Source organism: Sulfitobacter dubius (assembly GCF_900113435.1).
Taxonomy (GTDB): Bacteria; Pseudomonadota; Alphaproteobacteria; order Rhodobacterales; family Rhodobacteraceae; genus Sulfitobacter; species Sulfitobacter dubius.
The window spans coordinates 902,448-959,368 of the sequence record NZ_FOPG01000001.1 but is presented as its reverse complement, the minus strand read 5'-3'; the positions used below and the strand labels follow the sequence as shown (position 1 = coordinate 959,368).

The window sequence follows — 56,921 nt, the reverse complement described above, 5'->3', positions numbered from 1 at the left end:
CGCCCTGCGCGATGAGGGCGAGACCTTTGACGTGGTGATCTGCGACCCGCCCGCCTTTGCCCCCTCGCGCCAAGCGGTCGAGGCAGGCTTGCGCGCCTATGAGCGCGTGGCGCGCCTCTCGGCGCAACTGGTGGCAGAGAATGGTATTTTGGGGCTTTGTTCCTGTTCCCATGCCGCTGACCTTGCCCAATTCCGCACCGCCTCCGTGCGCGGCATTGGCCGGGCCGGGCGTCGCGCCATGCTGCTGCACACCGGTTTCGCCGGGGCCGACCACCCGCAACTGCCGCAGTTGGCGGAAAGCGGATATCTCAAGTCGCTGTTCTTCCGCCTATAATGCAAAACCGTCCGCGTGTGCTGATCGACACCTGCGTGCTTTACCCCACGGTGATGCGCGAAATGGTGTTGGGCGTGGCCCGGACGGGCGCGTTCGAGCCGATTTGGTCGGCGCGTATCTTGGAGGAATGGGCCCGCGCGGCGATCAAGCTTGGCCCCGCGGGCGAAGCGCAAGCGCGGGCCGAGATCGCACTGCTGCGCGGCAACTGGCCGGGGGCCGAACGCGCGGCCTCCCCCGGCCTGCAGGCGCGGCTGTGGTTGCCGGATGCGAATGATATCCATGTGCTTGCCGTCGCCGTAGCCAGCAGTGCTGACATGATCCTCACGCTCAATGCCAAAGACTTTCCGCGCCAAATCCTCGCGGAAGAGGGGTTAAGCCGGGCCGATCCCGACAGCTATCTGTATGGGATTTGGCAGGCAACACCGGAATTGGTCGCCCCCGTGGCCGACGCCGTTTTGCAAGAGGCGCGGCGGCTGTCAGGCGAGCAATGGGAGATGCGCGCTCTGCTGAAAAAGGCACGGCTGCCGCGGCTGGCAAAGGCTCTGGCCTAGCCCTCCCACCGCAGTTGCAGCTTGCGCAACGCGGCGACTCGTTCCTCGGTCTTGGGGTGGCTCAACAGCCAAGCGGGCGGGCGTCCAGCGCCGTTCTGGCTCAGCGCGTCCAACTTCTCGAACAGGGAAATCTGTGGGCCGATGCCGATGCCCGCTTTGGTCAGCAGGGCGGCGGCATAGGCATCGGCCTCGTATTCATCGTTGCGTGAGAGGCGGGCAGCCAGCAGGCTGGTCAGCCCGTTTGCGATCAGCACACCGATCCCGGGAATGATCCGCCTCAGCACCATCGCCAGCGCCGTGCGCAGGGCGTTTTGACCCGAGAAATCGATCATCCGCCGCCGCGAATGGCCAAGCGCCACATGACCCAACTCATGCGCGATGACGCTCGCCAATTCCTCAGCCGTTACAGCGCCTTGTCGGAACTTGTTGTAAAACCCGCGGGTGATGAAAATGCGCCCATCGGGAGCTGCCAGCCCGTTGACCGGTTCGATCTCATAAAGATGCACCTTGATGCGCGGCAGGTCCAACGCCTTGGCCATCTTGGCGCTCATGTCGTTGAGTTTGGGGTCCACCAAGGGGGTCGATTTCGCGTCCAACTCGCGCGCCGTGCGCCAAGCGGAGAAACGATACATGGCCAGCGCGTAAAGGATGGCAAGCAGAATGGGGAGAAAGCGGATCATGCCCGCAATATGGGCAGGCCGAGGGCCGGGGGCAAGCGGCACAAGGCCGCGCCCCCGGTTTCATGTCATGCGATCAGACGAGTTTTGCGTCCATCGTGATCTCGGCGGTCAGAAGCTTGGAGATCGGGCAGTTTTCCTTGGCGGTCTTGGCGGCCTTCTCAAAGTCCTCTTGGCTCGCGCCGGGAATTTTTGCCTCGACCGTCAGGTGCACTTTGGGCACGTGGAAACCACCGTCTTTCTCTTCCAGATGCACCTCTGCCTTGGTCTCGATACTGTCAGGCGTTAGATCGCTTTCACCAAGGATCATCGACAACGCCATGGAGAAACAAGACGCATGGGCCGCGCCGATCAGCTCTTCGGGGTTGGTGCCTTCTTTGCCTTCAAAGCGCGTGTTGAAACCGTAAGGCTGGTCAGACAGCACGCCGCTCTCGGTAGAGACATGGCCCTTGCCCTCTTTGAGCGAGCCTTCCCATTTTGCATTGCCGGATTTTACGATCGAAGCCATTGGAATGTCCTTTCACTGTGCTTGCGTTCGTCACCTCAACTGACGCGGCGCGGCAAAGTTTCAAGGTACAGTCTCACTCAGCGGGTCATCGCCTTGATGCCCCGGCTCAAGCCTTCAAGGGTCATCGGCACCATGGACTCGGGGCCGAAAATCTCTTGGATCATCGCGATCGACTGGGTGTAGCCCCACTGCCGTTCCGGCACCGGGTTGATCCACAGATGGTTTGGCCATTGATCCCGCGCACGCGCGAGCCATGTGGCACCCGACTCCGCGTTCCAATGCTCATTCGCGCCGCCGGGGTAGGCGATTTCATAGGGCGACATTGAGGCGTCACCGACAAAGATGCATTTGTAATCAGAGCCATAGCTGCGCAGCACCTCATGGGTGGGGATCTGCGCGTCCCAGCGGCGGCGGTTGTCGCGCCAGACGCCCTCGTAGAGGCAGTTGTGGAAATAGAAATGCTCAAGATGTTTGAACTCGCCACGCGCGGCGCTGAACAACTCTTCAACGACCTTCACATGCGGATCCATTGAACCGCCGATGTCGAGAAACAGCAGCACCTTGACCGCATTGCGCCGCTCTGGCCGCGTTTTCACATCGAGATAGCCATGCTCTGCCGTGGCGCGGATGGTGCCGTTGAGGTCGAACTCTTCCGCCTCCCCGTCGCGTGCCCAACGGCGCAAGCGCTTCAGCGCGAGCTTGATGTTGCGTGTGCCGATTTCGACGTTGTCATCCAGATTGCGGAACTCGCGCTTGTCCCAAACCTTGACCGCGCGCTGGTGACGGCTTTCCTTCTGACCGATGCGCACGCCTTCGGGGTTGTAGCCATAAGCGCCGAAAGGTGAAGTGCCCGCCGTGCCGACCCATTTCGATCCGCCCTGATGCCGGCCTTTTTGCTCTTCGAGCCGCTTTTTGAGCGTCTCCATCAGCTTGTCGAACCCGCCTGCGGCTTCGATCTCGGCTTTTTCTTCTTCGCTCAAGTGCTTTTCGGCCATCTTGCGCAGCCAGTCTTCGGGCAGGTCCACGGCCTCAAGAACATCATCAAGGCTAATATTCTCCAGCCCCTTAAAGGCCGCTGCAAAGGCGCGGTCGAACTTGTCGATGTTGCGCTCGTCTTTGACCATCGACACGCGGGCGAGATAGTAAAACGCCTCCACGTCATAGGTGGCCAGCCCTGCCTTCATCCCCTCCAGAAAGGCCAGAAACTCGCGCAGCGAGACCGGGACACCGTGGCGGCGGAGTTGATCGAAGAATGGCAGAAACATCAGAGGCTCAGCGCGCGGTCCAGAAGAACCGTGGCGATCATGCCGACGATCAGGAAGGCAAAGCCGTAGCCTGCGGCATATTGCGCGATGTCCTTGCGATTGCCGCCACGTTTGCGTGCGGTCAGCCCGCCGATTATCGCGCCAATCAGTGCCAATCCGAGTGCTATCATAACCTATTGCCCGTCTATTTTGCGGGCCTATCCATTGTGCGGGTTCAGGCTTGCGATTTCACGCAGCTTGGCCCGCACGGCCCAGTCAGGGCCAAAGCCGTATCGCGCCCAGCCGATGCTGTCCAGCCTGACGCGGCGCGCCTCTATGCCGCGGCCTTCGATCTCCAGCGCTTCGGCCTTGAGCAGCATGAGCGTGGCTAGAAGTGCTGCGTTTTCGCTCGCCTCGGCGATGGGTAGATGCGGCTCAATCAGGGCAAGTGCGCCGGCACCATCGCCGATGGTCACCGCATAGCCCGCCCGCTGGGTGCCGACATAGGCGCGATGGAGCGTGGTGCCGGGGGTGCGGGCATAGAGGGCGTCTGCCATCTGGTAATGTGTCTGCGCGGCGGCCGGGTCGGTCATCTGCGTGACGCGGCCCATGGCGTAATGCGAAAAGGCGTGGCGATTGTCTTGCCAGCCTTGGGTCTGGGCGATGCGCAGCGCGTCGCGGGCGGCATTCAGTCGGGCGTTGCGGCTGACGTCACGGCCAAGGGCCGTTTGGATCGCGCGGCTCCAGACCTGCGGCGTGGCGCGGGCGGGGCGGGGGGCTACGGTGCCGCCTGCGGGGTTCACCCGGGCCAGAATGCCCGGCAGACGGGCGGCTACTTCCTCGCGGTCCATGCCCGAACGCAGCGCAGGGTCATAATAGATGCGCAGCACCAGCATGTCGAAACCGGTCAGCACCGTATGCACATTGTCGTCGTTAAAGACCGAATCCGGCAGCCGGTAGAGATCGTTCAGCGGCCCAAGCGCTTGGGCCAGTTCCTCATGCAGGCAATCGCGGCTTTCCTGCGGGCTCACGTCATTGGGGAGGAAGATCGCTAGCTTGCGCCGCTCGGTCAGGCGGGTCCAATCGGTGGCGGGCGAGCGCCGCGTGCGGCGGTATTCCTCAAGCGTGCTGACGTTTGGCACCACGAAACAGGCCGCCTGCGGCAAGAGCCGCCGGATTTGGGCGCGCTGCACCGCTTGAATGGTGACGCTGGCCTCTCCGCCCGTGACCTCACGCAGTTCGATCCCGGCCTCGCGGCGCAGGCGGGCCAGCAGTCGCGCAAGGTCCGGCCCCAGCGTGGCGGGCGGCTGGCCCAGCACGCGCAGGGTGATCGGTCCCTCGAAACGGGTCAGAACGGGCAGGGCGCGGCCACTTTCCATCCGGAAGGACAGGTCGAGGAAATCCTCTGCCAGCGCGGCATTCGACACATGCGGCTGAGCGGGGCGGGCTTGGGTGAACTGCTTCATCGGGGGCAGGGTGCTGTCGGCGATGACCGCGCGGGTTGCCACCTCGGAATGCGAGGCGGGCACGCAGGCGTTCAACAGCATCATCAGCGGCAGGAGCAACCGTGCCTTCACCCCGCGCTTCATGCGCTTGGGCTTTCAAGATGCCAACTCCGGCGTGATCTACAAAAGAATGCGCACGGCGTTGCCGCTGTTTGTCCCTGCATTTGCCTGCCTCATCTGTCGCTCTATCCGGGTCTTGGCGCCCGTGATTGAAGCAAGCCTAGGCAGGCAAAAAATCAAAAGCGAGGAAAATACCCGCTTTTGACCTAAAGTCGTCGAGGTGTTGCCGCCCTACCGCTGGCGCCGCGCCATGAAAGCCAGCCGCTCAAACAGATGCACGTCCTGCTCGTTCTTCAGCAGCGCCCCATGCAGTTTGGGCAGGGCGTTGGGGCCATCCTTGGCGAGATCCTCGGCATCCATATCCTCGGCCAGCAGCAGCTTTAGCCAATCCAGCACCTCGGATGTCGAAGGTTTCTTTTTCAGCCCCTGCTGCTCGCGGATTTCGTAGAATTGCGTCAGCGCCGTGGTCAGCAACTGCTGCTTGATGCCCGGATGGTGCACTTCGACGATCTGCTTCAGGGTCTCCATTTCAGGGAAACGGATGTAGTGAAAGAAACAGCGGCGCAGGAAAGCGTCGGGCAGTTCTTTTTCGTTGTTGGAGGTGATGATGACAATGGGCCGTTGGCGCGCGCGGATCGTCTCGCCCGTCTCATAGACAAAGAATTCCATCTTATCGAGTTCTTGCAACAGATCGTTGGGGAATTCGATATCGGCCTTGTCGATCTCGTCGATCAGCAGCACGACCTTTTCATCGGCGTCGAACGCCTGCCAGAGCTTGCCCTTGCGGATGTAGTTCTTGACGTCATGCACCCGCTCATCCCCCAATTGGCTGTCGCGCAGCCGGTTCACGGCGTCGTATTCGTAAAGCCCCTGCTGCGCGCGTGTGGTCGACTTGATGTTCCACTCGATCATCCGCAGGCCCAAGGCGTCGCTGACCTGCCGTGCCAATTCGGTTTTGCCGGTGCCCGGCTCGCCTTTCACCAGAAGCGGACGCTCCAAGGTAACCGCCGCATTCACGGCGACTTTCAGGTCGTCGGTGGCGACGTAGTCTTTGGTGCCTTGAAATTTCATCTTGTTTTCAACCTCGTGTCACGGGCGCTTGATCCTTGGCCTTTAACCAAAAATCAAAGGGATTGTGTAGTGACAATTGTTACCCGCTCAGATAGACGCTGCGGCAGGGAAGATGTCGGGAGACAGGCCTTTTTAATGTCTGAATTGAAAACCGCCGGGGAAAAAGAGATGAAGCAGGAAGTTTTCCTGCCGGACGATTACAGTCCGGCTGAGGACGAGCCATTCATGAATGACCGTCAGCTTGAGTACTTTCGTCGCAAGCTGATCAATTGGAAATCGGAACTGTTGGCAGGTAGCCGTGACACCATCGAAGCATTGCAAGACGGCACGCGGAACATTCCGGATGTGACCGACCGTGCGTCGGAAGAGACCGATCGCGCGCTGGAACTGCGCACCCGTGACCGGGCGCGTAAACTGGTTGGCAAGATCGATGCGGCGCTGCGCCGGATTGATGAAGGTGAATTTGGGTACTGCATGAAAACCGGTGATCCGATCTCGCTTAAACGGTTGGATGCACGGCCTATCGCAACCATGACGCTTGAGGCGCAAGAGCGTCACGAGCGGCGCGAAAAAGTCCACCGTGACGACTGAAGCCATTTAGAACACCACAAACGCCGAGGCTCACGCTTCGGCGTTTGTGATTTAGGTATAATTTAAGCGCGGTCTGAGGCTGGCATGAAACCTTCCAATGCGATTGTCGTCGGTGGTGGGATCGGTGGGCTGGCGCTGGCCACCGCGTTGGCACGCAAGGGCGTGGCCGTAACCCTGCTGGAGCAGGCCGAGAGATTTTCCGAAATCGGTGCCGGGCTACAGATCAGCCCCAATGGCCTTGCCGTATTGCGCGCGCTTGGGTTGGAGCGTGGTTTAAAAGCCCGCGGCGCGGTACGGGGTCAGGCGGTGCGCCTGTGCGATTATGCTAAGGGCACGCAGGTCGCGCGGCTTGATTTGATGCGCTTGGCTGATGATCAGCGCTATTACTTCCTCCACCGTGCCGATCTGATAGATCTGCTGCGCGAGGCTGCGCGGCGCGAAAATGTAAGTTTCGAGACTGGTGCACAGGTCGCCTCTATCCATCCCGGCGCATTGCCTCAGGTCCAGATGGCGCGTGGCGGGCGGCGGCGGGCCGAGCTTGTGGTGGCCGCTGATGGCATCCATTCTGTCGGGCGGGTGCAGTTGAACGGAGCGGATCAGGCTAGGTTTTCAGGCCAAGTCGCCTGGCGTGCGCTGATCCCCAATGACATCAATCATGGGCCGGAGGCACGGGTTACCATGGGGCCGGGGCGGCATTTGGTCAGCTATCCGCTGCGCGAGGGGCGCATGATTAACCTTGTCGCCGTAGAAGAACGCCCCGATTGGGCCGCCGAAGGCTGGCATCACAGCGATGATCCCGCCAACCTGCGCCGGGCCTTCGCCAGTTTTGGCGGCGAAGCCGCGCAGATGATGCAAGCCGTGCGCGAGGCGACCCTTTGGGGGCTGCATTATCATCCGGTCGCCAGTGAGTGGCACGCAGAGGGCGTGGCGCTGATTGGCGATGCGGCGCATCCGACGCTGCCGTTTTTGGCGCAGGGCGCGAATATGGCGTTGGAGGATGCATGGGTCTTGGCCGATCACCTTAGCCGCCTGCCACGCGATGCGGCCCTTGCCGCCTATCAAGCCGCCCGCATCGACCGCGCCCGGCGCATTGTCAAAACGTCAGAGGGTAACGCCGCACGCTATCACCTGCGACCGGGGCCGATCCGTTTCGCGGCTCATAGCGGGTTGCGCATCGCCTCCAAACTCGCCCCCGGCGTGATGCTGGGCGCGTTTGATTGGCTCTACGCCCATGATGTCACCAAAGGGTAGAGGCCACCGACCTTAGCCGGTGGCCCAAGGGGTTTAGCCTGCCCGTTGTAGCATTCCGAAAAGATCACGCGGATCATCGGGATCGGCCAGCAGATCAAGCGGCTGGAACAGCCCCGTCTCGGCAATCTGGTTGCGGACATAGCGCAGGGCTGAGAAATCCTCGATGGCGAAGCCTACAGAGTCGAAGAGCGTGATCTGCTCCGCAGTCCGGCGGCCTTCGGCCTGACCGGTCAGAACTTGCCAGATCTCGGTGACCTCGTGATCTGCTTCCAACTGCTGAATTTCGCCTTCAATTCGCGTCTGTTCGGGGAACTCCACAAAGATATCAGAGCGGTGCAGGATCGCTGGGGCCAGTTCTGTCTTGCCCGGGCAATCGCCGCCGATGGCGTTAATATGCACGCCGGAGCCGACCATATTGTCGGTCAAGATCGTGGCATATTGCTTGTCCGCCGTGCAGGTGGTGATGATCTGCGCGCCAAGGATCGCGTCCTCAGCGGTGTCGCATTCCACCACTTTGATACCGGAGCCCGCCAGATTGCGCGCACATTTCGCGGTCGCCGCGCGGTCGATGTCATAAAGCCGGACCTCGTCCACGCCGCAGATCGCCTTCATCGCAAGGCTCTGAAATTCGGACTGTGCGCCATTGCCGATCATTGCCATCACATGTGCGCCCTTGGGGGCCAGCAAACGCGCCACCACAGCCGAAGTCGCCGCCGTGCGCAATGCCGTGAGGATCGTCATCTCGGTCAGCAGGACCGGATAGCCATTGTCGACGTTCGCCAGCAAGCCAAAGGCGGTCACGGTCTGGAACCCGTCTTTGGTGTTGTCGGGGTGGCCGTTGACGTATTTGAACCCGTAGACATCACCATCCGAGGTGGGCATCAATTCGATCACGCCTTTCTCAGAATGGCTCGCCACGCGGGGGGTCTTGTCGAACAGCTCCCAGCGTTTGAAGTCGGCCTCGATATACTCGGCCAGCCCACGCAGCATGTCTTCGACGCCGATATGGTGGATCAGCTTCATCATCTTGTCGACGGAAACGAAGGGCACCAGCGCTTTGTCGGAGGGTTTGAGGTTGGTCATGTTCAAGTCTTTCTAATTGCGGCGGGCAAGGTGCAGGCCGGCGATCATACACCGGACAGACCCGCCAGCGGTCTCGATTGTGGGAATGGTCAGGGGCAGGATGCGGGCGTGGGTCTCGATCCTTGCCACCTGATCGGGGTCAAGAGCGGCCAGCGCGCGGGCAGAAATGGCCATGATCAGCCCGTCGTTACCGTCCAGCTCAATGGCATTTCCGGCAAACTCGTCGATTTGATGCGCGGTCAGTGCGATCACATCCCGTCCGGTTTCAGCGAGCCTGTCTCGGACCATTTTACGGCGCTTGGAATCGCTGATCAGATCAAGCCCGACCAGTGCTACCTTGGTGCCAACGGCCATCAAAACATTGGTATGATAGACCGGACGGCCTTGGGCATCATGGGCATCAAAGGCAATCGGCTCAAAGTTGAAGTTGGTGCAGAACCGCTCCAACAGAATTGGATCGGCGCGGTGCGAGCGCGCCACATAGGCCACGCGCCCGATGTGATCGAGCACCATCGCTCCGGTGCCTTCGAGCGCCAGATCGTCATGCTCAAGGCCAGAATAGTCGATCACGTCCTGCACCCTGTAACGGGTCTTGAGCAGGTCGATCACATCCCACCGGCGCTCGCGGCGGCGGTTCGCGGCATACATCGGATAGACCGCCACATGCCCGCCGGCATGGGTTGAGAACCAATTGTTCGGAAACACACTGTCGGGCGTCTCGGTGCCGGTGTCGTCGAAATCATGCACGGTGATGCCGACGCCGCGCAGCGCGGTGACGACGTGGTCAAACTCGGCCCTTGCAGCCTCGGCAACATCGCCAACGCTGGCGCGTTGAAAGGCATTGTCGGCCTGTGTCTCAGGGTTGGAGCGGAAATGATGTGGGCGGATCATGACAACCGCCCGCGGTGCCTGTGCCTGCATGATCAATAAGCGCGCGTTGGGCGGTCAAACACGCGGCGGCCAAAAGCCGAGGCGGTGAGGTCCACCATCAGTTGCGCGGTGCGGCCCCGTTCATCAAGGAAGGGGTTCAACTCGACCAGATCGAGCGAGGTCATCAGACCGCTGTCCGACAGCATCTCCATTACCAGATGGCCCTCGCGCACGGTGGCACCGCCCGGCACAGTCGTGCCCACGGCAGGGGCGACCGAGGGGTCGAGGAAATCGACATCCAGCGAGACATGCAGCATGCCGCCCGCCGCTTCGACCTTATCCAAGAACCGCTGCAACGGCTTGGCGATGCCGCTCTCGTCAATCTCGCGCATGTCGACGTAGGTGACGGTGGTTTCCTGCAGCGCCGCGCGTTCAAGGGCATCTACAGAGCGCAGACCGATCATTGCAATATTGTCGTGGGGCAGGGGCGTGTCGATCTTTGGAAAGCCGTCGAACCCCTCGCGCCCAGTGACATAGCCCAAGGGCGTGCCGTGCAGGTTGCCGCTGTCGCTGGTCTGGGGCGTGTGGAAATCCGTATGCGCATCAAGCCAAAGCACAAAAAGCGGGCGGCCTGCCTTTTCGGCGTGGCGCATGGCGCCCAGCACGGTGCCAAGCGCCAGCGCGTGGTCGCCGCCCATAAAGATCGGCAGCCCATCGTCCATCGCCGCATCGGCGGCGGCGGCAAGGCTTTCGGTCCATGCAATGGTCTCTTCCAGCGCGTGCAGCTTCTCATGCTCTTGCGCGTGGAAAGGCGCGGGCGCAACATTGCCGCGGTCGATAACGCTGTGACCAAGGTCGCGCAGGGCGCCTTCCAGCCCCGCTGTGCGGTAGGCGTCTGGCCCCATCAAGCAGCCGCGACGGCGCTTGCCACTGTCCAGCGGAACACCCAGTAAGATGCAGTTTTGTTGGTTCGACATGGGGACTCCTGAGCTGTTTAAACCCAGATAATCCGCGCATCTGTCTAGCAGCAAGCCGTCAAACTGACCGTTTCGGGGGTGAATTTAACAAACTGGAAGTGCGATTGTCCAGTTTGTCAATTTATGTGGGTTAGGCTGCCTTGCGCGCAGCGGCCACCCAAAGACCAACCAAGATAAAGGAGAAGATCGCATTCCACCCCGCCATCGATAGGCCCAGAAACTGCCAGACGATCTCATCGCACATGACAAGGCCGCTGGGGCCGTCGGTGGATAAAAGCGAGCCCCCGTCCAGGCTGCCCAAATCCATGCCGCCCCCGGTGCAGGAGCTCGGCCCCGGCCACCAGCCCCATTCTACGCCCGCGTGATAGGCTCCGATCAGCCCAGTGACTGCTGCCGCCGCAGCGCCAAACCATGCAAGAACACGCGGTCCGCCCAACAGCAAGATCGCCCCGATCAGCACCGCCGCAGCATGTGGCCAACGCTGCCAAAGGCACATCTGACAGGGCGCATAGCCGCCCAAGTGCTGAAATCCAAAAGCGCCAAGCAACAGCGCGGCAGAGCCGAGCGTTGCCAGTGAAGTCAGTGCTTTGCCCGTCATAGAACCTTTACCACCATAAAGCCGCCAATCAGCAGGGCGACGGCCAATGTGAACATCAAACCCAAGCGCCGTTCAATGAAATCTCGGATCGGTGCGCCAAAGCGCCACAGCAGCCCCGCCACGACGAAGAACCGCAGCCCGCGGGCAAGGATCGAGGTCATGATAAAGGTGCCCAGCGGCATCCCTGTCCAGCCCGACATGATCGTGATGACCTTGTAAGGAAAGGGCGTGACCCCCGCGACCAGCACCGCCCAGAAGCCCATATCGTTGAAACGGGTTGAAAATTCCGCCATGGCCTCTGCCTTGCCCAAGCTTGCGAGGATCGGCTGGCCTAGGCTTTCAAAGGCGAGCGCGCCGATGGCATAGCCCAAAAGCCCGCCCAAGACCGACGCAACCAGCGCCACCCCAGCGATCAGCCAAGCCCGGCGCGGCCGCGCGATGATCATCGGAATCATCAAAATGTCAGGGGGGATGGGAAAGAATGAACTTTCAACAAATGCCACCACGGCAAGGGCCCATAGGGCGTGGCGGTGCTGGGCCAGGCCCAAAGTCCAGTCATAGAGGCGGCGGATCATTCGGGGGCTCCGGCTGTTTTATATGCATCACCATGTCGCGTGACCAAGGTCAAGCAAACAGGGCTTAGATTTTGTGAAAATCCTCTTGCTCACACCGTCTTTGCAGGCTACATCGCCCCACGTGCCCAAGTGGCGGAATGGTAGACGCAGGGGATTCAAAATCCCCCGCCGCGAGGCGTGCCGGTTCGAGTCCGGCCTTGGGTACCAACATTCAAATACCTGATCTTCTTATGGAAGATCAGGTATTTTGGTTTTTGAGGGCATTTGTTCTGAGGTTCTGATCGTGTGACTCACACAGATGGCTCGCGCATGGCTGTAGATGGGTTGTTAATCCACGTTTCTCCTGAGCGGCATGGCTGAGCTTTTCCCTGCTGGCGTCCTTCCTGTCGTACGCGGCCCTTTCAGCACTTTGACCTGTGACCGCCTGAATCTCAGCATCGCTCCGGCCTCAGCAAGTTCGACGATAGCGAGTTTTCGTAGACCATGGAGCACGTAAGGGGATGCCCGTTTTCCCAGCGTCCCGCGCCAAGCGCGGAAGGTTTTCTCGACCGAGTCATATCCTAGGGGTTCGCGCAGGTTTTTAGACAGAACATGTTCACCACTTCTCTCATAGGTGGCCAGTGCAGCTGAGAGTGATTGCGGGCAATAGACTTCTAGCTCCTTGTCGGCCTTGTCGTCGACCACGGTCATCCTGAGGCAGTTTTCGGCTCTCCATTTTGCACCAGACGTTAAAAGGATTCATAGGCTCACTCGAACGCTTGGCCTTCGCCTACTTCCATTCGCATTAACATTTTCATCGTGCGGACGTAATGTGTTCGGCCTGCAACTACCTGTCGCCTCAGTTGCAAACGGGCCAATTACAAACTGCGGTCACTTCGCGGCCGCAGCGACCGACAACAAAGTCCGCTTTGCCGACTTTTACTCGCCGAAAATGCTGCAAGGTGGATGAATGGCCGGTCTGATAAAGCTGCACCGCAGAACTCAGTCGCGCAGTCAATTGTTCGAGCAGCGGTGAACTCCATCCCTTCAGAGCGGTAAAGAGTGCCGCTCAAGCTGTCAGCCGGAGTTGCACTTGCGCGGTCCGCCAATGCTGCCTTGCCCTACCTCGCCATTAAATTTCTGATGGCGAAAAAAGTGGCCGATTTGCTTGGGATCGATTTTTAAGAAGCCAATCGCGGAACTGCAGCACTGTAGAGGATGAAACCTTCAATCGCGGCAGAATTAGGTGATAAGCATATGAGGTTTTAAAGTTTTGGCAGAAAGGACTAACCAGCGCCCCGCTTTCCAATTCCTCCTGCACCAGCCAAGAGGCAAAGAGAGACAATCCCAAACCATTGATGGTCGAGCTGAGCTGAAAATGGCGGTCTTCAAGCATCATTTGCGGCTGGTTATTTACCATCTTCATTTCGTTCAAGGTGAACCATTCCTCCCACATGCCGGTATCGTCTACATGCAACAGAGTGCAGTCTGTCACATCCTTCGGCTCAGTTATGGGATGTCTCTCGAGATATTCGGGACTGCAGACTAATGCCATTCTCTCGGGCCAAAGTGGATGAACCTCAAAGCCGTTCCAGTCACCTTTTCCCCATTGAATGCCAATATCCGCAAAACGCCCAGGCTCGGGCATATATGCATAGTTATTGTTGTGGTTGTGCATTGATAGGCGCATGTCAGGATATTGTTCGATCAAGTTGCCCAGCTCTGATGACAACCATCGGCTGGAGAACATCGGCAAAAGCGCGATACGGATCGCGCCCGCCCGTATCGATAACTGGTCGAGCCCAGTTTGGATTATCTCCAGCCCCCGCCCAACATGCCGCGCAAGCTCGACACCTTCTTCAGTGAGTGTCAGCCCTTGCTTGGTGCGGTGGAAGAGGCGGTAGCCAAGATCCGATTCTAATTTTTTAATGTGATAACTCACTGAGCTTTGACTGATGTTCAAAAGCTGCGCCGCACGGGTGACATTCCGAGTCTCCGCAGTCAGGCTAAACACTTGTATAGACTTTATATTTCTGATCGGCCTCACAGGGGTAAACTCCCTTGATCGTGTTCAGCTTCACCACACCTAATCATCTAAAAATTAGATAGCCAAGTGGAATCTTTGAATTTGATTTGAGCCGTGGGCCGTCGCACGCTTCTCAAACCGCAGGAGGAGCGGGGAGGGGAATTTACTATGGCGACACCTGTTTTGAGGGTCGAATCTTTGTGCAAGTCGTTTGGCGGCGTGCATGCGATCCGAGACCTGTCCTTTGATGTGAACGAGGCGCAAATCCTCGGCCTGATTGGACCGAATGGTTCCGGAAAATCGACCACGGTGAACAGTCTGGCGGGGTTGTTTCCGATCACATCTGGCGCGATTACCTTGGCCGGTGCCAAGATCGATAATCTGCCGGAATATGACCGCGTGGCGAAGGGCCTGTCGCGTACCTTTCAAACGGCCAGCACATTCACGGAATTCACGGTGCGCGACCATGTCGTGCTAGGTTGCAACGTAACACGCACTTCGCATCCACTATCGTCAGTATTCGGCATCGGGCGGAAATCCAGCGAGGAAGAGGATTTGGCCGCGCGTGTCGACCGGATTCTCGACATTACCGACCTCACACCGGTACAGGACCAACGCGTGGGCACCATCAGCTCGGCCCAGCAACGCTTCCTCATGATCGCAACGGCGCTGGCGTCAAATCCCAAGGTTATCTTGCTGGATGAACCCGCTGCCGGGCTTGTCTCACATGAGCGCAAAACCCTGAGCGACCTGATCAAGAAAATCCGCGACCTGGGCACTTCGGTGCTGGTGATTGAACACCACATGGCGCTGATCATGGAGGTTTGCGACCGGATCGTGGTGCTGAACTTTGGCCAAAAGATCGCCGAAGGCACACCCGAGGAAATCCGTAACAATCCCGTCGTCATCGACGCATATCTCGGCGAGGCGGCCTGACATGTTGAACGTATCCAACCTCCGCGTCAGCTATGGCGCGATCGAAGTCATCCACGGCATCGACTTGCAAGTTAATCAGGGTGAGTGCGTCGCGCTAATTGGCGCAAATGGCGCGGGTAAGTCTTCCACACTTAAGGCGATCTGCGGGCTGGTTCCGGCTACCGCAGGAACCATTGAGTTCGAGGGCCAAGATATCACCAACCAAAGCGGCCACTCCATCGTCAAAGCGGGGATCACCATGTGCCCCGAAGGGCGTCAGGTCTTTCCGCAAATGACAACGCTGCAGAACCTCAGGATGGGAGCCTATCCGCGCAAGGATGCGGAGCAGGCAGCGGATGTTGAAGAGATGATGGACATGTTTCCTATCCTGCGCGACCGCGCACATCAAGCTGCGGGCACACTGTCGGGTGGGGAGCAGGAGATGTTGGCGATTGGCCGGGCGCTTATGGCGCGGCCCAAGCTCTGCATCTTTGACGAACCGTCATTGGGGCTCGCCCCTAAAATCGTCGCGGAGGTGGGGGAGACCATCGCGAGGGTCAAAGAGATGGGGAAAACCATCCTGCTGGTCGAGCAAAACTCGGCCATGGCGCTGCGGCTTGCCGACCGGGCCTATCTTTTCGAAGCCGGGGAGATCGTGCTGAGCGGGACGGGCGCAGAGCTGCAATCACATCCAGATGTCGCAAAGGCGTATCTGGGCCACTGATATCTACGTTTCTGGGAGGAGACAGAACATGAGACTGACAGCATTGACAGCTGCAATGGTCATGACGGCGGGTGCCGCTTGGGCCGAGGAAAAGACACTCGACATAGGGGTCAGCGATGCGCTGACCGGGGGCGGGGCCGTCTATGGGTTGCCGCAGACCAATGCGGTCAAACTGGCCGCGAAAGAGATCAACGCCAGTGGCGGGATCAAGGTGGGCGAAGACACCTACATGCTCAACGTCATCGCCTATGACGACAAGGCCAACCCGACCGAGGCCTCCAACGCCGTGCGCAAGCTGATCGACCGAGACGGCGTTAAGTATATTCTTGGTTTCTGCTGCTCGGGTGCGACCGGGGCTGTGGCATCTTTCATCGAATATGAAGATGCGGTGATGCTGGTGGGCAATGCCGCTGAACGGTCGATCACGACCCGCGAAATTCCCAACCTCACGCGCACCCGCCCGCCAGCGGATTACACCGGCGCCGCAGCTGGTACCTTTGTAGCCGAAAAGGGCCACAAACGCGTCGCCGTGTTGGGGGCGCTTGATGTGGGGTTCTACGCCAGCTACGTCGACGCCTTTGAAAAGGAACTGGAAAAAGCGGGCGGAGAGATCGTAAGCCGCGAGGCCTTTGGTCTGAAGGACCGCGACATGTCTCCGCAGTTGACCAAGATCCGCGGCCAAGAACCTGATGCGATTCTGGTGGTTGGCTATGTGGAACCGGCAGCCTTCATCTACCGTCAGGCGGTTGAGCTGGGCATCGACGTGCCGCGCTATGGCTTCACGTCCGGTAGCGAAGACCAGTTCACCCGCGTGGCCACTTCCGAGCAAATGGAAGGCGTTTGGGACCTGCGCCCGACCGAGCTGACACTGCTCTCGGCATCCGAAAACGGGAAGGCCTACCACGCGAACTATACTGAAGAGTTCGGCATCGCGCCGTCGCCAAGCTCACCTTATTCCTATGATCAGACCTACGCGCTGAAGGATGCCATTGAGGCTGCTGGCACCGTAGAGGACACCGAAGCCGTGGCCGAAGCGCTGCGCGAGATTGCGGTGCCTGATGAGGTCGTCATGCAATACCTGCCTGTCGATGACAAAATGTTCGATGAGAACGGGCAGGCCTATACCTCCAATGGCGCTTTCCAGTGGCAGGGCGGCAACTGGGTCTTTGTGCAAGACCTGCCGTCTGACGCCGCCGCGTACTCAGCTTTCCTGAGCACGCTGGACGACTGATCCCTCCCCGGGCGGGGCGCGGGCAGGTTTCCTGCGCCCCATTCTTCTATCTTCTTTAATTCGCAGGGTGCGGCATGGTTGAGGTACTTCAACAAATTATTAACGGCATCGCCATCGGGGGTGTCTATGTGCTGATCGCACTGGGGCTGACCACGGTTTTCGGTATCCTCGGCATCGCGCATTTTGCCCATGGATCAGTCTCCATGTTCGGTGGCTATCTGACATTCTTTTTTGTCACCAGTTGGGGCATTCCCTTGCTGTTGGCGATCCTGATCGCGCTGCTGGTGGGGCTCGTGCTGGGGGTGTTGATTGAACTCTTGGCCTATCGCCCGGTACGAGATGCCAATCATATTAACGCCTTTATCGTGGCGCTTGGCCTGACCATGATGGTCGAGGGGATCAACCTTGAACTCTTTGGACATGAGCAAGTCGTCATTCCGACCGACTTCTCCCGCGTCTTCAACATCGGCGGTGTCACCATTCCCGAGCTGCGGCTCTATGTGATCCTCGCTGCCGCGCTTTTGATTGCTGCGATGACAGTATTTGTTGAACGCACCAAAACGGGCCAAGCGATCCGTGCCGTGGCCGAGAACCGTGACGCCGCGATCCTTATGGGGGTCAACGTCAAAACCATCCCGCTGGTGGTCTTTGCAATCTCCACAGCGCTCGGTGTTTGCGCCGGGGTCATGGTCGGATCGCTTTTTGCGATTGCACCGGGCATCGGCGAAGGCTTGGTGGTTAAGGGCTTTGCCGTGCTCATCTTGGGCGGTCTGGGGTCGATCCCGGGCGCCGTTGTTGGGGGGCTCGTGCTCGGCATCACCGAGGCACTCGCCGCCGGTTTCATTTCATCTGCTTATAAGGACGTGATCGCATTCGTCGTAATGATCAGCGTTCTGTTGTTCCGGCCTCAGGGCCTGATGGGGAAAGCATAATGGCTCGTAATCGTACCTTCATCCTTTATTGGCTGGCGCTGGTTGGCTTCGTATTGTTGCCGCAGCTGATTTCCGTGAAATACTACATCCACCTGTGCGTTCTGGCCCTGATCTGGGTCATCGCGGCGCAAGGCCAGAACTTGATCCAAGGGTACACCGGCTATGTCTCGATCGTGCAGGCTGGGTTCATGGGAATCGGCGCCTATTCGACGGCTCTGATGGGCATGCACTTTGATCTGCCAGTCTGGCTGACGATCATCCTCGCGCCCTTTGTGACTGCCTTCTTCGCGCTGCTGACAGGTTACCCCAGCCTTCGGGTCAAGGGGCACTACTTTGCCATCGTTACACTGGCTTTCAACATGGTGATCTTCATCGTCCTGATGAATTTCCACGACCTTACCCAAGGTGAGGCTGGCATCACCGGCATCCCGAAGCCCGGTGGCAAGGACGCACTATTCAATTGGCGCGACCGGGAGACGTATTATTACTTTGTATTGATCATCGCGGCGCTGATGACGGGGCTTGCGGCATTGATCGTGCGCTCGAGGATAGGGCAAATCCTCGTCGCAATCCGCCAGAACGAAGACCTCGTCGGCGCGGTTGGGATTGCGGCTTGGAAGTACAAGCTCTTTGCCTTCGTGACCTCGGCAATGTTTGCGGGCCTCGCTGGTGCGATCTACGCCCATTACCAAAGCTTCATCAATCCGGAGATCTTTGGCATTGCGCAGTCGCTTGATGCGATCCTTGCGGTAATCATCGGCGGGTCGGGCACCATTGCGGGGCCAATTATCGGCGCGTTCTTCGTGGTCTTCCTGCCCGAATATCTGCGCTTTGCCGACAGTTTCCGGCTGATCCTCTACGGTCTGGTGCTGGTTCTGGCGACGATCTTCATGCCGCGCGGGATCGCCGGTATCGCCCGCGACCTGATGGAGAAACGGCGGGGTCGGACATGAGCCGAGCCTTTCTGGATAAGGTCACGCACTTCGCCAAGGGCCGTGTCGCCCCGGAGGCCGCTGCATGGTCCATCGGGGCCGCGCCGGAGCCTGCGCTTTACCAAGAGGCCGCCGCTCTAGGACTTCTTGGTATGGAATTGCCTAAAGCGCGCGGAGGGCAGGGGGTCGACTTTGCAACCCGTGTCGCGGCCTGCGAGATCATGGCAGGGGCGGACTTTGGTTTTGCCATGTCACTCGTCAATACCCACAATATCGCGCTGCGCCTTTGTAAAGAGGGGCAAGTGGCGGCCGTCGAGCAAACTTTGGCGGCGCTGCTCTCGGGGCAGATGCACGCCTGCACTGCATTGACCGAACCCGGCACCGGAAGCGATTTTGCCGCAATCCGTACCACGGCGCGGCAGGTCGACGGGGGCTGGCTACTGGACGGTGAGAAGTCCTGGATCATCAACGGGCGGCAGGCGGGATTGGCTGTGGTCTATGCCCAATGCGCTGAGATCGGCGACAGCAGTGGTATCGGCGCCTTCGTCGTTGACCTGACTGTTCCCGGGGTCACGCGCTATGCGATCGACAGCGCTTTCGCGCAGACCAGTCTTGGCACTGGAGGGTTTCACCTTGATGGGGTCAAACTGCCACAGGAGGCGATGATCTCCGCGCCCGGCACGGCATTCAAGGCGATCCTGCAAGAAATAAATGCCGCGCGGACCTATGTCGCGGCAATGTGCGACGGTATGCTGCAAGCCGCGCTCGACAGTGCAGCCGCCTATGGCGCACAGCGCCTCAGTTTCGGTAAACCGCTTAACCAGATACCGCGTTGGCATGCAGAGTTTGATGCAGCTGAAAGGGCCTTGACCCAAGCGCGTGACGTGACCCGACATGCCGTCGCCCAAGTGTCGCAAGGCGCAGATGCACAGCTTGTTGCCGCCGAAGCTAAGATTGGATCAGTCACCTGTGCGCAGACCCATCTGCCAAGGCTTTTGCAACTAATGGGGGCAGAAGGTTTGCGTCCGGAGCACCCCTTTACCCGCCACATCGCCGCCGCGCAGATCGCGGGCTTCACCGATGGGGCCACAAATATTCTCAAAGACAGGGTGGCACGTTTGACCGCCCGAAAGGAGACCTGAACCATGCGTGTATTCCAAATTGAAGGCGATTGGGGATTCGACAATCTCACGCTGACTGAGCGCGATGAGCCAAGCTGCGGACCCGGGCAGGTCATCGTCGAGATGCGGGTGGCGTCGCTCAATTCGCGCGATCTGATCGTGCCCGATCGGGGCTATGGCCGAGCCACGGGTGAACTGCCTTTGATCCCTGTGTCCGACGGGGTGGGTGAAATTATCGAAGTGGGGTCGGGTGTGACCCGGGTTGCCGTGGGAGACCGTGTCTGCCCGACCTATTTCCAGAACTGGACGGCGGGTGCGCCGAGCCCCGAACGTTTTGCGTCAGCCTTGGGGGGGCCGCTTGACGGTGTTATGGCCGACCGCATCTGCCTTTCTGCGGAAGGGGTGGTCAGGGTTCCCGATTACCTGACCGACGCTGAAGCGGCGACGCTGCCCTGTGCCGCGCTCACGGCATGGAGTGCGGTTGTCACCCACGGCCAAACCCGCGCCGGGGACAAGTTGCTGGTTCAAGGCACCGGCAGTGTGGCGCTTTTCGCTTTAGTCTTTGCGAAGATGCAGGGGGCGCATGTGACGGTGATTTCCTCCAGTGACGAAAAACTCGCCAAAGTCTCTGAAATGGGCGCAGATGCGACGATCAATTACCACAGCGAAGAAGATTGGGCGCGCGCCAGCCGTTCTATCACCGCCGACCGCGGTGGCTATGACAACATTATCGAATTGGGCGGAGCGAAAACGCTGCCTCTGTCTCTGCGGGCCGTGCGGCCGGGCGGCACATTGTCCATGATCGGTGTGCTGTCGGGTCTGAACATCGAAGCCTCGCTGGGTTCGATTGTTGCCCGGCAGCTCCGACTCCAAGGCGTTACCGTGGGCCACCGAGACGGGTTTGAAGCGATGCTGCGTGCCATGGCCCAGCATGAAGTGCGTCCCGTTCTGGGCGAGACCTTCAAATTCGAGCAGCTGAAAGAGGCGCTAACGCATTTACGCGCCGGTGGCCACTTTGGCAAAACCCTAATCGAGTTCTGACATGTCCGACATTGATACTTCTTGGCAGCCCCGCCACCACCCGGCGGACAAGGCAGCATTCGTCATGGCCGCCACCGGCGAAAGTGTCAGCTTCGGTGCGCTCGAGGCCCGGGCCAATCAAGGCGCACATTTGCTGCGCGCTACGGGCATCGAGGCCGGGGCGCATATTGCCATTCTGATGGAGAACCGTCGCGAAATGCTGGAGGTCTGCTTTGCTGCGGATCGTGCCGGAGTGTATTATACGACCATCAGTACTCATCTGGGACCAGAAGAGATCGCATATATCCTCGGCGATTGCGATGCTCAGTTGCTAATTACAAGCGCGCGGTTTGCGGGGTTAATCCCGAAACTACGGGCAGATTTCGCCGAAATCTGTGCTGTGCGTGTCGTGGGCGCGGGCTTGAACGGTCTCCCAAGCTGGGATCAAGCCCTCGCGGATCAACCAACCACGCCAATCCCAGACGAGTCCCAAGGGCTTGATATGCTCTATTCCTCGGGCACAACAGGGCGGCCAAAAGGTATCAAGTGGCCGTTGGAGCCTGCGCCACTTGGAACACGCACAATGCTGGTCGATTTGTTGACTGGTCTTTTCGGCTACGGACCGGATACGCGATACCTGTCTACTGCGCCGCTATATCATGCAGCCCCCTTGCGCCACTCAATGGTCACGATCAAATCGGGTGGTACTGCGGTCATCATGGGCCGATTTGACGCCGAAGAGGCGCTAAGACTTATTGAAGAGCATCGGATCACCCACAGCCAATGGGTACCAACCATGTTCGTGCGCTTGTTAAAACTACCTCAGGCGGTACGTGAGAAATACGACCTTTCGTCTATGCAGATGGCTGTACATGCCGCGGCACCCTGTCCGCTTGAGGTCAAGCACGAGATGCTGGCGTGGTGGGGGGATATCATCCACGAGTATTATGCTGGTACTGAGAATAATGGCTTTACCGCTATAACAAGCCGTGAGTGGCGCGTTCACCCCGGCTCAGTGGGCCGGGCCAAACTGGGGGTCATCCATATCTGCGGCGAGACAGGCGAAGAGCTACCAGTCGGACAGGAAGGGGAAATCTTTTTCGAGAATGGCCATCAGTTCGCTTATCACAAAGATCCTGAAAAGACCCGGCGCGCCACCAATGAAAAAGGCTGGACGACCCTCGGGGACATTGGCCGGGTAGACCCGGAGGGTTATCTCTACCTGACTGACCGGAAATCATTCATGATCATTTCCGGCGGAGTGAACGTTTATCCGCAAGAAACTGAAGATACGCTGCTAAACCATCCGGCTGTGCTCGACGCGGCGGTCATAGGTATCCCACATGAGGATTTTGGCGAAGCGGTTCATGCGGTCGTGCAGTTGGTCCCTAATATCGAAGCTTCAGATGGACTCCGTGAGATCTTGTTTGAATTTTGCCGAACGAAACTGTCTTCAATCAAATGTCCACGGAGTATCGAGTTCCGTGGAAGTTTACCTCGGACAGAGACGGGAAAACTGCACAAAAGGCTTTTAAGAGAAGAGTATCTGGCCCCCCGATAAATTATTGCATTCTGGAGAAAGCGATGATGAGCAGGGATCATAGGCGGGTGGTGGGACCTAATTTGCGACAGCGGCGTACTTTGTTGAAAAACGATTGTTTGATCGCGCCCTGAACTGCTGATTCAATTCGTGTAATTGAGAGGAGGATCGGCGATGATGGGACCGTGACAGGAAGCTCAACCAGCACTATTCTATCAGTCATCGCTGGAGGATCACGTTCCGCAAGATCACCTGCTTCGATCCATCGACCGGTTTGTCGACCTGAGCAGTATCCGTGCCCATCTTGCAGGCTTTTACAGCCACACTGGCCGTCCCTCGGTCGATCCCGAACTGCTGATCCGCATGCTGTTGGTCGGCTATTGCTTCGGCATCCGGTCAGAGCGGCGGTTGTGCGACGAGGTGCATATCAACCGCGCATATCGCTGGTTCTGCCGCCTTGATCTAAGTGACTGGATCCCGTTTTGGACCTGTCGCGGTTTGATGCCGCTCCGTTGATAGCATTTACTGCGCCGTGCCATCGGATTAACATGGCTGGCCATCACCTTATGGTCGAGCTTTGACATTGGTAATCTAACCGGGAGCACAATTAGGCATTCGATTTGCAACAAAACTATCAATGAATGCGATCGTTATCTTTTGAAGTATATGCAGCTATGGTGCTCGTCTCCTATCGCCATTCGTCTATTACCAAGGCTTGGCTGATCCCCTCTGGCCCCCAGAGGGAGCAGAGCCACATGCCGATTGTATAGCTGTAACGCATTGAGCCCACCCTTTTGCTTGGATATTCTTGCGGTCAGCTTCAGTCCCGAAAGCCCCGTAGCTTGATGTCTGTAACGCCAACGGCACACTCTGCGAGTGCACGTTGTCGCGGCTTTATTCAGTTTCGGGTGAAATAGGCGAGCGAGCGGCGCAGGTCTTCGCTTTCGTACCCTCGCCCGATGAAGACAATCTGATTTCGGCGGTCTTGCGCGGGAGCGGGGAGCAGTTCGGGCGGCTGGACAGATTTTCGGACGGCTTGTAGCAAAAGCGGCCCGGCGGGCGTTTCAAACACACCTTTGACGCGCACCAAGTCGTCACCCCGCGCATAGAGAAGCGCCGAGAGCCAGACCGAGAAGGCGGCCCAGTCCACATCCTCGGGAATGTCAATCTTGGTGGGGAGGATGGGAGCCATGCCGTCTAACAGCAACGGCAACGCATAGGCGGTAGCGTCCGGCAGGTTCGACAGAGCGTGGGGCTGACCCTTTGCTGCGGCCTCAATCTCCGCCGCAGGGTTAAGCTGTTTCACGGTCGCCATAACAGCCGCGAGCGTATGGTCCGTAACGGCGTCAACTTTGGTCAAGATAATGCGGTCGGCGGCCTCAATCTGAGCGCGGCTCAGGTGTTCGCTTTGTAATTGTTGCACGGCGTGGAGGGCGTCCACCAGTACGACGATCTCGGCCACACGGATATGATGGACAAGAACCCCGTCATCCCGAATTGCCGCAAGGATGGCAGCAGGATCGGCAAGGCCGCTGGTTTCCAACACAATCTGATTGGTGCTGCGCACCTCAGCGCTTTGGCGGCTGCGGGTGTCGCAAAGCGCCCGCAGGGCGGTTATCAGGTCTGCCTTGCCCGTGCAGCAGGCGCATCCACCTGCGAGCATGGTCATGCTGGCGGCCTGCGCGGCGAGCAGGGTATCGTCTACTGGCGTTAAGGCCGCTTCGTTCACAAGGATATGCGCACCGGGAAACGTGCCCGCGAACAACTGATGGCGCAGCCATGTGGTTTTGCCAGAGCCCAGATAGCCGCCAAGGATCGTCAGGCGCAGGCGGCTGTCGTCCGCGTCCGGTGTCATGGGGCAGAAGGGGTTTTGGTAAAGCGGGGGGCGAGCGGGTCAATCGGAGCGCCGATCTGTCGCGCGGCGTCCTTCCAGACGGATTCGAGGTCGGGGAGTAGGGCGGTCCGGCCTGTGAAGGACGAGAGCGCGAAACCCGGACCATGACCGGGCGGTCGAGCGGTGAACCCATAGCTGCTGAGCAACCGGTTCAGGATCTGCGCGCGACGCATCTGCAGCCGCAGGCGGTCGCCGGCGTTGTCCGCGCCTGCATCGGTCCAATGGCCGGGGCGTGTCGGAAAACCACAGGCGTTGCACATCTTAAGACCTCGTTGCGTAGGGACAGGGCAGCGCGGCTCGCGCTGCCCCTTGATGGCTTAGATCACTTCTGGGCGCTTGTCGCTGTCGAAGGGGAAGCGTTTGCGGAAGTCGTCAGCGATGGTGTTGAAGTCCACCCATTCGACGCCGGAATGACCGTTGATGTACTCGATTAGGCGCTCCAGCATCAACAGAACCTGCGGACGGCCCGCAACGTCGGGGTGGATGGTGATCGGGAACACACCATATTCCATCTCGCGGTAGACCCAGTCGAACTGGTCTTTCCACATCTGTTCGATGTCGCGAGGGCTGACGAAGCCGTGGCTGTTAGGCGCGTTCTTGATGAACATCATCGGGGGCAGGTCGTCGACATACCAGTTCGCGCCGATGTCGACGAGGTCAATCTCCTTACCGTGCTTGAGCGGATGCATCCACTCGCCAGCGGTCTTGGAGTAATCGATCACGTTCCACTCGTCGCCGACGCGGGCATAGAACGGCTGGAAGTCACGATAGCTCTGGCTGTGGTCGTAGGAAAAACCGTATTTGCCCAGCAGGGCTGCGGTCACGTTGGACATTTCCCACCAAGGGGCGACATAGCCTTTGGGTGCCTCGCCGGTCAGCCCTTTGATCAACTCGATCGATTTGACCAACACGTCTTCCTCTTGCGATGGCGTCATCGCGACGGGGTTTTCGTGCAGATAGCCGTGCGCACCGATCTCGTGACCGGCTTCGACGATCATGTCCATTTCCTTGGGGAAGGTCTCGAGCGAATGGCCGGGGATGAAGAACGATGTCCGCATCTCGTACTTCTTGAACAGGCGCAGCAGGCGCGGCACGCCGACTTCGGTGGCAAAGATACCACGCTGGATGTCATTGGGGGAATCGCCGCCGCCATAGGACCCGATCTGGCCCGCGACGGAGTCGATATCGGTGCCAAAGGCACAATAGATCTTCTTACTCATTTCTCAGTCTCCTCTGATTTTTCAGTCGTTGTCAGGGCGGCCTCAGCCGCGGATGATCTCCTCGCAGCCCAAGGCCGCGGCCAGCAGGGCCGTGTCCTGTCCCGAAGACGCCGAGAGCAGGAACCCCGTGGGCATGCCGGCAGCATCGGTGCCGTTGGGAATAGACACGCCGCACCAGTCCAGAAAATTCCCCAGCGATGTGTTGCGCAACGTGAGGCCATTGGCGCGGAAAAAGGCGTCCTGATCCGCCTCAAGGGGGGCGGTCTTCATCGCGGTTACGGCGGTGGTGGGGCAAAGAACGATGGCGTTGCCGAGGGCTTCGGCGGTCGAGGCCATGGTGCGGGCGCGGGCCTGTTGCAGCACCAGCAGATCAACAGCGCTCATCCTTTCGGCCAGCTTGATGCGGCGCACCACGCGGGCGTCCATCTGGTCGGCTGCGGCGCCGTAAATCCGCTCCTGATGCAGCACCAGCGCTTCGGCTCCGGCCAAGACACCGTGGCGTGCGATCAGATCGGTCAACTCGGTCAGTTCGGGCAATGATATGCGGCGCACCCGCCCGCCCGCCGCTTCAAGCCGCGCTACGGTAGCGTCAAAGTTTACCGCGACGGCGGGAGAGAGGTCATTGAGCAGGATGTCATCGGGAATGACAAAGTTCAGCGTGCCAGGGTCTGCCGCCTGCGCCTCTGGCGCATTTTTGCCACGCAAGACCGCATCGAAAAGCGCGCAGTCGGCCACGGTGTGGGCCAACGGGCCGATCGTGTCGAGCGATTTGGCCAGCGGATAGACCCCCGCCATCGGGTGGCGGCCCGACGAGGTCTTATACCCGACAACCCCATTGAACGACGCAGGAATGCGCACCGACCCGCCGGTGTCCGAGCCCATCGAAATCGGTACGATCCCCGCCGAGACCACAACGCCGGAGGCCGAGGACGACCCGCCGGGGCTGCGGGTTTGCCCGACAGGGGCGTGGACATTGCGCGGTGTGCCGTAATGCGGGTTCAGCCCGATGCCGGAATAGGCAAACTCGGTCATGTTCACGGTGCCGGTGCTGATGATGCCGGCACGGTGCGCGGCTGCGATGACCGGTGCATCTGCCTGAGCCGGGGGATCGGCCTTTGTCACCACGGCTCCGACGGTGGTGACGCGGCCCTTGAGGTCAAACAGATCCTTCCAAGCAACAGGCACGCCGTCAAGCGGGCTGGCGGGCAGGCCCGCACGATACCGCAGGCGCGCAGCCTTTGCTTCCACCATCGCGCGGTCGCGCAGGATGTCGATATAGATCGCATCGTCACCATGCTCTGCGATGCGATCAAACACCTGCTCTGTCACAGTGACCGCATCGAGCTTGCCCGCCCGCAGCCCTTGAGAAATGTCGCTTGCCGTCAAATGGCCCATACGAGCGTCCTCAGTGGTCAATGACGCTGGCATTGGTGGATTTCCACGCGATAAACGCGCTTCCCCCGGCCTTCAGCCTGTTGCGATACTTATCTACATGGCCCTCGACGTTGATCAGCTTGCCGTCGGCAAAACGCACGATCATATGCATGATGTGCCCAACGATCTGGAGGCTGTCGATGGTGCAGGGGATCGCGTTGGAGCCAAAGCTGGCACGTATCTCATCTTGGGGCACATCGGCAGGCACAAGGTCCACCGCTTCGGCGGGCAGGATGATGCTCATCTCTCGCCCCTTATGCGCGTCGATACCTGCGCGGTTCGCCCCGCCAAAGGTGCCAAAGGCCGTGTCGAGCATCACGATGCCATTTTGTTCTTCCCTGACCGTGCCGGGGAGGATAGCGTTTGAACCGATGAAACGGGCCACGAACTGGCTGCTGGGGCGGGTGTAAAGCTCACGTGGGGGGCTGACCTGTTCCACGCGGCCCGCGTTCATCACCACGATCCGGTCGGACAGGGCGAGCGCTTCGGACTGCGCGTGGGTCACGAACACAAAGGTGATGCCAAGGTCGCGCTGAAGCAGCTTCAGCTCGTTCTGGATGCTCTTGCGCAGGTTCGCGTCCAGCGCGCCGAGCGGTTCGTCCAGTAGCAGAATATCGGGCTCAACCACAAGCGAGCGGGCCAGTGCGATCCGCTGGCGCTGACCGCCAGACAGGCGGGAGGTCGGCATGTCGGCGATGCTGCTCAGGCCAAGCTTTTCGAGTATCTGGTCGACCTTGCGGTTCGCCTCGTCGCGCGGCATCTTTTTGACTTCAAGACCGAAAAGCACGTTCTGGCGCACGTTCATATGCGGAAAGAGCGCGTAGTTTTGAAAGATCATCGAGGTGGGGCGCTTTTCGGGAAGCTGATCGTTCACGCGTTTGCCGCAGATCATCAGATCGCCGGAGGTCACCGTCTCAAACCCCGAGATCATCCGCAGGGTCGTGGATTTGCCACAGCCCGACGGGCCAAGGAATGCGATGAATTCCCCTTTCTCGACATCCAGATTGAAGTCAATAACGGCCGGAGTTCCATTGTCGTAGGTCTTGTAGACATTTGTAAGCTGTAGATCGTAGGCCAAGGGAAAACGTCCTGTTCGGGGGAAAAGGGAAGGGGGGAGGTTCAGCCGGTTGCCTGGCTGAACCATTGGTGCATTAAGCGGAGAGGAATTCGTCCCACTTTTGGATGAGCAAGTCGTACTCGTCCGGCCACTGGTGCCAGTAGGCGACATTCGCGGCGCGTTCTGCGAGAGAGCCGCCATCGCGCAGATCACCTTCTTTTATGCCGCGCTCGGTTGCGCCGACCCATGGCTTGCCCTCGTACCAGAAGGCATATTTGTCGGGGTCCATGACGTTCTTGACGTTGGTCGTGGGCGAGTAGTAGCCCTGTTCGGACACCGCGATGGCGGGCGGGCCGGAGAGCCAGTAATCGGCATAGGCCGCGACCGCTTCGAGGTTCGAGGACGTCTTGAGGGGGGCCACCCCAATCGCCCAGCCACGGTAGCCGCTGTCCATCGTGGCATAGGAGCATTCGACCCCCTGCGCCTTGACCGCCATAACAGCCGGTTGCCACGCGTCGGCGATGACCATCTCGCCAGATGCCAGCAGGTTCACCAACTCGCCGAAGTCACCCCAAAGGGCGCGGAATTGGCCTTCTTTCTTCTTGGCAATCAGGAACTTGGCGGCCTCCTCGATGGCTTCAGCATCCGGGTTGCCCGGGTTGGCGACTTCCAACAGGCCCAGCTCGTTCATGGCCAGGACTGCCTGTCCAAATGCAATGAGCGGGTCGACGTTCAGGCCGGTCTTGCCCTTGAACTTAGGATCGAACAGGGAGGACCACTTCGCGGCTTCCTCTGCTTCCACTAGGTCCGGACGGTAGCCGATGGAGTCGTAGTTGTAGACCGTCGGCACCATGTTCAGGCGGGTCTGGCTCTCGTCTTCCCAAATCTGGCCGACGATCTGACGGTTGAGGTCCCAACGGTCGGACGATTTGGTAAAGGTCTCGCGGATACCGGCCCAGTTCTTAAGATTCTCGGCAGGGATCGGCGCCAGCTTGTCGGTGGCGACCATCGCAGCAAGACGTTCACCGATGATTTCCCAGCAATCATAGGCATCCGACCCGGAGAGGATCTCTGTTTGGGTGTTGGGGAAAATGTCTGCCTTGCCGCTGACCGACCCGACTCCGGATTGCTCTTTGAAATCGTTCAGGATGCGTTCCTGAACCGTGACCGACAGGCCGACAGTCCGCAATTCCTGGTTGCTCAGTTCGGCAGCGAATGCCTGCTGAGCGCCAAGGAACGGCATCCCCCCAGCAGCAAGCGCTGCGCTGCCTGCCGTGGTCTTTAGAAAGTTGCGCCTAGAGAAATTTGAGTGTGTCACTTTTATACTCCTTGTTGCGGTCGTTTAATTTTAGTTTTTGTTGGGAAGGCAGACCTTCCTTGCGTGTTCAGTAGCGCCCGACCATCAGCCCACCGTCCACTGTAATGACCTGTCCTGTCAGATACCGCGCCGCATCCGACGCGAGGAAACCCACGACATCAGCGATGTCATCGGGCTGTCCGATGCGGCCCAGAGGGACAATCTCGCCCACTGTTTTGGCGCCTTCGGGACCAAGTGAATGTTTCTCTGACAAAAGCTGGGCGGTGCGGATGTAGCCCGGCGCCACGCCGTTCACGCGCACCCCATGGCTACCCAACTCAACCGCCAAGCCCCGGACGAGCCCCACGACACCAGATTTCGCGGCGGAATAATGAACATGTTCGTCCCAGCCATAGGCGACGCCCATGATCGACGACAGGCAGACAATCGCGCCACTGCCGCGGGCTTTCATCCCGGCGGCGGCCGGGCGGATCACACGCAGCATGCCCTTAAGATCAATATCGAATGTCTGATCCCATTTCTCGTCTGTCAGTTGCTCCAGCGGGACGCGGTGGGCAATCCCCGCATTCGCCACGATCGTGTCGATCTTGCCAAAGCGGGTTTCGATATCCTTGACCACGGTGTCAGCGCGTTTGGTGTCGGTAACGTCGAGATGCTGAAATTCGGCCTTGCCGCCCGCCTTGCGGATTTCCTGCACGACATTGCGGCCCTCATCTTCGAGTACGTCGGTGACGACAACATGGTCGCCGCGTGCGGCCAGCGCCTTGGCCGTGGCCTGACCGATGCCGATGCCGGCGCCCGTGATCAACGCGATTGAGGTCATAGCATTACGTCTCCGGAGTTGGGTGACAGGGTCTGGCCCACGTAAATCCGTGCGGCTTCTGAACATAGGAAAGCGACAGTTTCGGCCACATCCTCCGGCTCGCCAAAGTGGCCCAGCGGAAGCTCGGCAGCCTTGGCCGCGCGCCAGTCGTCCGACAGGGCACGCACCAGTGGTGTGTTGATCGGGCCTGGCGCCACGGCATTGACGCGCACGCCCTGGGTCGACACCTCGCGAGCTAGCGCCTTGGTCATGCCGATGATCCCGGCCTTTGCGGCGGAGTAATGGACCAGTTCGATCCCGCCGATCTGGCCAAGCTGCGACGCCATGTTGACCACGCAACCGGCTTTGTTTTTCAGCATTTGCGGCAGGACAGCACGGGTACACAGATAGGTGCCGCGCAGGTGAACCGCGACCATGCGGTCAAAGTCCTCAGGCGCCAGATCGACAAACCGCGACTGGTGAACATGACCCGCGTTATTGACCAAATGCGTCGGTGCGCCGAAGGCTTCGGTACAGCGCGCCACCATGCGGGCCACATCTGCCTCATTCGACACATCACCCTGCACCCCAATGCCGCCGACTTCCTTAGCCGCACGCTCTGCGGCATCGGCGTCGTAGTCGTTCACGACGACATTATACTCCAGTGCCGCGAGTTTTGTGGCGACAGCCAGCCCGATCCCCGATCCTGCGCCTGTGATGATCACGGTGCTCATGCGATGTCTTCCTGCATGGCCATCTTCTTGGCGCGCCGCACGCTCAGCGCCATCAGGATGCCGTAGACCGACAGCAGCGCAAATGAGAACAGGGTGGTCATTACGCCGAAGGCAAAGATGTTCGGGTGAATTTCGACCGAGAAGGTGCCGTAGATCGCAAGAGGCAGGGTCTGGTCACGTCCGGATGCAAAGAGCGTACGCGGGAATTCGTCGAAACTCAGCGTGAATGCAAAGAGCATGGCCGACAGCACGCCGGGAAAGATCAGCGGGAAGGTCACCTTGCGGAAGGTCGTGATCGGCGACACGCCTAGCGACCAGGAGGCTTCTTCGACCGATCCGTCAAAGCGGTTGAGGATCGCCAGCATCACCAAAAAGGCAAAGGGGAAGGTATAGACCACATGCGCCAGAAACGCCGTGCTCCACCAATGCCGCTCGATCCCGACTACATTGTTGGCCAAAAGCGAGGTGCCCAGCCCAGTCAGAACCCCCGGCACCATCATGCCCAGCACGATCAGGTAGAACACGATGCCCGCGCCGCGGAACCGCTTGCGGAACGCCTGTGCTGCCATGACACCCAGAACCGTCGCAGTGACCATTGTCATAAAGGCCAGCACCAAGGAGCGGATCAGCGCTTCGCCAACGGGCAGGGGCGCAATCCGGGAGGGGGGCGTCAGGCCGAAGAGGTGTTGATACCAATAGGTTGACCAAGAGATAATCGGGAACTGTGGGCCGCCCTCCGGGCCTTGCTGAAAGGATAGGATGCCCAGCACGATGAAAGGACCATAAAGGAACAGGATGAACAGGCCGACATAGACCGCGAGGATTGGCTTGAGGACTTTGGATTCCATCTCTTAAATCTCCCGCTTGAGGTCGACGATGCGCAGGAAGCCTGCAACCACGATGCCCAGCAGGATCGTCAGGATCACCCCGACAACCGAGGCCATCGCCCATTTTAACGACCCAACCTGCGTCACGATGATATTGCCTAAAAGGTTCACCTTGCGGCCCGACAGGGCACCGGATGTGGCGAATTCCCCCAGCACCATGACGCTGACAAAGATGGCACCTACCACGACACCGGGCAGGCTGAGCGGCAGGACGATTTTCCAGAAGATGCGCCCAAAGCCTGCGCCAAGGTCACGGGCAGCTTCGATAATGTTGCGGTCGATGCGGCCCAGCATGAAGGCGATGGGGCCAACCATGAAGACCACGTAAATCTGGGTCATGCCGATGACGACCGACAGTTCCGAGAACAGCAGCACCTCAATCGGGCTGTCGATAAGACCCAGTTTCTGAAGGATAATATTGATCGCGCCTTCCTTGCCTAGCATGGGGCGCCAGGCCAGAACGCGGATTAGGAAGGAGGTCCAGAAGGGGATAACGCAAAGGACCAGCAGGATCGTCGAGAGCGTCTTGCTCTTGACGAGCAGCCCTACGAAAAGCGCTGCCGGATAACCGATCAGAAGCGTCAGCGTGAGAACGATGAGCCACAAACGGATTGTCGTCCACAAGGCACCGACATAAGCCTCTGATGCAAAGAAGTTCTTCCAGCTGTCGAGAGTCAGTGTCGAGTTGATCGAGAAGGTCGTCTGCGTCCAGAACGAAACATAAAGGATCATCATGATCGGGGCGACGAGGAACAGAATCATCCAGACCACGCCGGGGACGAGTAGTCGGAAAGTGTTTGACTTGTCCCGGTTCGAAGTTGCAGCGCTCATCTTGCGGTTTCCTTTCCGAATACGATCGCCTGCGCGGGATCCCATGACAGTGTGTAGTTCTCTCCGACCGTCAGATCGCGGGGCTCACCAAGGCTGAGGTGGTGGTCGACTTCGACGGTCTTGCGGTCCTTGGTCTCGAACAGGAAAACGATCGACGAGCCGAGATATTCGCTGGCGAGGTAGCGCACGGGCAAGGCCGGGCCGGGCAGGTCAACGGCGTCTGCGCTAAAGATCCGAGTACGGTCATAGCGGATGGCATAGACGTCGGATTTGTTCGGTTGCGCGGCGGTCACCGGCACGGTGCCAAAGGGGCCAACAAAGGTATCTCCCTGAAGTTCGCCATTGAATAGGTTGAACCTGTTGAGAAACAGCGCCACATCCGAAATTGCCGGGCTGTCGTAAATCGCGTCGGGCGTTCCGTATTGTACGATTTGTCCCTGATCCAGCACCGCCACTTTATCGCCCATCGCGAGCGCTTCGGTTTCGCTGCCCGTGACATGCAGGAAGGTCACGTCAAGCCGTTCGCGAATGGCCCGCAGTTCGATCTGCATCCGTTCGCGCAGGTTCGCGTCAAGCGCACCTAGAGGTTCATCCAAAAGCACCAGTTTGGGCTGCAATACGAGCGACCGCGCCAAGGCGACACGTTGTTTCTGGCCGCCAGAAATCTGATCCGGGCTGCGGTCTTCCAATCCTGTGAGGCCCACCATGTCGATCGCGTCCGTCACCCGATCGGCGATGTCGGTCTCCGACACTTTGACCGCGCCATTGCGTAGACCAAAGGCCACGTTCTCGAAGATGGTCAGATGTGGGAAGAGGGCGAAGTTCTGAAACACAAAACCGATGCCGCGCTCGTGGGCGGGTAGGTCGGTGATGTCGCGCCCCTGAAACCAGATGCGCCCCTTGTCCGGCTTCTCGAAGCCCGCGATTACCCGCAGGAGGCAGGTTTTGCCGGATCCCGAAGGCCCGAGTAGGGCGATATAGCTGTTGTCTTCGGCGACAAAATCGATGTCATCAAGTGCGGTCAGATCGCCGTACCTGTGCGTCACACCTTCCATCCGAAAAATTGGTTCGCTTTGCGTCATAGAGCCCTCTCTCTTTCGCGGATGTCCCCTCGAACGGTATCGGGGGAGCAAAAGGTCGCTCTTTCGGCACCTTTCCGCAAAATGTATAAAGTATGAAATGGCTAATTTGACTACATAGCAATAGCCATCTTTTCGAAATTTAGAGCCGGAAAAGCTACCTTAGGTGGAAAAATGATCGAAAAGATGCAATTTTACTCAGTATGAAAATGAACTTAGGGTCCGAAATCCATTTTTATATAACCGGGGTCAAATAGGGCGGCAGCGACTCGCTTTCAGGAATCAGCGCAACGATTTTAAGCCGGGCAACGCTCTTGAACGACAAGACGCGCAAATGTTCCCTAAGGTACGCTGCAGCTGCATCGATTTGGCGTGAACCGATTAGCTCGAACAGGGTCTGGTACTGATCCAGCGCGACGGGATCTACGGGCAATCCAAGGTCGCTCAGAGCCTTGTCCATTGCCGAAAGCAGCAGGCGGTTGTTGCTAATGATTTCCACCAGCGCACTGTTCGGCGTCCGCCCCAGACAGAGTCGCATCAGCTCATCTTCAAGTTGAGCTGAGTTCTTTGCCTTGCCGCTTTCGATATGTGCGCTCACCTGCATGATCTGCGCGTGGTCGATGTAATCTGAGGCCTGCATTAAAGCGGCAGGTTCCATGATGCTGCGCAGCTCGAATTTCTCGCGGAGGGTTCGGGCCGTCAGCGGCCCGGCTAGCCAGTGCGAGGTGGCGCCTTTGCGGATCAACCCGCGTTCGTTAAGGCGGCTGAGCACGTCGCGTGCCACGGTGCGGCTCACGCCCAGATGATTGGCCAGTTCCGTTTCAATGACCCTAAACTCTCCGAAAATCTGGCAGGCGGCAATCTCGGCCTCTACCTTGTCATAGACCCGCTGCCACGTCCCGCGGACCGCGAGGGCTGAACGTGAGACATCCGGGATTTCAAACCCGAACTCCTCCAGCGATTTGCGGATCGGCGTAAGGCTCGTCGCTCCATCCCCGACCAGATAACCGCGCCCGCGAAACCGGTGGATCAACCCTTCAGCGTTGAGGATGCGCAAAGAGGCCTGGACGGGCGCGCGACTGGTTTGCATCAACTTGGCAATCGGACCCTCAATCAGAACAAATCCCTCCGGCAAGCGCCCCGAACGGATATTGTGCCGCAGAACGCGACTGATGGTTTCATAAAGCGGGTCTTGCCCGGGGGTGGTCGGCCTTGCACTCATGTGGTCGAGCTTCCCAAAGTCCGGATAAAGCGGTTCCAAGAGCGGGCGGCGTAGTTGTACTCGTCCATGACAGTGTTCCAAAGCGCGATCCGACTGACCCGTTCACGATAGGCACCGCCGGGGCGACGCTGGCCCGTGCGCACGACGATCTTGCCGTCCGGCCCCTTAAGGTCGCATCGGGCAGGGTCTCCGTCATACCAATAGCCCCATTCTTCGGGGCTGAGATACTCCCGGACTCCCTTTGAATTCGTCATGTAATGCCCCTGCCGTGCCATGAGCGCGCCCGCGGGGCCGGTAAGCCACCAATTCAGATAGTCATAGGCCATGTCCAGTTTTGCACCTTCGAGGTGTCGTGCAAGCGAGGCCCCGCCATGCCACGCCCGGTAGCCTTCGCGCGGCACGCTTTCGCGGAAAATACCGGCCATCTCGCCCAAGTTGCCATAGGAAGGCGACCACATGCTCTGCACTGACACGCGGTCCGTCTGAATGAACGCCTCCGCCTCGTCGGGTGTAACCCAACTGCCCGCGAAAAAGCCCTGTTGGCGCAAGGTCTCAAGCAGCGCCATCAGGCTGTCGATCTCATCGACAGTCATATTCCCGATGTCCTGAAAGGTAAGATCACCATTGGCTTCAGCGGCAAGGGCCGCATCAAAGATGCCGATCGCCGGCTCGTCCACCAATGCAATCCGGCCCCGGGCGCGCCGGTCAAGCAGCCACGCCCAGCTTGATCCCTCCGGCCCCTCATCGCCGAACAGACGGCGGTCAAATCCGAAGCTGTCGACGTTATGGGCTGTAGGCAACATGCTGATGGTCGGCATCGGCTGTTGACCCAAAGTCCCGTCGGGCTGCACGTACAGCTTGCGTACCGGGGCGTCGCCATGGCCCTGCCAAGTGTATTTGCTAATCCCGCCGTCCTTGGCAAGGTCGCCAATGTGATCCCATTGATTGATCCGGTCGGTCTGGATCGGTTGCAACGCGCCCCAGTACCAGACGATATCGAGGTTGTGAAAGCATTGCTCGTAGACGTCGTAGCCCGTCGGGTCTACTGCTGCGAGGTGCTGGCAGGTCAGGAAATCCAGAGACTCGTGCTCGATGTCGATGCCGAGGTCCGCCACGGCCATTTTGCGCACTTCCTCCAGCAGGGTGACATCGGTGCCACGCACCCGCAGCACCCGTCGTTTGTGGTTTGGGGGAGAGGCAAGTCTGTGCATATGGGCCTGACCAACGGGCGTTTGGGGGGCTTTCCCTTCTAACCGTGAAGTTCGCGCCCCGACATGGATGTTTGCCCGCAACATCAGAGCTTAAACGCGATTTGCATTCAAGAGAGCATATCGAAGTGTCGCCCCGGCAGCCTGAAACGATCAGGGCGCCGAGGCCATTCACTTACACTGGGCTAGCCGAGGTGTGCACGCCTGGGCTAGCCGAGGTGTGCACGCACCGCTGCGAGCATCTTCTTGCGGTCGCTGCGCGCTTTCAGCGCCTCGTCCATGCCCACCTTGCGGAACTTAACCGGTGTATGCGGTTGCAACTGTCCGATCAGGTCCATGTCGGCCGAGATGATCGCGCCCAAAGTGAAATATCCGCCCCCCGACACCGCATCTCGGTGCAGAACGATCGGCTCCAACCCACCTGGCACCTGAATGGAGCCGTAGGAATAACAGCCGTCGACAATGTTGGACGGATCGGCCCCGGCCCCGAAAGGCTGTTCACGACCGACAAACTCAAGCGGTTTGCCTCCCTTGAAACGGTATCCCATCCGGTCCGCCTCAAGTGCGACAGTCCAGTCATCGTCAAAGAACCCCTCTTGCGCGGCAGGGGTCAGGCGGTGCCAATAAAGGCCGGGCAGCACCCGCAGTTCGGCGGGGTTGTCCGGCAGGCGGCGCAACTCCTTAGGAACATTCAGACCCGGTTCGATCATCTCCGCTTCGCCCAACGGGATCACGTCTCCGGCCTGTACATTGCGACCTTCGATACCGCCGAGTGCGCCGATTGGGTAGGTGGAGCGGCTACCAAGGGCAGGGGGGGTATCGATCCCGCCGCTGATTGCGATATAGGCCCGCGCCCCGGATTTGAGGAAATCGAACTTCAGCGTCTGACCGGCTTTGACCTCAAAGGCGGTCCAGCCCTCCTGCGGTTTGCCATCGACCTTGGCAGGCAAATCCGCCCCGGTCACGGCAACGAGCGCGTCCTTTTCAAAGACGATCTCGGGCCCCATGAACACCACTTCGAGCCCCGCAGCCCCTTCGGGGTTGCCGACCAGCATGTTGGCCACGCGCAGCGCGAAACGGTCCATTGCGCCACCAATCGGAATGCCAAGGTGGAAATAGCCCGGACGGCCCAAATCCTGAATTGAGGTTGAGAGGCCCGGTTGAATGACTTTAAGCGACATTGAGCGCCTCCATCAGTTTGGCGTTGGTGCCGGGCATATCCGCGTTAAAGGCTTCCAGATCGAAATCGACCTCAGCGATGCGCGGCACATAGGTATCGGCCTCCACCTCGCCGAGAATGCGGTCATATTCCTCTCGGTCGATCGGCTTCCATTTCACGATGTCGCCCGGTTTGAAAAACACCATGAAGTCGCGCAGGTAGCTTTGCTTTTGCTCGGGATCGAAGATCGGCATCGGCGTCACCCCAAACATCTGGTAACCGCCAGCCCCCCGCACCGAATAGACGCAAGAGAAACAGCCGCCATAGCCCACGGTCTGCTTGGGCGTATCTGTGCGCGGGCGCAGGTATTTGGGCACCTGCAACTGTTTGTCACGCTCAACAAGTTGATAGAGAAACGGCAGGCCAGCAACGAAGCCCACCATCGACACAAACCACGGCTGCGCGTGATGCGCCTCGATAAAGGCTTTGGCGCTGTCAAACCCGTTGATCCGCGCGGCATAGTCGAGATCGGTGCCCGACGGGTCTTGATGGCGCTCACGGAACCGCATCAGGGTCTCGTGCGTCCAAGGGTCTTGGTAATAGACGGGGATTTCAATGATCCGCGTCTTCAGCCGTTTTTCTGCATCCCCGGCCTTATGCTCAAGCTCCTGCACCTTTTTCAGCATCGCTTTGGGCGCGATCACATCAGGGTCAAAGCGGACCTGAAAGGAGGCGTTCGCCGGGCAAATTTCCGTGACGCCCTCGATCTTGGCCTCGCGCACCGCGTTGCTCATCGATAGGGACTTAAAGAACGCGTCAAGCGACATTTCATCGTCCATCTCGACGTAGATATGTTCGTCGCCGCCGTAGGTATAGCGTGTTTTCACGAGTTGCCTCCTGTGGTTAGGGGGTTGGTTTGAGATTGCCCGCCGCCAGCCAAGGCTCGAGCCATTGCGTATGGAAATCGTCCGCCCGCACCGCAGGGTCATGCGCCAAAGCAAGGTGCAGCGGTTTGGTGGTTTTCAGCCCGCCAATCTCTAGCCCCTCAAGCGCGGTGATCATCAGCGCGATCGCGGCGTCACGATCTTTGCCATGGACGATCAGCTTGCCCAAAAGGGAGTCGTAAAACGGCGGCACCTGATAGCCTTCGTAGAGGAAGTGATCAAAGCGGATGCCGTCACCTTCGGGCAGCTTCAGGCTGCTGACCTGACCGGGGAAGGGGAGGAACTGCATCATCGGGTCTTCGGCATTGAGCCGCACCTCGATCGCATGGCCGCTGCGGGTGATGTCTTCTTGAGACTGACGCAGTTTCCCACCGCCGGCGACATGGATCATTTCTTGCACCAGATCCGTGCCCGTCAGCATTTCCGTTACCGGATGTTCCACCTGAATGCGGGTGTTCATCTCGATAAAGAAGAATTCTTTGGTTGCGCTGTCGTAAAGATACTCCAATGTCCCCGCACCAACGTAGCCGACGGCCTTGGCCAATGACACGGCGGTATCGCATAGGTGCTGGCGGGTGGCCTCGTCCAGACAAGCGGCCCCGGCTTCTTCCCAGACTTTCTGGCGGCGGCGCTGCATTGAGCATTCGCGCTCAAAATAATGAACCGCATCGGTGCCGTCGCCCATGATTTGCACTTCGATATGGCGCGGTAACTGGATCGCCCGTTCAAGGTAAAGCCCACCATCGCCAAAGGCCGCTTTCGCTTCGGCCTGCGCCTGCGGGGCCATCTTGCGCAGATCGGCCTCGTTGTCGGCAATGCGGATTCCCTTGCCACCGCCCCCGGCGGCGGCCTTGATCATCACCGGATACCCCAAACCTGCAGCAACTGACACGGCGTCATCTACCGTCTCAAGACGCCCTTTCGAGCCGGGCACGACAGGTACGCCCGCCGCCTCGGCAGCCTGCCTTGCCGCCACCTTGTCGCCCATACGATCAATCGTGTCCGCCGAAGGGCCGACAAACGTAATGCCAGCCTCCTCCAGCGCGCGGACAAAGGCCGCATTCTCGGCCATGAAACCATATCCGGGGTGAACCGCATCCGCTTGGGTTGCCTTGGCCGCCGCGACCACGGCCTCTACGTTCAGATACGATTGCGCGGCCTGTGCGGGGCCGATGCAGACGGCCTCATCCGCCTGCCGGACGGCCAACATGTCCGCATCGGCTTCGGAATGGGCCTGAATGGTGTGAATGCCCATTGACTTGGCAGCGCGGATGATCCGCACGGCGATTTCACCTCGGTTGGCAATCAGCAAGCGTTTGATAGCCATGTATCAGTCCTCGATTTCTGCCAACGGTGCGCCCGCGCCAATCGCCGCCCCATCGTCGATCAGGTAGCTTTTGAAGGTTCCCGAGGTCTCTGCCTTCACGTCGATGAAGGTCTTCATGACTTCGATCAGACCGACGGTATCGCCTGCCGCGACCGCGTCGCCGGGTTGCTTGTATAGCGGCTCACCCGGTGCAGATTGGGTGTAGAATGTGCCGGGAACGGGGGAAAGAACCTGTGTCATGTTGGTCTCCTGCTAGAGTGATGTACTTAAAGGGTTTTCGCGACTTCAGCGGCGCTGGCGATGCGTATGCCTGCGTCAAGCAGGCCCGCACGGATGGCTTGGCCCATAGCCAGCGCACCGGGCGTGTCGGAATGAAAACAGATCGAGTCGAACGGGATTTCAACCTCATCGCCCTCGACGGTGGTGACCATGCCGGTCTTGCATGCCTTAACGCATTTCTCAGCAATCTGTTGTGGATCGGGCCGCCCGACCTGCCGGGTAAAGACGATTGAACCGGAATTGCCGTAGTCCCGATCTGCATAGAACTCGCGGATGACGGGGTGGCCCGCCCGTTTGGCGGCGGCATAGGTCTTTGAGACGCTCATGCAAAACAGCAGCGCGTCGGGGCTGGTGGCCTGTAGTGTATCAACCAGCATCTGCGATAGTTCTTCATTCACAGCAGCTTCCATATAAAGCGCACCGTGAAGCTTTATGTGCTGCAAGGGTGCGCCATGGCGGCGACCAAATTCGCGGATCGCGCCAATCTGATAGACGATGTCATTGATCAACTCTGCCGCATCGGTCTTTATGTAGCGCCGCCCGAAGCCCTGAAGATCCGCATAGCCCGGGTGCGCGCCCAGCCCAACGCCATGCGCCTGAGCCAATTTGACGACACGGTCCATTGAGTTGGGGTCGCCGGCATGGAAACCCGCTGCGATATTGGCGGAACTGATGATCTGCATGATCTCTTCGTCCGGCGCATCGCCCAGCACCCACTGGCCAAATCCTTCGCCCATGTCACAATTTAGATCGACGGCCTCTTTCATCATCACACCTCCACTGGTCTGGACCTATGATGGCAGCTTGATACAAAATTGATATTTCTTTTTTTCATTGTTGCATTATTGGATTTTTAGATAATTCTTGGTGCTGCGGATCAGGGGGTAGAGGTTGAATTTTAAGCACTTGAAGTATTTTGTGGCGACCGCTGAGACCGGACAGGTCAGCCGGGCGGCAAAATTGCTTTCGATTTCTCAATCTGCGGTTACGGGGTCGGTCCGCGATCTTGAGGCGCTTTTGGCCGTTACCCTATTTCAACGCCGCGCTCAGGGTATGGAGTTGACGGATGCGGGGCGGGAGTTCCTGCCGGTGGCGCGGGACATTCTGGAAAAGGTCGATGCAGCCCACCAAATTCACCGTGGCACCTCTGACATTACCGGCAGCTTGACCATCGCAGCGACCTATACGGTCCTTGGATATTTCCTGCCGTTCCATCTGGGGCGGTTGGCGCAGCTTTACCCCGGTATCGACATTCGCATCGTCGAATTGAACCGCCAGAGCATTGAGGAACAACTGCTGCGCGGTCAGATCGACATGGCCGTCGCCCTGACCTCGAACATCCACCGCGACGGGATCGAGACGCTGACTTTGCTGAAATCCCCAAGGCGGTTGTGGGTCCCGGCGGGGCATCGGTTTTGCGACGGCGGGGCAGTGTCGTTGCATAGCATTGCCAAAGAGCCATACGTCATGCTGACCGTGGACGAAGCCGCGCATTCCTCAATGAAATACTGGAACAGCAACAACGCGCACCCGAGCATCAAGTTGCGCACGTCTTCGGTGGAGGCGGTGCGTTCGCTGGTGGCGAACGGTCAGGGGGTCACGATCCTGTCGGATATGGTCTACCGGCCTTGGTCACTGGAAGGACGACGGATCGAAACGGTGGTGACAGATGTGGAAATTCCCACGATGGATGTCGGGCTGGCCGTCAATCGGTCCATACCGTTGACGCCCGCCAAACAAGCGCTGAAGTCGTATTTCACCTCTGCCTTCCTATCTCCCAAGTTGCAATTTTAGGCGCAACAGTCTTGTACCGCTCTCGGACTTTAACCATAGAGTTGCGCCATGAATTCCCGAACCAACGCATGTGAGAGTATCGTGTCAAAGCTGACGAGCGCCCTGTTGTGATCGCTGGTCTGGGCCTGATCGCACCCTTCTTTATCTACATTCTCGCAGGTGTTGTGGCCCAGCTTTTGCTGCGGCACGGGGCGAAACAGCAGCGCTGGCTGGATGCTTTCATCTTCTACCTCGCGCTGCCAGCGCTGCTATTTCAATCGGTGCGGGTGGTGCCGCCGGGCGCGGCCAGTCTCTTGGGCTTTCTGGCCGTGACCACCGCGATGACCGGGCTGATGTTCCTGATCGGCTGGCTGATCGGGCGCGGCAACAAGACCGGGGACCATGCGGCAGTCTTCGGCCTTGCGGCGAGCTATTCCAACATTGGCTACATGGGGCCTGCACTGACGGTCGCCGTGCTTGGCCCCGCGGCGGGGGCGCCCGCGGCTTTCGTGTTCTGCGCCGATGTCTTGCTGATCTTTACCATTTGGCCCGCTATGATCGGCGAAGGGCGGCGCGGCTTTGCCCGTTTGACTCAATCCCTGCGCAAAGTTGTGACCCATCCGTTCATCCTTGCCACGCTGACCGCACTCGTCTTTGCGCGCACGGGCTGGGTGCTGCCGACCTTCCTCGACACGCCTCTCACCGGATTTCAAAACGCCGCCGCCCCCGCAGCGCTGTTTTCGCTGGGCCTCACATTGGCCCGCAATCGCGGGGGCGCCATGGGCGCGCGGCTTGGCGCCTGCCTTGGGGTGAAGCTTATCTTGCATCCTCTGGCGGTGGCCTTGGCCTTCACGGTCTTCTCTGGGTTCGATCCAATCTGGGTTGCGACCGCGATCATCATGGGCGCTTTGCCCCCGGCGGCGAATGTCTATGTGATGGCGCGTGCAGAGGGGATTAGCGTGCCGCTTTCCGCACGCACCGTTCTTTACGGCACCGCCTTTTCCGCGATTTCACTGCCCTTGGTGATATCGCTCGTCGGCTGACCCTTTGGCGGCGAATTCACCGCGCTGCGCCAAATCATTCGACGGATGGCCTGAGAATGGCTAGCATTGCCCTTGATAGGGGTGCAGCATGCTGCGCCGATCTAGGATGAGGAGGGGGTGAAGGATGTGCAACGCCGGTGAGCGAGGCACCGCGGTTTCGGCCGTTTTAATCGAGAACCCGCGCACCCGCGTCACTCGCTGGAGTTTTTCGGGGCGCGGCGACAATACCGGCTGGCACCGCCACGAATACGATTATCTGGTTGTGCCCATCCAGAACGGGGCGCTGGAAATCCGCGATGCGAAGGGGGTCCTCAGCCGATCGGAACTGAAGGTCGGGGTGCCCTATTTCCGCAAGCGCGGTGTTGAGCATGATGTGCTGAACGGGAACGACGGGGAGTTTGCCTTTATCGAGGTTGAGTTCCTCGAAAATGCCGCCCGCCAAAACTGATCCAAATTTTTGTGCGCAAATCACCTATTTCGCGCGTTGGTTCTGGATAGAGTTTACCGAAGGGTTTGAGGTCCGCGGTTTCACGCAAAGCGTTGGACGGGAGTAAGGAATGTTAGTTTCAACCGATAATAGCGGAGCGACCGACAAGAGCGCGATATGGTCCCGGACAATCTCTGAGACCTATTTTCCGCTGTCGGTACAGTGCCACGATCCGCAGGCGTTCAACGGGTCGCTCAGGTCGTGGGGGCTGGGCATTCTGGGGCTGTCAGAGATGCACTGCGACGCCGTCATGTACCGCCGCCACAAAAGCCACTTTGCCGAAGAAAAGGACAGCAGCCTGCTTATCACGATCCCTCACGCAGGGGATGTGCTCTTTGAGCAGTCATCGCGCGAGACCCGCTGCGCGCCTGGCAGTTTCTTGGTGGAGCAGGGGGACATGCCTTATGAATTCTCCCATGCGCGGCGCAACAAGCTTTGGGTGCTCAAAGTCCCGACCGCCAGCGTGCAGTCCCGATTGGGGCCGACTGAGCGTCTCAGCGCGCTGACCTTTGACGCGACATCGGGTGTCGGGTCATTTTTCGTGGGGGCGGTGCGTAACACCATCGACAGTATCGAAGTCATCAACGACGCCGCGCGCGAATTGGCAGGCCAGCACCTGCTTGACCTTCTTTGCCTGTCGATGCGCAGCGATGATCGTATTCTGGACAGTTCCGTTTCCACCATCCGCGCTGCACATTTGCAACGCGCAGAGCAATTCATCCGCGACAACCTCGCAAACCCAAAGCTGACCCCGATGCTGGTGGCGGAATCCTGCGGGATTTCGCGACGCTACCTGCAAGGTCTGTTTGCCGAGAACGACTGTTCGGTCGCGGGCTATATCCGCGACAAGCGACTGACCCGATGTTACGAGACGCTCACGATGGGCCATGACAGTTCGACGATGGCACAGATCGCCCACAAATGGGGTTTCTACGACCACGCGCAGTTCTGCAAACACTACCGCAGCCGTTTTGGCTGCACGCCAACAGCAACCCGCAAAAAAGCCCGGACGGAGGCGGAGCACCGCCCCGACTGACCAAGCAACACCCATTCAACGAAACCAAATGACTGAGCCCTCGCGGCGCAGAACAATGCCGGTCGGCCATCCGACAGGCGTGCAACAAGTTAGGAACAGCAAATGACCAAGACGAGAGTGGCGGTAGACGTCGGAGGGACCTTTACCGATGTATGCATCATGGACGAGGAAAGCGGTCAAATTCGCATCGAAAAGACCCCCTCGACACCTGATGACCCGATGCGCGCGATCATGACAGGCGTGTCGGATGCTCAGGTCGACCTTTCGGATGTCACCATGTTTTCGCATGGCACAACGGTGGCCACCAATGCGCTGATTACCCGCAAACTCCCACGCGCCGCGATGGTGTGCACCGAAGGCTTCCGCGACGTTGTGGAAATCCGGCGCTCGAACAAAGAAGACCTTTGGGACACCTACAAGGACGTGGCCAAACCCTACATCCCCCGCCGCGACCGGTTGACCGTCAAAGAACGCATCGACGCAAGCGGCAAGATAATCCGAGAGTTGGACGAAGAGGACGCCCGCCGCGTCGCTGCCGTGCTCAAGAAGCGCGACGTCAAAGCAATCGCGGTCTGCTTCATCAACTCCTACGTCAATGGCGAGAACGAGGTTCGCATGCGCGAAATCCTTCGCGAGGTGATGCCGGACGTGCATATCTCGATCTCATCCGAGGTGATGCCTGAGATTTTCGAACACGAGCGGTTCTCGACCACAATGGTCAACGCGGTCGTCTCGCCCGTGGTGGTCGACTACGTGTCACGTCTCAGCGACAAGCTGGAGGAGGGCGGCTACAAACGTGATTTGTTGCTGCTGCACACCGGGGGTGGCGTGATGACCCCCGCGAGCGTGAAGGATTTTGCCGCCCGCTTGGCCGGGTCTGGCATCGCGGCGGGGGCCATCGCCAGCCGCTTTATCGGCAATCTTTGCGGCTATGAGAACTCCATCGGGTTCGACATGGGCGGCACCAGCACCGATGTATCGCTGACGTACCGGGGGGAATCCACGGTCACCAAGGATTGGTATATCGAATACGGCTACCCGATCCGCTTTCCGAGCATCGAGGTGCTGACCATCGGCGCGGGCGGCGGATCGCTGGCGTGGAAAGACGAGGGCGGATCGTTGCGCAACGGCCCCCAATCTGCCGGGGCGCATCCCGGACCGGCCTGTTATTCCAACGGCAATGAGGTCGCCACGAACAGCGACGCCAATGTCGTCCTTGGCCGCCTAGGCCACAGCCTCGCGGGGGGGGACATCACGCTCGACCCCGACCTCGCGGAAAAGGCGGTGCGCGAAACGGTGGCGGAGCCCTTTGGGATGGAGTTGCACGCGGCGGCTGAGGCCATCATCGATGTGGCCAATGCCAATATGGCCAACGCCGTGCGCCTGCTGTCGATCAGCCGCGGCCACGACCCGCGCGATTTCGCCTTGGTCGCCTTCGGGGGGGCCGGTGCGCTGCACGGTGCGGCGGTCGCCCGCGAGTTGTCGATCCCGATTGTCATCGTGCCGCCCAACCCCGGTGTCACCTCCGCAATGGGGTGCCTGCTGGTCGATATCCAGCATGACTTCTCGGACAGTTTCATGGCCGATGCCGCCAGCACGACGCCCGAAGACCTCGAAGCCGCCTTTGCCCGGATCGAGAAAGAGGCCGTCGAGCGGTTGCGCCACGAGGGCGTATCGCCGGACAACACGGTTTTGCAGCGTACGGTCGAGATGATGTATCAAGGTCAGTGGCGCTCGCTGGCGGTGTTGGCACCGTCAAAGATCACCAGCACCGAAGACCTCGTGAACGGATTTCACGCCGAACATGAGCGGGAATACAATTTCCGGCGCGAAGATTCCCCCGTCAGCATTTTTCGCGCCGGGGTCAAGGCCACCGGCGTGGTGCAAAAGGCCGAATTGCCGTCCTTCAACGTGGTCAAACACACGCCCGAACCTGCTGGGCACCGCGCCGTCTGGTTCAAAGGCGAGGCCTGCGAGGCTGCCGTTTATGACCGGTCGAAAATGAAGGCTGGGGCCGAGTTCAGCGGCCCCGCCATCGTTGAGCAAGTCGATTCCACTGTGGTCATACCGCCCAAGGCAAAGGCGTCGGTCGATCAATACATGAACATTCTCATTCGCGTGAAGGATTGAACCATGAACACCCTATCCAGACCCGACCTTGATCCGGTCACCTTCGAAGTTCTGAAAAACTCTTTCATCACCTCTGTCGACCAGATGGCAGAGCAAATGCTGCGCACCTGTTATTCCTTTGTGATCTACAACCGTGACTTCTCGAACGGGTTGCATGATGCTCAAGGCAACTGCGTGGCGCAGGGCAACTCGGATATCGCGGTGCATGTGGGCACGCTGCATTACACCTGCAAGGATGTGATCCGCGCCTTTGAGGGCGATATGTACCCCGGCGATGTCTATGCGATCAACGATCCCTACGCGGGGGGCACGCACTTTAGCGATGTGCGCCTGATCCGCCCGATCTTTGACGAAGAAACCCTGATCGGCTTCTCGCAGTCCAACGGGCATTGGTCTGACCTTGGCGGCTCGGTGCCCGGATCGTTCAACGTCACGGCCCATGAGATGTTTGGCGAGGCCGTGCGGATCACGCCGATCCGGCTGTTCCGCAAGGGTAAGTTCTGCGCCGACGTAGCCAATATGATTGCGGCCAACACGCGCGATCCAGCCTCTATCATCGGTGACATCCACTCGCAGGCGCAGGCCACGCAGGTCGCTGAACGCGAACTTCAACGCCTTGTTGGAAAATACGGGCGCGATCAGGTGACCCAAGGCATGGAAGAGGTTCAGGACTATGTCGAGCGCGCCGTGCGCCAGCGCATCTCGGACCTGCCCGACGGCACATGGGAGGCCGTGGATTACATCGATCGCGACCCCGGAGCAGGCGAGGGGATGATCCCGATCCACATCAAGATGACGATCAAAGGCGATGAAATCATTTATGATTTCGAGGGTAGTCACCCCACGATCTCGTCGATCTACAACTCCGCGCATGGGGCGACATTCTCGGCCGTGGTGGCGGGGATGAAGACCTTTTTTCCTGACTTGCCGCTCAACAGCGGGTTCTACCGAATGGTCGAGATCAAAGCGCCCAAGAACAGCGTGGTAAGCGCCGAATGGCCCGTTGCCGTCACCGGCTTCCTGATGCCGTTTGAGAAGATCATGAACGCGATTTTCGAGATGTGGTCCCAGATCATGCCAGAACGCGCGATCGCCTGTGCCTTTAACCTTGAATACCTACTTGCCGGGGGCAACGACCTGCGCAAGCCTGAAAAGCCGATCTACATGTTCTACGAATGGCTCCCCGGCGGCTGGGGCGGGCGCAACGGCAAGGACGGCAGCGATGTCACCACCGCATGTTTCGGCACTGGTTTGATGTCGCAGCCTTCAGAGGGCAACGAGCGGGTAAACCCGACGCGGGCGGATGAATTCCAGATCAAGCAGGACAGCCCCGGCCCCGGCAAATGGCGCGGCGGTGCGGGCGTTATCAAGGCCTCGACTCTGCTGGAGGCAGACAACACCGTGATGTCCTATATCTGCGACCGGGAACGGGCCGTTGTTTGGGGCGTTGAAGGCGGCCTGCCGTCCATGCCCCACGGTCTGATGGTTGAACACGCAGAGACCGGCGAACAGAACTGGCTGGGATCCGTCTTCTCCAACTACAAGATCAAGAGCGGTGACAGGTTTACCCGACCCACGGCAGGCGGTGGTGGATACGGCGATCCGATGGAGCGCGACCCAGAGCGGGTGCGTCATGATGTGATTGACGAATATGTCTCGGTCGAGCGGGCAAAGATCGACTATGGCGTGGTCATCAAGGTAAATGACGCCGATATGCTGGACTATGAAATCGACGTCGAGGCAACCGGGAAGGCCCGGGCGCATATCCGCGAAAACCGCAAGGCTTGGGCGCGGATGGACCCCGAAGAGGTTTCGCGCCTGTACCGCAATGGCGAGATCAACGAGATGGACGCGGTGCGGCAATACGCGGTGATCCTTGACTGGGGCAGCGGCGAGGTGATGCCCAAATCGACACAGCAGTTCCGCGAGAGCTTCGAGCGACGGTCCGTCGCACATTGGAGCTGAGGCAGGCGGTTCGGCAGGTTTTTCCTGCCGGACCAAGCTTACCTCTGAAACAGATGACTTATGATCGTCGCGATGAGAGGGCTTATGGCCAGTGCCACAAACCGTACTCATACAATATTCGAAATTTTACCCATTTTGATGTGAGCTACATGTATTTAAGAGACTGAAATATAAAGGTTTCGACTGAATTCAAAATCCCCCGCCGCGAGGCATGCCGGTTCGAGTCCGACCTTGGGTACCACCTTGTATTCACGAGGTTTTCCGCGAAATTTTCGATGTCAGTACTGAAGAGATTTGGGGGTGCCTCCTACACGGGACGCCCACATATATCACACCGACTGCCGCATCTGCGCCTTGCGCGACATCTCATTACGATGTGCATTCTTGCGGTGTTTTGCTATCACTTCAAGGTACTGACCAGTGATAGAACGGGGCTCAGTATCAGAGCATCTGGCTTCAGCCGACTTAACGCTTGTGTGTTTTTGTAATCCCAGATGTGGGCATATCGAGTATTGCGGCGGCCGTCTTTGTCTGTGACCGCAATCGGAGATCAGAAATTGGGTTCGATCATTTCTTTAGGGCAGAAAAATCAACAAACTCAGCGGCAGCTAAAATCTGAGACCCTGGGCTTTGAGATTGGGAGCAAGAGTTAATCTGAAGTAAGGGGGGCAAGAACTCTTGTGAATAATGTAGTACGTTTTGGTTTAACGTCTTAGCCTTTCAAGCAGTGGGTATTCGATAAACAAAAAGCGAGACGCAATGGACCAAGAAATGCACGTGGCACGCCGAGCTGGGATCCGAGAGCCACAGCGGCAGCGAGGTATTGCGCGGTTTCAGCAACTCCTTGACGCCACAGAGGTTATTTTGACCGAAGCGCCCGACAGCGACATAAGCCTTGCCGTCGTGGCAGAGGCGGCGGGCGTCCCTTTACCCTCGATCTATCACTTCTTCCCCAACAAAGACGCGATCCTTGTTGCTTTGGCGCAGCGCTATCATCAGGCGCTTTCCGCACTCGCACAAAAGCCGTTGGACCCGCCCCCCGGCTCTTGGCAGGAGATCATCCGCCGCCGACAGATGGACGGGGCCGCGTACCTCAATCGCCATCCTGCCGCGCTGCGGCTTTTCATGGGGGCGGGAGTAAGTGCCGAAGTGCGCACTTTGGATTTGCAAGGCAATGCCTCCCTTTCAGCGATCCGCACGGCAGAGTTCAGGCGGTGGTTCGACTTCTCTGCCGTGCCAGATCTTGAGCACCGCATTGGGCTGTCGATCGGGATCATGGATGGCATCTGGGCTATCTCGTGGTCACAGCATCGCTGCATCACCGAAGGCTATCTGACCGAAAGCATTCGTGCATCGACCTGTTACTTGCGCTGCTTCTTGCCAGAGATTCTGCCAGCGCGCGAGCCAATCGAGAAATAACAAAACTTTCTATCACTAACTTGCTAAGTGTTTCGCAACGGTTAAACGCTGAGCGGTTTACTCCACACTATGATTTTATACGCTTTGATGCCACTGGGCACGATGATTCAGCTTTATTTGAGCTGTTCCAGAACAGCGAGCTATAGGCGATTTGCTGACCATCAATACCCTCTATGCAGCCAAAAATTCCCTCGCTAACCTGATCTCTATGGCACAGCGGGCCAGCTAATAAATCGCACCGATCACAGTCATTTTCCAGACGGCCGACGGGCAAATTGGCGGTCACCTGCCCGAAAGGGCATGGCAAATCAGTCCTGCCCGAACCATCGACCTCACAGAATGCTGGGGCGGGGAAACAAGCAAAGGGGACTATGGTATGAATACGACTTCATCTTTCAAGACCACGGCACGGCGGCGGGGCACTGCCCTGCTTTTTGGCACGACCAGCGCGTTGATGTTCGGCTCTGCGGTGGCAGCGCAGGATACGCTCGTCGTGGGCCGCTCCATGGACGTCAACTCGCTTGATCCGTCGCGGGCCTTCTGTGACACCTGCCAAATATATCTCACGGCCGTCTATGAACCGCTGATCACACTCGGTGCAGACAATAAGACACTTGAGCCAAAACTTGCGGCAAGTTGGGAGCACAACGAGAATTTCACTGAGTTCACCTTCAACCTAAACCCCGAGGCCGTCTTTTCCGATGGCAGCCCAGTTGAAGCTTCCGACGTGGTCTGGACTTTCGAGCGGCTGCGCAACCTTAAAGGGTCGCCCTCCTTCTTGATGGATGGCACGCAGTCCATTGAAGCGGTTGATGCCCATACCGTGAAAGTAACGGTAGACGCGCCCAACTCCGAATTTCTCAATAAGGTTTCCGCCCCCTACACAGGTATCCTGAACACCGAAGCCGCGATGGCGGGCGGGGCGCTGGCGGATGAAACTGCGGCGACTGCCGATGGAGCCGAAGGTTGGTTCTTGGAGAATTCGGTCGGCAGTGGGCCATTCGTTCTGGTCAACTACGCCCCCGAAGACGAGCTGCGTCTGTCGCGCAATGACAGCTACTATGGCACCGCCCCCGCCTTTGCCGAGGTGGTGATCACGCAGATGCAGGATTCCGTCATTCAGGCGCAGGCGCTGGAAACGGGCTCAGTCGATATTGCCATGCAGATTGACGCAGATACGGCCAAATCCCTCGATACCCCGGACGTGGTGACTGAGATTATCCCTTCCTTCAACTTCGTCTACTTCGCTTTCATGCCGGGCTCTACCGCGATGAAGGACAAGCTGACCCCTCAGGTGCGCGAGGCGCTGACCTACGCAGTCGACTATGACGGGATGATCGAATTCACCGTCGGCGGCAACGGTAACAAGATTGCAGCACCCATTCCCAACGGCTTTCCGGGCACCCAGAACCTTGAGCCGCGCGCGCAAGATGTGGAAAAAGCCAAGTCGATGCTGGCAGAGGCGGGCATGGACAGCGGGCTTGAGATGGTTGCCGTTTATCCCAACGACAACGTCTACGGCGTTGACCTCAACGTGATGATGCAAAAGCTGCAACAGGACTTCGCGCAGGTGGGGGTTGAGGTCACGCTCAAACCGGTGACCTATCCGGTCTGGCGCGAAGAGATGGCCGCCGGTACGGCTGACCTTACAGCGGTTTATTACGCACCTGACTACTACGGATCAGGCCAATATGCAGCCTATTTCGGGATGACCGAAGGCTCCACTTGGGTCAGCCGAGCGGGCTACCAATCGCCTGAGACGGTGCTGAACGAGAAAGAGGGCGAAATCTACGCGCAGGCGCTGGCCGCGTCGGGTGAAGAGGCCGCTGCGAAGTATGAGGAGCTGGGCCGAGAGTTGATGGCAGATAACGTCATCATTCCGCTGGTCAGCCCCAACCTTGTGCTCGCCCACCGCGCTGACATCGACGGGGTTCGCTACAGCGCCTGCTGTAACCTGCCGCTCGCCGAAATCTCGCGCAAGTAAAGGGGCAAGGCCATGCTGCGCTATCTCATACGCCGGGTGCTGGGAGTGCCGTTTCTCCTGCTTGGCGTGGCCAGTGTGGCCTTCATCCTGTCGCAAAGCACGAAGGGCGATCCGCTTTCCGCCCTCGTGCCCGAGCGGATGATGAACAACCCCGAAATCGTGCAGGCCGTGGAGGCGCAGTGGGGTTTGGATAAGCCTTTGCCGGTGCGTTACGTCGTCTACATGAAAAATCTGGTGCAGGGCGACATGGGCACCTCCTTTAACACCCGTCGCCCCGTCGCCCGCGATATTGCCGAGCGTTTGCCCGCGACCTTGGAACTGGTGGTCGCCGCGATGATCGTCGGCACCACGCTTGGGATGGCAATTGGCTTGCTGTCGGCACGGTTCCGTCACTCGATCTTCGACAATGCTGCCCGCGGATTCGCCCTGCTTGGGTCCTCGCTGCCGATCTTCTGGTCGGGTCTGATCATGCTTTATATCTTCTCGGTACAGCTTAAATGGACGCCCGGCACGGGACGGCTTGATGCCCGGACCCAAGCGCCAGAAGGGGTCACCGGGTTTTATACCGTCGATGCGCTGCTGGCCGGGAACGGCGGACTTTTCATCGAGGCGCTAAGCCATCTTGCGCTGCCTGCGCTGGTTTTGGGCTGGTCGGTTATCGGCATTGTCGCCCGACTGGTCCGCTCATCGCTGCTTGATGCGCTTGGGCAGGACTATGTGCGTACAGCACGGGCCAAGGGCGCATCCGATCGGGTCGTGCTGATTAACCACGCGCTGCGCAACGCGCTTATCCCGGTGCTCACGGTGTTGGGCTTTACCTTCGCCTACCTCATCACGGGCGCAGTCCTGACCGAGGCGATCTTTAGCTGGCCGGGCATCGGCTCCTATGCCGTGTCGGCCGCGCGTTCGCTGGACTATCCCGCCATTGGCGGCGTCACCATCGTCGGCGCGACGGCCTTCCTTTTGGCAAATCTGGTCACCGACATCGCCTATGCTTGGGCCAACCCGCGCATCAAGGTGTCGGGATGAGCGCGGTCGAGACATTGCGCCCCGCAAGCCCCAGCCGGGCTCGCCGTGCATGGACCTTTGTGCGCCGCTTGCCCCTAACCGGACAGATCGGCATCCTGATCCTTTTGTTTTGGGCCGTGACCTTGCTGACCGTTCAGTTCTGGCCGCTTGTCGATCCGCTGATGATGGCCGGGCGGCGGTTGCAGCCGCCCTCCGCTGACCATTGGCTGGGGACTGACGCGCTTGGTCGTGACGTTCTGTCGCGGACCCTGCATGGGTCAACTTATACGATCCCCGTGGCTCTTATGGTGGTGGTCTCTGCCGTTGTAATCGGCTCGGCCTTAGGGGCTGCGGCGGGCTACCTTGGCGGCTGGACGGATGCAGTTATCATGCGGGCCGCCGATGTGACTTTGTCCTTCCCGCCGATCCTGCTGGCGATGACCGTCGCTGCGACCTTGGGGCCGGGATTGCCGAATGCAGGCCTCGCGATGGTGATCGTCTGGTGGCCGATCTATGCGCGGCTGATGCGCGCACAGGTGCTTGAGGTCCGCACCCGCGAACATGTCGAAGCGGCCATCGCAGGCGGAGCCGGGCGCGGGCGCGTGCTGGTGGTGCATATCCTGCCGCTGTGCTGGACGCCCACGCTGATCAACGCGACGATGGACTTCGGGCAGGTGGCGCTGCTGGCCGCCTCGCTCAGCTTCATCGGTCTGGGGGCTGTGCCGCCAAGCCCGGAATGGGGCAGCATGATCTCGGAAGGGGCGGCGAAATTCTATAGCTGGTGGATCGCTTTTGGTCCCGGCATGGCGATCCTTTCTGTGGTGCTGGCAACTGCATTCTTGGGCGACGGTCTGCGCGACGTGCTGGACCGCAGGGGGCCGAAATGAGCGCCGCACCCCTTTTGGAAATCCGCGATCTGCGCGCCGCTTTTCCCGGCCCGCATGGTCCGGTCGAGGCGGTGCGCGGCATTGACCTTATGCTTGACGCAGGCGAGGTGCTGGGGGTCGTGGGCGAGAGCGGGTCGGGCAAGTCTGTGGCGATGATGGCCCTGCTACAACTGCTGCCACCAAGTGCCATCGTCAGCGGCTCGGCCCGGTTCAAGGGGCGCGAGTTGGTTGGCATGCCGCGTGGGGAAATCCGTCAGATTTTGGGCCAAGAGATCGGCTGTATCTTTCAAGACCCGCTGAGTGCCTTCAACCCGGTCCTGACCATCGGCGACCAGATCCTTGAAGCGATCCGTCTGCATGACCGCAAGATCAGCACGCAAGACGCAAAACGCCGGGTGCTGGACCTTTTAGCGTCAGTCTCGATCCCACAGCCAGACCGCCGCGTGGACCAGTATCCGCATGAATTCTCCGGCGGGATGCGCCAGCGGGCGATGATCGCCATGGCGCTTGCCAATAATCCCAGCCTGCTAATCGCTGATGAGCCGACCACCGCGCTTGATGTGACGGTGCAGGCGCAAATCCTTGATCTGTTGCGGCAATTGGCTGCGGAGCGCGGGATTGGCATGGTGCTTATCACCCATGACTTAGGCGTTGTGGCGGGCATGGCGCGGGACATCGCGGTTATGTACGGCGGCCGGGTGGTCGAAACCGGTACGGCAGATGACATTTTCTACGACACCTGCCATCCCTACACGCGCGGCCTGATCGCCGCGATGCCCCGGCTTGAGAAGATCACCGAAAAACTCGTGTCCATCGAAGGCACACCGCCTTCAATCTTTGACCGCCCCGCAGGGTGTAGCTTCGCGCCGCGCTGCAAACTGGCACTCCCTGATTGCCGCGCGACCGACCCGTCCCTGCGCCCAGTACACCGCACATCCGTGGCCTGCCTGCGTGCCGAAGAAATCGTTGCAGGCACGCAAGGTGCTGTGCGCGCAGAATTTGAGAAGGGGGCATTATGATCCAAACACCTCCCTCCCAGCCAGTTCTGTCGGTGCGTAACCTCTCCAAGGATTACCCCGTCGGTTCCAACCTTCTGGGCACCAAGCCAGGGCAGCTTTTGCGGGCGGTCAGCGACGTGAGCTTTGACGTAGCACCGAGCCAGACCTTTGGGCTGGTGGGGGAAAGCGGCTGCGGTAAGACGACGCTGGGCCGCTGCATCCTGCGATTGATTGAACCCACCGATGGCGAGATCGTGTTGGCCGGGGCCAACATCACCCGGCTTGATGCGGCGGATATGCGGCCTGTCCGGCGGGATCTGCAAATCGTGTTTCAGGATCCGATGTCCTCGCTGCATCCCGGCATGACCATCCGGCGCATTCTGGCCGAAGGGATGCGCCTGTTAAAGCTCGACGCCAAAGCGACCGAGACGCGCATTCGTGACCTGTTGGAGCTGGTGCAGTTGCCACAAGACGTGGCAGACCGATATCCGCACGAGCTTTCGGGCGGACAACGGCAGCGCATCGGCATCGCCCGCGCCATTTCGGTCGACCCCAAGGTGGTGGTGCTGGATGAGCCTGTCTCGGCGCTGGATGTGTCCATTCAGGCGGGGGTGTTGAACCTGCTGCGTGATTTGCAGGACCGGCTAGGGATCGCCTTTTTGTTCATCGCCCATGACCTTAGCGTGGTGCGCTATATTTCGCACCGGATCGCGGTGATGTACCTTGGCCAGATCGTTGAAGTCGGTCCGGCAGATGCGGTGTTTTCAGCTCCGCAGCACCCCTACACTCAGGCGTTGCTTTCGGCGATCCCGATGGCCGACCCCCGCGCCGAGCGCAGCCGCAAACGGACCATGCTGAAGGGCGATTTGCCCAGCCCGCTGAACCCGCCTTCGGGCTGTCGTTTCCGAACCCGCTGCCCCCGCGCGCAACCGCTTTGTGCAGAAGTCAGCCCAGCCCTGACGCCGGGCGCGGATGATCATGCCGTCGCCTGCCATTTTCCGGGCCCCGATCCGGCGCTGGACGGCATGGCATCCACAATCACAAATTCTCATAACGGAGCGGATAGATGAATTCGCCTATGCTTCAGACCAACGAGTCTCAGGACAGCCGCCTGCGCGCGCGCGCCGCACGCGTCATTCCCGGCGGCATGTGGGGGCATCAGCGTGCCGAAGCACTGCCGAAGGGCTATCCGCAGTTCTTCGCTAGTGGCAAAGGCGCACGGGTGACCGATGTCGACGGACGCGAATACATCGACTTTATGTGCGCTTGGGGGCCGATCATTCTGGGGCATCAGCACGAGGGCGTCGAAGCGGCTGCGGCCGCACAGACGAGTGCGGGGAACTGCCTCAACGGACCGACCGAACATGCCGTGATCCTTGCGGAGCGTCTGGTAGACACCGTGGCCCATGCGGACTGGGCGCTTTTGCAGAAAAACGGATCGGACGCGATGACCACCTGCATTACCACCGCCCGTGCGGCAACAGGACGGCGCAAAATTCTTATCGCGAAAGGGGCCTACCACGGGGCGGTTCCTTGGTGCTCGCCTTCGCTGGTGGGTGTGACCAGCGAAGACCGCGCGCATCTGCTGCATTTCACCTTTAACGATGTCGACAGTCTTGTCGCGGCGGTCGCCGACGCGGGGGGCGACCTTGCCGCGATCGTGGTTTCGGCGTTTCGTCATGACCTTGGTATCCCGCAGGAATTGCCGACCGAAGCCTTTGCCCATGCGGTGCGCAAACATTGCGACGACAGTGGCGCGGTCATGGTGCTTGATGACGTGCGGGCGGGATTTCGGCTTAATATGGCCGGATCGTGGGAAGGGACGGGCGTGCGCCCAGACCTGACCGCCTTTTCCAAGGCTATTGCCAATGGTCACGCGCTTTCAGCCGTCACCGGCAGCGATTGGCTGCGCGACGCGGCCAACAGCGTGTTTGTAACCGGCTCATTCTGGTACGCCGGGGCGCAGATGGCTGCGGGGGTCGCGACGCTGGATGAATTGACGCGGATCGATGGCCCCGCGCTGATGGCCCGCGCCGGACACCGGCTGCGAAACGGATTGGACGAACAGGCCGCGCGCCATGGCTTTGCCCTCAACCAAAGCGGACCAGTGGCAATGCCGCTTGTGCAGTTCGCAGGCGACGACGCCAAAGCCTCGCTTGGCGAGGCGTTCTGCGGAGAGGCGTTGCGCCGCGGGGTCTATCTGCACCATCGCCACAATATGTTTCTGAGTACAGCACATACGGACGCCGAAATCGACTGCGCGCTGGAGGCCACAGAGGATGCGTTCGCGGCCTTGGCGCGCAATCGCCCCAAAGATCAAGGAGACGCCGCATGAAACCCGAGCGCAACAACGTCAGTCTGTCGGTTCTGGAAGAAAAGGCGAAGTTCATCCGAACCGAGACCGTGCGACTGTCCCGCATTGCCGGGGCGGGGCATTACTCATCGACATTCTCCTGTGCCGAACTGCTGGCGATCCTCTAC

57 protein-coding genes, 1 tRNA gene and 1 pseudogene (2 of these 59 cut by a window edge) are annotated in these 56,921 nt (G+C 59.5%); 28 read left to right on the top strand and 31 right to left on the bottom strand.

Annotated features, from left to right (window positions below):
* Together BM229_RS04710 and BM229_RS04705 are read left to right on the top strand one after the other, a co-directional pair.
* Positions 1 to 334 carry the final stretch of an RSP_2647 family RNA methyltransferase gene (locus BM229_RS04710; protein ID WP_093926492.1) on the top strand. 893 nt of this gene lie to the left of the window's left edge, so 334 of the gene's 1,227 nt are visible here — the last part of the coding sequence; the start codon falls outside the window, past its left edge; its stop codon occupies positions 332 to 334.
* Positions 334 to 885, top strand: coding sequence for an RSP_2648 family PIN domain-containing protein (locus tag BM229_RS04705; RefSeq protein ID WP_093926491.1), 552 nt, complete (start codon positions 334 to 336; stop codon positions 883 to 885). Before BM229_RS04710 ends, BM229_RS04705 begins: the two co-directional genes overlap by 1 nt.
* Here the strand turns inward: BM229_RS04705 and BM229_RS04700 are convergent.
* The 6 genes from BM229_RS04700 to BM229_RS04670 all read right to left on the bottom strand — a co-directional run bounded on the left by BM229_RS04700 (position 882) and on the right by BM229_RS04670 (position 5,950).
* Positions 882 to 1,565, bottom strand: a complete 684-nt coding sequence (locus BM229_RS04700) for a M48 family metalloprotease (protein WP_093927219.1) — start codon at positions 1,563 to 1,565, stop codon at positions 882 to 884. The genes BM229_RS04705 and BM229_RS04700 overlap by 4 nt on opposite strands.
* 73 nt (positions 1,566 to 1,638) lie before the next feature.
* Entirely contained in the window at positions 1,639 to 2,070 is a 432-nt protein-coding gene (locus tag BM229_RS04695; protein WP_093926490.1) for an OsmC family protein, read from the bottom strand.
* A gap of 77 nt (positions 2,071 to 2,147) precedes the next feature.
* On the bottom strand, positions 2,148 to 3,335 hold the full coding sequence (locus BM229_RS04690) for a vWA domain-containing protein (protein ID WP_093926489.1): 1,188 nt from the start codon (positions 3,333 to 3,335) through the stop codon (positions 2,148 to 2,150).
* Positions 3,335 to 3,505 carry an apolipoprotein acyltransferase gene (locus BM229_RS04685; protein WP_093926488.1) on the bottom strand — a complete coding sequence of 57 codons (171 nt, stop codon included), beginning with the start codon at positions 3,503 to 3,505 and terminating at the stop codon, positions 3,335 to 3,337. The genes BM229_RS04690 and BM229_RS04685 overlap by 1 nt, the downstream gene beginning before the upstream one ends.
* A gap of 27 nt (positions 3,506 to 3,532) precedes the next feature.
* Positions 3,533 to 4,903, bottom strand: a complete 1,371-nt coding sequence (locus BM229_RS04680; protein WP_093926487.1) for a DUF2927 domain-containing protein — start codon at positions 4,901 to 4,903, stop codon at positions 3,533 to 3,535.
* Positions 4,904 to 5,110: 207 nt separating this feature from the next.
* Positions 5,111 to 5,950 (bottom strand): AAA family ATPase, encoded by an 840-nt coding sequence (locus tag BM229_RS04670; RefSeq protein WP_093926485.1) that lies wholly within the window; start codon positions 5,948 to 5,950, stop codon positions 5,111 to 5,113.
* Positions 5,951 to 6,118: 168 nt separating this feature from the next.
* Here BM229_RS04670 and dksA point away from each other — a divergent pair, with 168 nt between their 5' ends.
* On the top strand, positions 6,119 to 6,541 hold the full coding sequence (gene dksA / locus BM229_RS04665; protein ID WP_093927218.1) for an RNA polymerase-binding protein DksA: 423 nt from the start codon (positions 6,119 to 6,121) through the stop codon (positions 6,539 to 6,541).
* Between the two features lie 84 nt (positions 6,542 to 6,625).
* A complete protein-coding gene (locus BM229_RS04660) occupies positions 6,626 to 7,792 on the top strand; it encodes an FAD-dependent monooxygenase (protein WP_093926484.1) in 1,167 nt (388 codons plus the stop codon).
* Positions 7,793 to 7,825: 33 nt separating this feature from the next.
* Here BM229_RS04660 and BM229_RS04655 read toward each other — a convergent pair whose 3' ends face one another.
* The 5 genes from BM229_RS04655 to BM229_RS04635 form a co-directional block, all read right to left on the bottom strand.
* Positions 7,826 to 8,875 carry an ornithine cyclodeaminase gene (locus BM229_RS04655; RefSeq protein WP_093926483.1) on the bottom strand — a complete coding sequence of 350 codons (1,050 nt, stop codon included), beginning with the start codon at positions 8,873 to 8,875 and terminating at the stop codon, positions 7,826 to 7,828.
* Between the two features lie 12 nt (positions 8,876 to 8,887).
* Positions 8,888 to 9,799, bottom strand: coding sequence for a citrulline utilization hydrolase CtlX (gene ctlX / locus BM229_RS04650; protein WP_093927217.1), 912 nt, complete (start codon positions 9,797 to 9,799; stop codon positions 8,888 to 8,890).
* A complete protein-coding gene (gene rocF / locus BM229_RS04645; protein ID WP_093926482.1) occupies positions 9,799 to 10,722 on the bottom strand; it encodes an arginase in 924 nt (307 codons plus the stop codon). Before rocF ends, ctlX begins: the two co-directional genes overlap by 1 nt.
* 130 nt (positions 10,723 to 10,852) lie before the next feature.
* Positions 10,853 to 11,320 (bottom strand): disulfide bond formation protein B, encoded by a 468-nt coding sequence (locus BM229_RS04640; RefSeq protein WP_093926481.1) that lies wholly within the window; start codon positions 11,318 to 11,320, stop codon positions 10,853 to 10,855.
* Positions 11,317 to 11,895 carry a YqaA family protein gene (locus tag BM229_RS04635; RefSeq protein ID WP_093926480.1) on the bottom strand — a complete coding sequence of 193 codons (579 nt, stop codon included), beginning with the start codon at positions 11,893 to 11,895 and terminating at the stop codon, positions 11,317 to 11,319. Before BM229_RS04635 ends, BM229_RS04640 begins: the two co-directional genes overlap by 4 nt.
* A gap of 123 nt (positions 11,896 to 12,018) precedes the next feature.
* Between BM229_RS04635 and BM229_RS04630 the strand changes: the two genes are divergently transcribed.
* Positions 12,019 to 12,102 (top strand) — tRNA-Leu (locus tag BM229_RS04630).
* Between the two features lie 120 nt (positions 12,103 to 12,222).
* Here BM229_RS04630 and BM229_RS04625 read toward each other — a convergent pair.
* Complete coding sequence (locus BM229_RS04625) at positions 12,223 to 12,585, bottom strand: hypothetical protein (RefSeq protein WP_093926479.1); 363 nt, start codon at positions 12,583 to 12,585, stop codon at positions 12,223 to 12,225.
* Positions 12,586 to 13,006: 421 nt separating this feature from the next.
* Positions 13,007 to 13,888 carry a LysR family transcriptional regulator gene (locus BM229_RS04620; RefSeq protein ID WP_244152110.1) on the bottom strand — a complete coding sequence of 294 codons (882 nt, stop codon included), beginning with the start codon at positions 13,886 to 13,888 and terminating at the stop codon, positions 13,007 to 13,009.
* 180 nt (positions 13,889 to 14,068) lie between these two features.
* On the opposite strand from BM229_RS04620, the gene BM229_RS04615 reads away from it, so the two are divergent.
* From BM229_RS04615 to BM229_RS04575, 9 genes and pseudogenes are all read left to right on the top strand, one after another.
* The gene (locus tag BM229_RS04615; RefSeq protein ID WP_093926477.1) at positions 14,069 to 14,836 is read left to right on the top strand and encodes an ABC transporter ATP-binding protein; all 768 of its coding nucleotides are present in this window, start codon (positions 14,069 to 14,071) and stop codon (positions 14,834 to 14,836) included.
* A gap of 1 nt (position 14,837) precedes the next feature.
* A complete protein-coding gene (locus tag BM229_RS04610; RefSeq protein ID WP_093926476.1) occupies positions 14,838 to 15,539 on the top strand; it encodes an ABC transporter ATP-binding protein in 702 nt (233 codons plus the stop codon).
* Between the two features lie 28 nt (positions 15,540 to 15,567).
* Positions 15,568 to 16,770, top strand: a complete 1,203-nt coding sequence (locus BM229_RS04605; protein ID WP_093926475.1) for an ABC transporter substrate-binding protein — start codon at positions 15,568 to 15,570, stop codon at positions 16,768 to 16,770.
* Between the two features lie 74 nt (positions 16,771 to 16,844).
* The gene (locus BM229_RS04600; RefSeq protein WP_093926474.1) at positions 16,845 to 17,702 is read left to right on the top strand and encodes a branched-chain amino acid ABC transporter permease; all 858 of its coding nucleotides are present in this window, start codon (positions 16,845 to 16,847) and stop codon (positions 17,700 to 17,702) included.
* Positions 17,702 to 18,655, top strand: a complete 954-nt coding sequence (locus tag BM229_RS04595; RefSeq protein ID WP_093926473.1) for a branched-chain amino acid ABC transporter permease — start codon at positions 17,702 to 17,704, stop codon at positions 18,653 to 18,655. The genes BM229_RS04600 and BM229_RS04595 overlap by 1 nt, the downstream gene beginning before the upstream one ends.
* The gene (locus BM229_RS04590; RefSeq protein WP_093926472.1) at positions 18,652 to 19,776 is read left to right on the top strand and encodes an acyl-CoA dehydrogenase family protein; all 1,125 of its coding nucleotides are present in this window, start codon (positions 18,652 to 18,654) and stop codon (positions 19,774 to 19,776) included. Before BM229_RS04595 ends, BM229_RS04590 begins: the two co-directional genes overlap by 4 nt.
* Before the next feature lie 3 nt (positions 19,777 to 19,779).
* Positions 19,780 to 20,796: a zinc-dependent alcohol dehydrogenase family protein gene (locus BM229_RS04585; RefSeq protein ID WP_093926471.1), complete on the top strand. Its 1,017-nt coding sequence runs from the start codon at positions 19,780 to 19,782 to the stop codon at positions 20,794 to 20,796.
* A 1-nt stretch (position 20,797) separates the two neighbouring features.
* Entirely contained in the window at positions 20,798 to 22,336 is a 1,539-nt protein-coding gene (locus BM229_RS04580) for an acyl-CoA synthetase (RefSeq protein ID WP_093926470.1), read from the top strand.
* A gap of 204 nt (positions 22,337 to 22,540) precedes the next feature.
* Positions 22,541 to 22,795: pseudogene (locus tag BM229_RS04575) on the top strand (transposase); the annotation flags it as partial.
* A gap of 418 nt (positions 22,796 to 23,213) precedes the next feature.
* On the opposite strand, the gene BM229_RS04570 reads toward BM229_RS04575, so the two are convergent.
* From BM229_RS04570 to BM229_RS04485, 18 genes are all read right to left on the bottom strand, one after another.
* A complete protein-coding gene (locus tag BM229_RS04570; protein ID WP_093926469.1) occupies positions 23,214 to 24,170 on the bottom strand; it encodes a CobW family GTP-binding protein in 957 nt (318 codons plus the stop codon).
* Positions 24,167 to 24,469 (bottom strand): hypothetical protein, encoded by a 303-nt coding sequence (locus BM229_RS04565; RefSeq protein WP_093926468.1) that lies wholly within the window; start codon positions 24,467 to 24,469, stop codon positions 24,167 to 24,169. The genes BM229_RS04570 and BM229_RS04565 overlap by 4 nt, the downstream gene beginning before the upstream one ends.
* A 57-nt stretch (positions 24,470 to 24,526) precedes the next feature.
* Positions 24,527 to 25,429, bottom strand: a complete 903-nt coding sequence (locus tag BM229_RS04560) for a polysaccharide deacetylase family protein (protein WP_093926467.1) — start codon at positions 25,427 to 25,429, stop codon at positions 24,527 to 24,529.
* A 42-nt stretch (positions 25,430 to 25,471) separates the two neighbouring features.
* Positions 25,472 to 26,824, bottom strand: a complete 1,353-nt coding sequence (locus BM229_RS04555; RefSeq protein WP_093926466.1) for an amidase — start codon at positions 26,822 to 26,824, stop codon at positions 25,472 to 25,474.
* A 10-nt stretch (positions 26,825 to 26,834) separates the two neighbouring features.
* Complete coding sequence (locus BM229_RS04550; protein ID WP_093926465.1) at positions 26,835 to 27,941, bottom strand: ABC transporter ATP-binding protein; 1,107 nt, start codon at positions 27,939 to 27,941, stop codon at positions 26,835 to 26,837.
* Positions 27,942 to 28,014: 73 nt separating this feature from the next.
* The gene (locus tag BM229_RS04545) at positions 28,015 to 29,238 is read right to left on the bottom strand and encodes an ABC transporter substrate-binding protein (RefSeq protein WP_093926464.1); all 1,224 of its coding nucleotides are present in this window, start codon (positions 29,236 to 29,238) and stop codon (positions 28,015 to 28,017) included.
* Between the two features lie 67 nt (positions 29,239 to 29,305).
* Positions 29,306 to 30,061, bottom strand: coding sequence for an SDR family NAD(P)-dependent oxidoreductase (locus BM229_RS04540; RefSeq protein WP_093926463.1), 756 nt, complete (start codon positions 30,059 to 30,061; stop codon positions 29,306 to 29,308).
* On the bottom strand, positions 30,058 to 30,774 hold the full coding sequence (locus BM229_RS04535) for an SDR family NAD(P)-dependent oxidoreductase (protein WP_093926462.1): 717 nt from the start codon (positions 30,772 to 30,774) through the stop codon (positions 30,058 to 30,060). The genes BM229_RS04540 and BM229_RS04535 overlap by 4 nt, the downstream gene beginning before the upstream one ends.
* A complete protein-coding gene (locus BM229_RS04530; protein ID WP_093926461.1) occupies positions 30,771 to 31,622 on the bottom strand; it encodes an ABC transporter permease in 852 nt (283 codons plus the stop codon). Before BM229_RS04530 ends, BM229_RS04535 begins: the two co-directional genes overlap by 4 nt.
* A gap of 3 nt (positions 31,623 to 31,625) precedes the next feature.
* Positions 31,626 to 32,492, bottom strand: a complete 867-nt coding sequence (locus BM229_RS04525) for an ABC transporter permease (protein ID WP_093926460.1) — start codon at positions 32,490 to 32,492, stop codon at positions 31,626 to 31,628.
* Positions 32,489 to 33,574, bottom strand: coding sequence for an ABC transporter ATP-binding protein (locus BM229_RS04520; RefSeq protein WP_167360190.1), 1,086 nt, complete (start codon positions 33,572 to 33,574; stop codon positions 32,489 to 32,491). Before BM229_RS04520 ends, BM229_RS04525 begins: the two co-directional genes overlap by 4 nt.
* A gap of 232 nt (positions 33,575 to 33,806) precedes the next feature.
* On the bottom strand, positions 33,807 to 34,832 hold the full coding sequence (locus BM229_RS04515; protein WP_139226260.1) for a GntR family transcriptional regulator: 1,026 nt from the start codon (positions 34,830 to 34,832) through the stop codon (positions 33,807 to 33,809).
* A complete protein-coding gene (locus BM229_RS04510; RefSeq protein WP_244152109.1) occupies positions 34,790 to 35,956 on the bottom strand; it encodes an ABC transporter substrate-binding protein in 1,167 nt (388 codons plus the stop codon). The genes BM229_RS04515 and BM229_RS04510 overlap by 43 nt, the downstream gene beginning before the upstream one ends.
* Positions 35,957 to 36,210: 254 nt before the next feature.
* Positions 36,211 to 37,182 carry a 5-oxoprolinase subunit C family protein gene (locus tag BM229_RS04505; protein ID WP_093926457.1) on the bottom strand — a complete coding sequence of 324 codons (972 nt, stop codon included), beginning with the start codon at positions 37,180 to 37,182 and terminating at the stop codon, positions 36,211 to 36,213.
* Complete coding sequence (locus tag BM229_RS04500) at positions 37,172 to 38,047, bottom strand: 5-oxoprolinase subunit B family protein (RefSeq protein WP_093926456.1); 876 nt, start codon at positions 38,045 to 38,047, stop codon at positions 37,172 to 37,174. Before BM229_RS04500 ends, BM229_RS04505 begins: the two co-directional genes overlap by 11 nt.
* A 16-nt stretch (positions 38,048 to 38,063) precedes the next feature.
* A complete protein-coding gene (locus BM229_RS04495; RefSeq protein WP_093926455.1) occupies positions 38,064 to 39,431 on the bottom strand; it encodes an acetyl-CoA carboxylase biotin carboxylase subunit in 1,368 nt (455 codons plus the stop codon).
* A gap of 3 nt (positions 39,432 to 39,434) precedes the next feature.
* Complete coding sequence (locus BM229_RS04490) at positions 39,435 to 39,671, bottom strand: acetyl-CoA carboxylase (RefSeq protein WP_093926454.1); 237 nt, start codon at positions 39,669 to 39,671, stop codon at positions 39,435 to 39,437.
* A 26-nt stretch (positions 39,672 to 39,697) separates the two neighbouring features.
* A complete protein-coding gene (locus BM229_RS04485; protein ID WP_093926453.1) occupies positions 39,698 to 40,480 on the bottom strand; it encodes a 5-oxoprolinase subunit PxpA in 783 nt (260 codons plus the stop codon).
* Between the two features lie 121 nt (positions 40,481 to 40,601).
* On the opposite strand from BM229_RS04485, the gene BM229_RS04480 reads away from it, so the two are divergent.
* The 14 genes from BM229_RS04480 to BM229_RS04420 form a co-directional block, all read left to right on the top strand.
* Positions 40,602 to 41,504 (top strand): LysR family transcriptional regulator, encoded by a 903-nt coding sequence (locus BM229_RS04480; protein ID WP_093926452.1) that lies wholly within the window; start codon positions 40,602 to 40,604, stop codon positions 41,502 to 41,504.
* A gap of 107 nt (positions 41,505 to 41,611) precedes the next feature.
* Positions 41,612 to 42,526, top strand: coding sequence for an AEC family transporter (locus BM229_RS04475; RefSeq protein ID WP_093926451.1), 915 nt, complete (start codon positions 41,612 to 41,614; stop codon positions 42,524 to 42,526).
* A gap of 124 nt (positions 42,527 to 42,650) precedes the next feature.
* Entirely contained in the window at positions 42,651 to 42,974 is a 324-nt protein-coding gene (locus BM229_RS04470) for a cupin domain-containing protein (protein ID WP_093926450.1), read from the top strand.
* 109 nt (positions 42,975 to 43,083) lie between these two features.
* Positions 43,084 to 44,049: an AraC-like ligand-binding domain-containing protein gene (locus BM229_RS04465; protein WP_093926449.1), complete on the top strand. Its 966-nt coding sequence runs from the start codon at positions 43,084 to 43,086 to the stop codon at positions 44,047 to 44,049.
* A 102-nt stretch (positions 44,050 to 44,151) separates the two neighbouring features.
* The gene (locus BM229_RS04460) at positions 44,152 to 46,179 is read left to right on the top strand and encodes a hydantoinase/oxoprolinase family protein (protein WP_093926448.1); all 2,028 of its coding nucleotides are present in this window, start codon (positions 44,152 to 44,154) and stop codon (positions 46,177 to 46,179) included.
* 3 nt (positions 46,180 to 46,182) lie between these two features.
* Positions 46,183 to 48,144, top strand: a complete 1,962-nt coding sequence (locus BM229_RS04455) for a hydantoinase B/oxoprolinase family protein (RefSeq protein ID WP_093926447.1) — start codon at positions 46,183 to 46,185, stop codon at positions 48,142 to 48,144.
* A gap of 759 nt (positions 48,145 to 48,903) precedes the next feature.
* Positions 48,904 to 49,563 carry a TetR/AcrR family transcriptional regulator gene (locus BM229_RS04450; protein ID WP_093926446.1) on the top strand — a complete coding sequence of 220 codons (660 nt, stop codon included), beginning with the start codon at positions 48,904 to 48,906 and terminating at the stop codon, positions 49,561 to 49,563.
* A 376-nt stretch (positions 49,564 to 49,939) separates the two neighbouring features.
* A complete protein-coding gene (locus BM229_RS18300; RefSeq protein WP_208604023.1) occupies positions 49,940 to 51,547 on the top strand; it encodes an ABC transporter substrate-binding protein in 1,608 nt (535 codons plus the stop codon).
* Between the two features lie 12 nt (positions 51,548 to 51,559).
* Positions 51,560 to 52,576, top strand: a complete 1,017-nt coding sequence (locus BM229_RS18295) for an ABC transporter permease (RefSeq protein WP_208604022.1) — start codon at positions 51,560 to 51,562, stop codon at positions 52,574 to 52,576.
* Positions 52,573 to 53,442: an ABC transporter permease gene (locus tag BM229_RS04440; protein WP_093926445.1), complete on the top strand. Its 870-nt coding sequence runs from the start codon at positions 52,573 to 52,575 to the stop codon at positions 53,440 to 53,442. The genes BM229_RS18295 and BM229_RS04440 overlap by 4 nt, the downstream gene beginning before the upstream one ends.
* Complete coding sequence (locus tag BM229_RS04435) at positions 53,439 to 54,461, top strand: ABC transporter ATP-binding protein (RefSeq protein WP_093926444.1); 1,023 nt, start codon at positions 53,439 to 53,441, stop codon at positions 54,459 to 54,461. The genes BM229_RS04440 and BM229_RS04435 overlap by 4 nt, the downstream gene beginning before the upstream one ends.
* Entirely contained in the window at positions 54,458 to 55,510 is a 1,053-nt protein-coding gene (locus BM229_RS04430) for an ABC transporter ATP-binding protein (protein WP_093926443.1), read from the top strand. Before BM229_RS04435 ends, BM229_RS04430 begins: the two co-directional genes overlap by 4 nt.
* The gene (locus BM229_RS04425; protein ID WP_208604021.1) at positions 55,507 to 56,775 is read left to right on the top strand and encodes an aminotransferase class III-fold pyridoxal phosphate-dependent enzyme; all 1,269 of its coding nucleotides are present in this window, start codon (positions 55,507 to 55,509) and stop codon (positions 56,773 to 56,775) included. Before BM229_RS04430 ends, BM229_RS04425 begins: the two co-directional genes overlap by 4 nt.
* Positions 56,772 to 56,921: the start of a transketolase gene (locus tag BM229_RS04420; RefSeq protein ID WP_093926442.1), read on the top strand. The gene runs 720 nt beyond the window's last position; only the first 150 of its 870 coding nucleotides appear in the window; the start codon lies at positions 56,772 to 56,774; its stop codon lies beyond the right edge, outside the window. Before BM229_RS04425 ends, BM229_RS04420 begins: the two co-directional genes overlap by 4 nt.

Coding starts and splice junctions, on each gene's coding strand:
- BM229_RS04705 (WP_093926491.1), top strand. CDS start 334: ATGCAAAACCGTCCGCGTGTGCTGATCGACACCTGCGTGCTTTACCCC.
- BM229_RS04700 (WP_093927219.1), bottom strand. CDS start 1,565: ATGATCCGCTTTCTCCCCATTCTGCTTGCCATCCTTTACGCGCTGGCC.
- BM229_RS04695 (WP_093926490.1), bottom strand. CDS start 2,070: ATGGCTTCGATCGTAAAATCCGGCAATGCAAAATGGGAAGGCTCGCTC.
- BM229_RS04690 (WP_093926489.1), bottom strand. CDS start 3,335: ATGTTTCTGCCATTCTTCGATCAACTCCGCCGCCACGGTGTCCCGGTC.
- BM229_RS04685 (WP_093926488.1), bottom strand. CDS start 3,505: ATGATAGCACTCGGATTGGCACTGATTGGCGCGATAATCGGCGGGCTG.
- BM229_RS04680 (WP_093926487.1), bottom strand. CDS start 4,903: ATGAAGCGCGGGGTGAAGGCACGGTTGCTCCTGCCGCTGATGATGCTG.
- BM229_RS04670 (WP_093926485.1), bottom strand. CDS start 5,950: ATGAAATTTCAAGGCACCAAAGACTACGTCGCCACCGACGACCTGAAA.
- dksA (WP_093927218.1), top strand. CDS start 6,119: ATGAAGCAGGAAGTTTTCCTGCCGGACGATTACAGTCCGGCTGAGGAC.
- BM229_RS04660 (WP_093926484.1), top strand. CDS start 6,626: ATGAAACCTTCCAATGCGATTGTCGTCGGTGGTGGGATCGGTGGGCTG.
- BM229_RS04655 (WP_093926483.1), bottom strand. CDS start 8,875: ATGACCAACCTCAAACCCTCCGACAAAGCGCTGGTGCCCTTCGTTTCC.
- rocF (WP_093926482.1), bottom strand. CDS start 10,722: ATGTCGAACCAACAAAACTGCATCTTACTGGGTGTTCCGCTGGACAGT.
- BM229_RS04640 (WP_093926481.1), bottom strand. CDS start 11,320: ATGACGGGCAAAGCACTGACTTCACTGGCAACGCTCGGCTCTGCCGCG.
- BM229_RS04635 (WP_093926480.1), bottom strand. CDS start 11,895: ATGATCCGCCGCCTCTATGACTGGACTTTGGGCCTGGCCCAGCACCGC.
- BM229_RS04625 (WP_093926479.1), bottom strand. CDS start 12,585: ATGACCGTGGTCGACGACAAGGCCGACAAGGAGCTAGAAGTCTATTGC.
- BM229_RS04615 (WP_093926477.1), top strand. CDS start 14,069: ATGGCGACACCTGTTTTGAGGGTCGAATCTTTGTGCAAGTCGTTTGGC.
- BM229_RS04610 (WP_093926476.1), top strand. CDS start 14,838: ATGTTGAACGTATCCAACCTCCGCGTCAGCTATGGCGCGATCGAAGTC.
- BM229_RS04605 (WP_093926475.1), top strand. CDS start 15,568: ATGAGACTGACAGCATTGACAGCTGCAATGGTCATGACGGCGGGTGCC.
- BM229_RS04600 (WP_093926474.1), top strand. CDS start 16,845: ATGGTTGAGGTACTTCAACAAATTATTAACGGCATCGCCATCGGGGGT.
- BM229_RS04595 (WP_093926473.1), top strand. CDS start 17,702: ATGGCTCGTAATCGTACCTTCATCCTTTATTGGCTGGCGCTGGTTGGC.
- BM229_RS04590 (WP_093926472.1), top strand. CDS start 18,652: ATGAGCCGAGCCTTTCTGGATAAGGTCACGCACTTCGCCAAGGGCCGT.
- BM229_RS04585 (WP_093926471.1), top strand. CDS start 19,780: ATGCGTGTATTCCAAATTGAAGGCGATTGGGGATTCGACAATCTCACG.
- BM229_RS04580 (WP_093926470.1), top strand. CDS start 20,798: ATGTCCGACATTGATACTTCTTGGCAGCCCCGCCACCACCCGGCGGAC.
- BM229_RS04570 (WP_093926469.1), bottom strand. CDS start 24,170: ATGACACCGGACGCGGACGACAGCCGCCTGCGCCTGACGATCCTTGGC.
- BM229_RS04565 (WP_093926468.1), bottom strand. CDS start 24,469: ATGTGCAACGCCTGTGGTTTTCCGACACGCCCCGGCCATTGGACCGAT.
- BM229_RS04560 (WP_093926467.1), bottom strand. CDS start 25,429: ATGAGTAAGAAGATCTATTGTGCCTTTGGCACCGATATCGACTCCGTC.
- BM229_RS04555 (WP_093926466.1), bottom strand. CDS start 26,824: ATGGGCCATTTGACGGCAAGCGACATTTCTCAAGGGCTGCGGGCGGGC.
- BM229_RS04540 (WP_093926463.1), bottom strand. CDS start 30,061: ATGACCTCAATCGCGTTGATCACGGGCGCCGGCATCGGCATCGGTCAG.
- BM229_RS04535 (WP_093926462.1), bottom strand. CDS start 30,774: ATGAGCACCGTGATCATCACAGGCGCAGGATCGGGGATCGGGCTGGCT.
- BM229_RS04530 (WP_093926461.1), bottom strand. CDS start 31,622: ATGGAATCCAAAGTCCTCAAGCCAATCCTCGCGGTCTATGTCGGCCTG.
- BM229_RS04525 (WP_093926460.1), bottom strand. CDS start 32,492: ATGAGCGCTGCAACTTCGAACCGGGACAAGTCAAACACTTTCCGACTA.
- BM229_RS04520 (WP_167360190.1), bottom strand. CDS start 33,574: ATGACGCAAAGCGAACCAATTTTTCGGATGGAAGGTGTGACGCACAGG.
- BM229_RS04505 (WP_093926457.1), bottom strand. CDS start 37,182: ATGTCGCTTAAAGTCATTCAACCGGGCCTCTCAACCTCAATTCAGGAT.
- BM229_RS04495 (WP_093926455.1), bottom strand. CDS start 39,431: ATGGCTATCAAACGCTTGCTGATTGCCAACCGAGGTGAAATCGCCGTG.
- BM229_RS04490 (WP_093926454.1), bottom strand. CDS start 39,671: ATGACACAGGTTCTTTCCCCCGTTCCCGGCACATTCTACACCCAATCT.
- BM229_RS04485 (WP_093926453.1), bottom strand. CDS start 40,480: ATGATGAAAGAGGCCGTCGATCTAAATTGTGACATGGGCGAAGGATTT.
- BM229_RS04470 (WP_093926450.1), top strand. CDS start 42,651: ATGTGCAACGCCGGTGAGCGAGGCACCGCGGTTTCGGCCGTTTTAATC.
- BM229_RS04465 (WP_093926449.1), top strand. CDS start 43,084: ATGTTAGTTTCAACCGATAATAGCGGAGCGACCGACAAGAGCGCGATA.
- BM229_RS04460 (WP_093926448.1), top strand. CDS start 44,152: ATGACCAAGACGAGAGTGGCGGTAGACGTCGGAGGGACCTTTACCGAT.
- BM229_RS04455 (WP_093926447.1), top strand. CDS start 46,183: ATGAACACCCTATCCAGACCCGACCTTGATCCGGTCACCTTCGAAGTT.
- BM229_RS04450 (WP_093926446.1), top strand. CDS start 48,904: ATGGACCAAGAAATGCACGTGGCACGCCGAGCTGGGATCCGAGAGCCA.
- BM229_RS18300 (WP_208604023.1), top strand. CDS start 49,940: ATGAATACGACTTCATCTTTCAAGACCACGGCACGGCGGCGGGGCACT.
- BM229_RS18295 (WP_208604022.1), top strand. CDS start 51,560: ATGCTGCGCTATCTCATACGCCGGGTGCTGGGAGTGCCGTTTCTCCTG.
- BM229_RS04440 (WP_093926445.1), top strand. CDS start 52,573: ATGAGCGCGGTCGAGACATTGCGCCCCGCAAGCCCCAGCCGGGCTCGC.
- BM229_RS04435 (WP_093926444.1), top strand. CDS start 53,439: ATGAGCGCCGCACCCCTTTTGGAAATCCGCGATCTGCGCGCCGCTTTT.
- BM229_RS04430 (WP_093926443.1), top strand. CDS start 54,458: ATGATCCAAACACCTCCCTCCCAGCCAGTTCTGTCGGTGCGTAACCTC.
- BM229_RS04425 (WP_208604021.1), top strand. CDS start 55,507: ATGAATTCGCCTATGCTTCAGACCAACGAGTCTCAGGACAGCCGCCTG.